Source organism: Sphingopyxis sp. JAI128 (genome assembly GCF_014207235.1).
GTDB lineage: Bacteria > Pseudomonadota > Alphaproteobacteria > Sphingomonadales > Sphingomonadaceae > Sphingopyxis.
Window position 1 is genome coordinate 110,493 of record NZ_JACHDA010000007.1, and the last position, 55,343, is coordinate 165,835.

Sequence of the window (55,343 nt, forward strand, 5' to 3'; positions counted from 1 at the left end):
ACCCGGCGATGGCGAAGGCGGCGGTCGCGGCCCTGACGCCAGCTTTCGGCAAAGGACTGGTCTTCGCGCCTGAAAGCGCGACGCCGATGTCTGGCAGCGAAGATTATTCCGAATTCGTCGATGCGGGGGTGCCGTCGCTCTTCTTTGGCATCGGCGGTTACGATCCCGCTGTGCTCGCCGACCTCAAGGCGAAGGGCGAACCTGCGCCGACCAATCATTCGCCTTTCTTCGCGCCCAAAGCCGAGCCCGCGATCCGCAGCGCGGTGACCGCGATCGTCCTGTCGATCGTCGGCGGCGTACGCCCGGCCGCGAAATAGCCGCCAAATGTTCGAGATCGACAATGCGCTGATCGTCCGCCTGCTCGACCTGATCGGCATCGGCGTCTTCGCACTGTCGGGTGCGCTGATGGCGGTGCGGCTGCGCCAGACTCTGGTGACCGCCGCTTTCTTCGCGCTAGTCACCGGCGTGGGCGGCGGCAGCGTGCGCGACCTGCTGATCGGCGCCCCGGTCTTCTGGGTGCAAGACGGCGCGATTGCGGCGGTGTGCATCGCGATCGCGCTGATCGTCTGGCTGACGCCGGAACGCTGGTGGGCGGGGCAGTTGCTCGAATGGGCCGATGCGGTGGGGCTCGCCGCCTATGCCGTGTTCGGGACGGCGAAGGCGCTGGCCTGGGGTGTGCCGCCCCTTCCGGCGCTGATGATGGGGGTGATCACCGGCTGCGTCGGCGGCACGATCCGCGACATCCTGGCCGGGGTTCCGTCGATCATCATGCGGCCAGAAGTCTATGTCACCGCAGCGGCGCTTGCGTCGGGGCTGTTCCTGCTCTTGCAATGGCTGGGGACGGGTACGCCGGTCGCGGCGGTTGCGGGCGCGGTTGCGGGTTTCGTCCTGCGCGGCGCGGCAATCCACTGGTCGCTCGCACTGCCCACCTATCGCGGGCAATAGGCTTGCCAAATCGCGAAACTGTGGCAGTTTCGCCTTATGAACAGCGATGTCAGCACCATTGCCCGCCGGGTGCGGGGGCAGGCGGAGGCCTTGCCCGAGCTGTTCGGCCGCTTCGATTTCGACAAGGCGCCCGAACGCTGGGCGCCCGAGGCTGATGCCGTGAGCGAACTCAGCCGCGTGCGCAGCATCGACCGCGCCGACTATCTGGACGACCCGGACCTGCTCGGCCGTATCCGCGAATATACGATGCTCGGCGACCGCACGGGCGACGCTTATGCCGCGCTGATGCCGCGCTACGGTTTCCAGCGGACGGTCGCGATGCTCGTCGATGCGTGCGACAAGGGGATCGAGGCGGTCGCGGATGCACCGCCGGAGCTGATCGCGCTGATCCGCGATATGGAACAGAAGCCCGACTGGCTCGATATGAGGCTGGTCGAGGAAGGCGCCGCCTATGAACGCAATGCGACCGCCAACCTGTCGCCCTTCCTGATCCGCGGCGCCTTCATCGCCACCTTCCTCAACAAATATTCGGCGCTGCCGATGGCGCTTACCGGCACGCTCGGCCATGCGACTGCGGCGCGGCGGGTCAAGGAAACCGCGACCTTCTTTGCCACCACCGCGTTGCCGGGCGCGCTCGACCGTTATGGGCCGGGGTTCAAGGCGGCGGCGATGGTGCGGTTGATGCATTCGATGGTGCGCATCAATGTGCTCTCGCGCCCCGGCATGTGGGACGCCGAAACCTATGGGATGCCGATCCCGCAGCTTGACCAGATGCCCGCAGGGCTGATCCCGGTCTATTTCCTGTCGCAGGAGGTGCTTGCGAAGGGCCGGACCCGGTTCACGCGGCTCGAACGTGGCCGCGTCGAGCTGGCGCGCTATCGCTGCTACCTGCTCGGGCTTCCCGAAGATCTGCTCGCCGACACGCCGCAGGAGATCGTCCGCATCTGGCGCACGCGCAGCGCGACGCTTCGTTACGAATATGACGACCAGGTTTGCGGCGGATTGCTGCGGGCGACGATGGACGCCGAACTGTCGAAGGACCGTTCGCCGAGGGGGCAGGTCAAGCGCCGCCTTGAATATTCGGTGAGCCGTGTCTTTTTCGTGAAGGCGTTTCTCGCCGGCGACGAGGAGCGGGCCGCCAATGTCGGCGTGCATGTGCGCCGCCGCGACCACCTCATCTATGGCGCAACGATGCTCGGCATCGCGGGGCGCATGGCGGCCTACCGCATTGCATCGCGCTTGCCGCTGATCCGCCACCTCGCCGACCGGCGCCTCGTCCACCGGATCGAGCGTCAGCTGACCGAATATGGCCGCGCCGAATTTACCTCCGACGCCGCGCACTATAAGCCCGCAACTGCGAGCTAGACTTTTCGTACTGAAGGATTTTCATGCAGACCGAGCAGGCGACCGTTAACGGCATCAGCATCACATACGAAGACAAGGGGCCGCGCGATGCCCCCGTCATCCTGTTGGTCATGGGGCTCGGCGGCCAATTGACGCTCTGGCCCGACGAGTTCGTCGATGCACTCAACGACCGCGGATTCCGTACGATCCGCTACGATAATCGCGACGTCGGTCTGTCGACGCGGTTCGAGGCGGCGGGCATTCCGAATGTGAAGTGGATGATCGTCAAATCGATGATCGGTCTGCCGGTGCGGCCCGCTTACACCCTTGCCGATATGGCCGCCGACGGCATCGGCCTGCTCGACCATCTCGGCATCGCGCGCGCGCATATCGTCGGCGTGTCGATGGGCGGAATGATTTCGCAGCATATCGCCGCGCGCTATCCCGGACGCGTGCTGTCGCTGACTTCGGTGATGTCGACGACCGGCAACCGCCGCCTCCCGCGCGCGCAGAAGGAAGCGATGCGCGTGCTCGCCAACCGCCCGATGAGCGGCGACAAGGAAGCGCTGATCGCCTATTCGGTCAATGCCGCGCGCGTGATTGGCAGCCCCGGCTATCCGTCGGCCGAAGATCGGCTGCAGCGCCGTGTGCGCGCCGACTTCGAACGCGGCTGGTATCCGCAGGGCGTCGCACGGCAAATGGCGGCGATTGTTGCCGACGGCGACCGGCGTCCGATGCTGAAGGACATCAAGGCGCCCACGCTGGTCATCCACGGCGAGGACGATCCGCTCGTGCCGCTCCCCGGCGGTCGCGACACGGCGGACAATATTGCGCGCGCGCGGCTGAAGACGATCCCCGGCATGGGCCATGACCTGCCGCTCGCGCTCGTCGATACGCTGGCCGATGCGATTGCCGGGCACGCGCACGCGGCCGCCGTAGCCACCTGATCGCTCCCCTTCCGCAAACGGGAGGGGAATTATTTCAGCAGCAGCGCCAGCGCTGCGAATAAGCCCTTTGCCTCGGCCTTGCCCGGTCGCGGGACGGCGGGGAGGTAGGCGCGGCAGTCGAGGCATGACGCCTGTACCGACCCCGCCTGCGTCAGCATCGTCAGATCCTGCACAAGGCGCCGTTCGGCGAGTTGTCGGTTCATCGCCGCGATGCCGAACCAGCCGCGCGGAAGCGCCGCCGTTTCTTCCTCGGCACCCGACCAGCTTGCGAGCATCTTCGAAAATTCGCTTGGCTCGTCCTCGAAATATTTGGCGTGAAAATCGCCGTCGATCTTGGCAAGCTTCGCCGCGGCCTTCAGCGCATCGGGCAGGCCGCCGAACTCGTCGATGAGGCCGATCTGGCGCGCAGTGCCGCCTGCCCAGACGCGGCCTTCGGCAATCGTACGGACCTTTTCGATCGGCTGCTTCCGGCTCTTTGCGACGAGACCGGTGAAGCGCGCATAGATGTCCTCTACGCTCGCCTGCGCCAGCGCGTTGAACTCGTCGTTCACCCCGCCGAACACATCTGGCTGACCCGACAGCGGCGTCGTCGCGATGCCGTCGGCGGTCACCCCGACCTTGGCGAGCGTCTGGTCGAAGCTCGGCAAGATGCCGAACACGCCGATCGACCCGGTGATCGTCTCTGGCTCGGCAAAAATGCGGTCGGCGGGGGTCGATACCCAATAGCCGCCCGATGCCGCGACATTCGCCATCGACACGACGATCGGCAGCTTCTTCGCCTTGGCGGCAAGCAAAGCCTGCCGGATTTCTTCGGACGCGAGCACCGATCCGCCCGGCGAGTCGACGCGCAGGACGATTGCCTTGATGCTGCTGTCCGCGGCAGCGTCGAGGATATGTTCTGCGACGGTCTCGCCGCCCGCGACGCCCGTCGGCGCCTCGCCGTCGACGATCTCGCCTACGACGGGAACGACGGCGATCGCACTGCCCCTTTCCTCCGGTGGATTGGCCGCGACCCAGTTTTCGAGCGGGATCGCCTTATATTCCCATGGCTTGCTGTCATCGACGGCCCCGCTGATTTCGGCGACGCGGGTGTTGAACGCCATGCGGCTGCCGAGCTTGTCGACCAGCCCGGCATCGAGCGAGGCCTTCGACAGGTCGTTCCCCGCAGCCTGCACCGCACCCGCCGTATTGGCGATGAAGGCGTCGAGCTTGGCGGTAGGGCGCGCCTTTTTGACATCGGTCAGCCAGTTGTCCCACAACACGCTGGCGTAGGCGAGGTTGGCTTCCTTTGCTTCGGGCGACTGGTCGCTGCGCAGGAAGGGTTCGACCGCGCTCTTGAACGTACCGACGCGGTAGATGTGCGCGGTGACGCCGAGCCGGTCCATCAGCCCCTTGTAATAGAGGCGCGACCCGCCGGGGCCGGCGATGGCAACGCCGCCGATGCCGTCGGCCCAGATTTCGCTGGCATGCGATGCGATCTGATAGCTGTCGGTGGTGTAGGCGGTGGCAAAGGCCAGAACCGGCTTTTTCTTCGCGCGCACCTTCTCGATCGCCCCGCCGATTTCGGCGAGCGAGACCTGCCCGCCGCCAAGGAAGCGGTCGAGATCGAGCACGACCGAGGTCACGCGCTTGTCGTCGGCAGCGACCTCCAGCGCGTGCACGACGTCGCGGACGCGGACTTCCTTGAGCTGCGCGCCGCCCGACAGCGCCGCGAGCGTATCGACTTCGGCGGGCTGTTCGCTGACGATGCCGTCGAGTTCGATCAGCAGCGCGCCTTCGCTGACCGGCAGCCCGGCATTGGGGCGGCCGGAAAGCAGGCCGAAGAGCAGGACGAAGAAGAGCAGCAGGAAAATGAGCGCGAGCCCGTCCTTGATCGCGACGAGCAGGTTCCAGACCTTGCGCGGAAAGCTGGTGGTCGGTCGGGGCCGGTCGTCGCCGGGCAGCGGGCGGCGGACGGGGATGGCCCAGGGGCCGGCGGGGTCGTTGGGCGTGTTCGCGGTGTTGTCGGTCATGCGCGCAAACCTAGGGATGCGCCTCGCCCTTGGCAATGCACGCTTCGACGGGCGAACAGCGACACCGTACCGGCGACGTCAAAGCCATCCCTCGCGGCGGTACCAGCGCACCGTTTCGGCGAGCGCATCGTCGGTGTCCATTTCGGGGCGCCACAGTTCGGCGGGCGGGCATTTCCCCTCGGTCGCGACCCAGTCGGGATGCGCGATATAGCGTGCGCGGTCGGGGGTCAGCTTGGCGCGGCCGCGGCGCACCAGCCTGTCGATACGGCCACCCGCCTTGAGCAGAAGGGCAGGGGTTGCGAGCGTCGACAGACGTTGCCGTCCGACGGCGCGCGCGACCGCGCGGGCAAAGCCGCGATGCGACCAGCCGGTGGGCTTGCCGTCGTCGGGTTCGTAGATCTGACTTATGCTGATACTGTCGTCGTCGGCCAGCGCGACGAGCAATCGCGCGAGTTCGTCGACGTAAATCGCCGACATACGGCCATGGGGGATCAGTGCGATGCCGCGCCGCGCCATGCGGAACAGGTCGAGCATCTCGGTATCGCCGGGGCCGAAGACGGCAGGCGGACGCACGATCGTCCAGTCGAGCCCGCTGTCTTTGACGACGGCCTCGGCGCGTTCCTTCGACCAGCCATAGTTGGAAATTGCGGGCTCGCGCGCGGCGAGCGAAGAGACGTGGACGAAGCGCCTCACGCCGGCTTGGCGCGCCGCATCGCCGACATGCGCGGTGGCGGTGGCATTGCCGGCCTCGAAGGCGGCGCGGGTGGGCACGTTGACGACGCCTGCGATGTGCATGACGACATCGGCGCCCGCGGCCATCTGGGCAAGGCTGTCGGTCCGGTCGAGCGCCCCCGCGATCCACGTCACGCCATCGCGCTCGGGTTGCGGACGGCGGGTGAGGGCGCGGACGTGCCAGCCTGCGGCAACCGCCTGTCGCATAGTAGCGCCGCCGACGAAGCCGGTTGCGCCGGTCATCGCGAGGATCGGCGCGGTCAGAGGAGCACCATATGGTCGCGGTGGACCATCGCGCTGCGGGGGGCATAGCCGAGCGCAGCTTCCTGTGCGTCGCGGCCGAGGCCGACGATGTTCGCGGCATCGGCGTCGGGATATTCGGAAAGGCCGCGCGCGATGACGCGCCCGTCGGGTCCGGCGATGTCGAGGATGTCGCCGCGCGCGAAGCTGCCGCTGACCGCGGTCACGCCGGCGGCGAGCAGGCTCGCTCCGCCTTGCAGCGCTTTGGCGGCCCCAGCGTCGATCTCAACCCGTCCTTGGGCGGTGAGCCCGCCCGCGAGCCAGGCCTTGCGCGCGCTCGCGCCCTTGTCGGCGACGAACAGGCTGTGCCGCGCGTCGGTCGAGAGCGGCCGGTCGATCCGTCCCGATGCGATCGCGAGATGCGCCCCCGCGGCGTTGGCGATGCGCGCTGCCGCGATCTTCGACACCATGCCGCCCGACCCCATGCCCGACGCCGATCCCGTATCGGCCATTGCTTCGATTGCCGCGTCGATGCGTTCGATGCGCGCAATATGGACGGCGCCGTCCTGCGCCGGGTTGCGATCGTACAGGCCGTCGATGTCGGAGAGCAGGATGACGCCGCCCGCCGCAGCGGCCTGCGCGACGCGCGCGGCGAGGCGGTCGTTGTCGCCAAAGCGGATTTCTTCGGTCGCGACGCTGTCATTCTCGTTGATGATCGGCACGACGCCGAGGCTGAGTAGCCGGTCGAGCGTCGCGGCGGCGTTGAGATAGCGGCGGCGATGTTCGAGGTCGCCCAGCGTCACGAGCATTTGCGCGGCGGTCACCCCCTCGGCGCCGAGCACCTCGGCCCACACCTGGCTCAGCGCGATCTGCCCCGTCGCGGCGGCGGCTTGCGCATCTTCGAGCGTGCCGCGTCCGCCCTTGGTCAAACCGAGCCGCCGCGCGCCGAGCGCGATCGCCCCCGACGACACGACCGCCACCTGCTGCCCCGCCCGCGCGCGTTCGGCGATGTCGGCGGCGATGCCGGTGAGCCAGTCGCGCCGTACCGCGCCCGACGGATCGACGAGCAAGGCCGATCCGATCTTGACGATCAGCCGGGGGCAGGAGGCAGGCGGAAACAGGCTCATGGTGCCGCCGATAGCGCGATGCGAGCGCCCCGCCAATGCGAATGTCCGAAGCAGGCTCCATCACGAAATTCTATTCGGAAGGTCCAAAGGTCACGCAACGTCCCCCTCGTTTCGATATCCGTCGCGGGCGGCGATGTCAGACGTGAGGGTTGAAGGGAAACGGCAAAAGGCTGACATGACCGGCGAACGCCATGCGCGCCGGATAATGTAGGACAGGATTTTTTGGGGGCTGGGTTCGATGTCGGCTTTGGGGTGGGGAGCGGACGGTAAAATCCTCCCCGTCGCGAAGCGATGGGGAGGGGGACCGCCGCCGCAGGCGGTGGTGGAGGGGCGGCGACCTCGCGCCATTTGCCCCTCCGTCAGCGCTTCGCGCTGCCACCTCCCCATGGCTTCGCCACAGGGAGGATTAAGGACCGCAACCGGTCGAATGCGGACGGCGCGGGGCGTTAGCGGTCTCCGCCGAACGTATAGCTGAGCGCAACGCCGCCCGATGGTTGGCTGCGCGACCCCAATTGGCGCGCCACGGGCGAATCCGCCGCGTCGCCGACGAGCCGGTCGTAGCGGCCATAAACGGCGACGCCCCAATTCTTTCCGATCATGCGGTGGTAACCCGCCGTGACGCCGACCGACTGGACCCCGCCGCCCGGATCATAGGCGGGAAGGCCGGAGGCAAGCGCGGCGGCGGGCGCGACACCGAAATAGGCGCGGGTGTATTTTGCGTCGCCCAGCGTGACGCGCGGGCCGATCGAAAGGAGCCAGTCGTCGCCCTCGCGCGCGATATAGTCGGCGCTGACTTCGCCGACCCAACCCTTGTGGCCGCTGAGGCCCTTGCGCCCTTCAACGCGGACGCGGAGCGACGGCATCAGATAGGCTTGCGCGAAACCGCCCGCTTCGATCGAAAAGCCGACCTTGGGCAAGTCGGCGCCGATGTCGGACGCGGTGCGCTTGCCGATAAAGCCCAAGGCGGGCCCGAAGGCGAAATCGCCCGAATGGACGAGCGGCGAGCCAAAGCTTTCGTCGGGCGCCTCGAACTCGAACGCGCTCGCGCGGGTGCGCGAGACGTCGATATAGGGGCCCACGCTGTATTTGTCGGCGCCCGGCCAGGAGGGAGCCAGTTGCGGGCCGAGGATGACGCGCGTGCGCTTTTCTCCCCCCGCATCCTCCTCCTGTGCGTGCGCCGGACCGGATACCAGCGCGCATGCAAGGACGAACAGGGCGGGGAATTTGCTATAGTCGATCATGCGGAAATCCTTGTTGTTCCGCATGAAATTCCCCGCGGCAGGGGTTCGTTCCTAAACGGGCGACCAGCCGGCGGCTTCGTCGCTTTCGTCCTCGCCGGGTTCGGGGTGGCCGATCGCCTCGAGCAGCTTGTCGAGCACTGCGGGCACGCCCGCGCCGCTCGCGCCCGACAGCGCCATCACCGGATGCCCGCTCTCTTCCGCGAGCTCCGACGACAGGGCGGCGATCAGCTCGTCGTCGAGCGTGTCGGTCTTGTTGAGCGCGACGATCACTGGCTTGTCGATCAGGTCGGCTCCATAGGCCTCGAGCTCGTCGCGGACGATGCGGTAGCTGGTCGCGACATCTTCGTCGTTCGCATCGACAAGGTGGAGCAGCACGCGGCAGCGCTCGATATGGCCGAGGAAGCGGTCGCCGACCCCGGCGCCTTCGGCAGCGCCCTCGATCAGCCCCGGGATGTCGGCGATGACGAATTCATGCCCCTTGTGGCTGACGACGCCGAGCTGCGGGCGCAGCGTGGTGAAGGCGTAGGCGCCGACCTTGGCCTGCGCGTTGGTCACCGCGTTGATGAAGGTCGACTTGCCCGCGTTGGGCAGGCCGACGAGGCCCGCGTCGGCGAGCAGCTTGAGGCGCAGCCACACCCACATTTCCTCGCCCGGCCAGCCCGGCCCGTGCTGGCGCGGCGCGCGATTGGTCGAGGTCTTGTAGCTCGCATTGCCGCGCCCGCCGTCGCCGCCGCGCAGAAAGACGATGCGTTCGCCCTCTTTGGTCAGGTCGGCGAGCAGGCTGCGTTCTTCGTCGTCGTCGAGGATCTGGGTGCCGATCGGCACCTGGATGACAAGGTCGGGGCCGCCCGCGCCGGTGCGGTCGCGCCCGGCGCCGGGGGTGCCGCGCTTCGCCTTGAAATGCTGCGTGTAGCGAAAATCGATCAGCGTGTTGAGACCGGCGACGGCTTCGAACACGATATCGCCGCCCTTGCCGCCGTTGCCGCCGTCGGGGCCGCCATATTCGATATATTTCTCGCGCCGGAACGATACGGCGCCGGGGCCGCCGTCGCCGGACTTGATGAAGATCTTGGCTTGGTCGAGGAAATGCATGGCGGGGCCTTTAGGACGTAAACTTGATTACACACCAAGCTCCGTCTGTGTCGAGCGAAGTCGAGACACCCATCGCGATGGCACAAGGCCGATGGGCATCTCGACTGCACTCGATGCGAACGGAATGAGGGGATTTGCGTGGCCCCCTAGCGTGGGAGACGCAAAATTACCAGCCCCTACCCCTGGAGCTTGCCGCCATGTTCGGCCCAGAATTTCGCGATGCGGCCGGTGATCAGCTCGGTCGCGAGGACGCGCGACGTGTCGCGCGGCAGGCCCAGCGCTTCCGCCATGGGGCCCCCGAGCTGCGCGTCGCCCAATGCCATCAGCACCAGCGCGAGCGTATCTTCGTGCATCAGCCGCTTTTCGTGCGCGTCGGGCGCCATGCCGTCGATCAGGCGGTGGATCGCGTCGACGATCGGGTCGAGCGCGTCGTCGTTGCCCGTCGCCGCCATCCACGTCGCGAGCGCGCCCGCGCCGCCGCTGTTGAACGCGTCGAAGGCGAGGTCGACGATTTCGCGGACATTACGCTCGCCCGGCGGCGATTCGGCCATTTTCCTGCCGATCGTCGCGCAGACGGTTTCGGCCTGATAGGCGGCGAGCGCCTTTTGCAGTCCGGCGGCGCTGCCGAAATGATGCAGCAGGTTCGCATGCGTGCGGTCGATCCGCGCCGCGACAGCTTTCAGCGTCACCGCGGCCGGCCCCATTTCGATCAGGATCTGGCGCGCGGCTTCGAGTGCGGCCGACCGGCTTTCCTCCGGGCTCAGACGCTTCTTTGCTATTGACACCACTGTAAGTAACCTCTAACTTTTGCCCCACAGGCGTCCCCTCGCCCGGTTTCCCTTTCCGACGGTGAGCAGCATATGTCCAGCCCTTCCCAGTCGCCGACGCCCGCCGATCTGTCGATCACCCCGCGCGACATGCGCTTCGGCCGCGACGAGAGGCAGGGCCGCTGGTGGTTGAACGGCGATCCGATCGCCTCGGCTTTCCACACCGCCTTGTCGGTGACCTTTCCGCGCGGCGAGGCGATGTTCATCGAAGCGGTGAAGGCGCACCGCGACGGCGTGCCCGACAAATTGGCGCGCGAAATCCGTGCCTTCACGCAGCAGGAAGTGATCCACAGCCGCGAGCATGTCGTGTTTAACAAGAAAGCGGCGGAAGCGGGTTACGACCTTTCGGAGCTTGAAGACGATGTCAACCAGGTGCTCGACCTGATCAAGACGCGGCCGCAGATCGTCAACCTGATGGCGACGATCGCGCTCGAACATTATACCGCCATGATGGCAGCGGTGATGCTGAAAGACCCCAAGATGTACGACGGCGCCGAGCCCGGATGGGCGGCCTTGTGGAAATGGCACGCGATCGAGGAGATCGAGCATAAGGGCGTCGCTTACGACACTTGGCTGCACGCGACGAAGGACTGGAGCCGCTTCAAACGCTGGCGCGCCAAATCGCTGATGATGATCCTCGTCACCACACGCTTCTGGCCGAAACGGGTGAAGGGCATGAAGGCGCTGCTCAAACAGGACGGGCTAACCGGTTGGCGCGTCACGGCGCGCATCTGGTGGTATCTGCTCGGCACGCCGGGCGTGCTGCGCAAGAGCTTCCTGCCCTGGCTCAGATATTTCATGCCCGGTTTTCACCCCTGGAACCACGACGACCGTGCGCTCATCAGGAAATATGAAAGCGACTATGCCGACGCGATCATGCCGGCGCATTCGTCGGAACCCGAACTGGTCGCGGCGACTGCCTGACCTTTCGTCTCCGCGGTTGCGGAGATTTTTGCGGGGGATGGCCGGTAACGACCGATTGCGGTCGCTGGAGTTGTGAACCCCGGCGAAAGCCGGAACCCGGAATTCGGGTACCAATCTTGTGTATTTCTGTACCAGGCCGTGACCGGAGTCATGTGCCTCCGGACATCTTTCGTCGGGATGCACGAGATGGCCGCTCACTACGCCGAAGCAGCCCGAAGTCCGGCCCGACGCCACCGGGGAGGGGCGTGGGCCGGACCCGCGCGGCCGCGCTGCCTCAGTCGCCGGCATCGTCCCATTGGAACACCGTTTCGAGCGGCTTGCCGAAGACGCGGGCGATGCGGAACGCGACTTCCAGCGAAGGTGAATATTTGCCTTGTTCGATCGCGGCGATCGTCTGGCGCGTGACCCCGACGCGGTCGCCGAGGTCGCCCTGCGTCATCTCGCCCGCCAGGAAGCGCAGCGTCCGGATGTCGTTGGAGAAGGGAGGCTTAGCCATGCCAGCCCCGCCGATAGCTCATCAGCACGACGACGCTGTTCACCAGTTCGGCGGCGACGATCGCGAACAGCCCCATATTCGCCAGCGGCACCCCGCTCTCGACGAAGGGCAGATAGACGCCGACGACCATCATCCCCACCAAGAGGACATAATAGGCCATTGTCGCGCCGCGCCGGCGGATCGCGCGGTCGCGCTCGTCGGCGCGTGCGCGCTCGGACTTCGGCGCCCGCGCCGACAGGATGACGGTACCGACGATGACGGTGACTGCATGCGCCACTGCGATCGAGCCGAACAGCCACAGCATCGGAAACACTTCGCGCCCGGCGGGATGTCCGGAGAGGAGAAGCCCGAAATAGACGCTGTAGGCGACGACCATGGCGACGACGTTCAGCCAGGCGGTCTTTTCACGGAAATTCATTTGATGGTCTCCGGCATATGTGATGAGAAGGGCCATGGCTCAATAGCCTCGGCGATAGAGATAGAGCTGGGTGCCGATCCGCACGATTTCGGCGACAACCAGCGTCGCGATCATCAGATTGAGCTGCTCGGCCTGCCCGATGCCCCAGAAAATCAGGAAAATATTGATCCAGATGCCGACGACGAGCGGATAATAGCCGAAATGCGTGCCACGCATATGAATGCCGCGGTCGCGCTCATCCTCGCGCGCATGGACCTCGCGCGGGCTGCGGATCGCGAGGAACGCCGTCGCGACGGTCATCGCCACGATGATCGCGATGGTCACCGGCACCAGCATCCCGGCGGTCGCCATGACCCCCGCCGGACTTGCAACGATCCGCCACGGGTAAACGAGGAAATACCAGCCGAACGCCAGAATCATCGTCACCAGCGTGACCCAGTGAATCTTTTCCCGAAAGGACATCGTGGAGCTCCATGTCATGTGATTCGAACTCTATGTCGATTATTTTTAACATTGAGTCAATCAAAGATAACATGAAGGGGCTTTGCCGCTTTCGCGCCGGGTCGTTAAGCGCTAAGCCCCCGCGCCATGTCCACGCTCCCCAAAACGCTCACCCTCGACACGTCGACCAGCCGCGCGAATCCGACGCCGCAGCCGATGAAACGCCTAACCGTTCCGCGGATTCGCCAGCGCAAAGGCGGAGAGCCGCTCGTGATGCTGACCGCCTATACGGTTCGTATGGCGCAGCTGCTCGACCCGCATTGCGACATGCTGCTGGTTGGCGATTCGCTTGCGCAGGTGATTTACGGGCTGCCGCATACCGTCGGGGTGACGATGGACATGATGGCGCTGCATGGCGCCGCCGTGGTGCGCGGCAGCTATCATGCGGCCGTGATCGTCGACATGCCGTTCGGCAGCTATGAAGGCAGCCCGCAGCAGGCGTTCGACAATGCCGCGCGGCTGCTCAAGGAAACCGGCGCCGCGGCGGTCAAGGTCGAGGGTGGCAAAGTGCTGGCGCCGACGATCGAATTCCTGACCCAGCGCGGCATCCCGGTGATGGGCCACGTCGGGCTGACGCCGCAGGCGGTCAACATCCTCGGCGGCTATGGCGTGCGCGGCAAGAGCGAGGAAGAAGCCCGCTCGATCGTCGAGGATGCGGTCGCGGTGGCGCAGGCGGGCGCTTTTTCGATCGTCATCGAAGGCGTGCTCGAATCGATCGCGATCGAGATCACGAACAAGGTCGATTGCCCAACGATCGGCATTGGCGCTTCGGCAGAGTGCGACGGCCAGGTTCTGGTTACCGACGACATGCTCGGCATGTTCGAGCGCGTCCCCAAATTCGTCAAAAAATATGAGGATATGGCGGGTGTCGTGAACGGCGCGGTGAAGAACTATGCCGACGAAGTCAGGTCCCGTTCATTCCCGACCGACGATCAGACCTACGCAGGTTGACGGTCGGCGCGCTCGCGCCCCAGTGAAACGCTTGGCCTTTTTCGGCGTCGTCGCTAAGGAAGCGACCGGCCCAGCGCCGCACTGAGTTTATGGAGGTTTGATTGGCCCTGAGCCCGACGAATGATGCCGCGCTGTTGCAGGAAGTCGACGAAGCCGTTCGCAAGGACCGGCTCGACACGATCATGCAGCGCTATGGCCGCTGGATTATCGGCGCGGTCATCGCCGGCCTGCTTGCGTTCGGCGGCTATCTTTATTGGGGGCATCGCCAGGAGCAGGCGCGCGGCGAGCAGGCCGAAGAGCTGGTCGCGGCGTTCGACAAGCTCGGCGCCAACCAGCCCCGCGCCGCCGATGCCGAGCTTCAGAAACTCGTTGATGCCGGCGACCCCGCCTATCGCGCCGCTGCCCAGATGCAGCAGGCGAACATCAAGGCGCAGACCGGCGACCTGAAGGCCGCCGCGGCCTTGATGGCGAAAGTCGCCGCCGACACCAAGCTCGACCCTTCGCTGCGCGACCTCGCGCTGATCCGCCAGACCGCGTTCGAATATGACACGCTGAAACCCGAAGCGGTGATCGCGCGCCTGAAGCCGATGGTCGATGCGAGAGATCCGGCGTCGAGCTGGTTCGCGAGCGCGGCCGAATTGTCGGCGAGCGCGCATTACCAGCTCGGGCAGTTCGACCAGGCCGGTGCGCTGTACGCGCGCATCGCGAAATTGCCGAACGTCGCGAAGTCGCTCCAGTCGCGTTCGGTGCAGATGGCGGGTATGCTGGGCGTCGACGCGGTTTCCGACCGCGCGACGGACAGCGCCAGCGCCGAAAAGACCGCGGCGACCGCCGCCGCGGGGGACCAGAAAGGCAATGCCGCGCCCAAGGCAGCGGCAGCCGAAAAAGTTGAGGACACGAAATAATATGCGGAAAGCGCGTTACGGAATTTATGCGGCATTGCTGGCGCTGCCGCTTGCGGGCTGCGGCGTGTTCAAGGGCGATGGTGGACCCAAGACGCCGACCATCGGCGATCGCGTGTCGATCCTGTCCAATGACAACAGCATCAAGGTCGATGCGGCGACCGCCGGCATCGCGGTCGTCCTGCCCGAACCGGAGGTCAATGCCGCCTGGTCACAATCGGGCGGCAACGCATCGAAATCGATGGGCCATCCGGCGCTGGGCGCGACGCGCAGCCAGCTGTGGCAAGCGAGCATCGCGGGCAGCACCAATAAGCAACGGCTCGCGGCTTCGCCTGTCGTTGCCGACAATCGCCTGTTCGCGGTGGACACCGATGCGGTCGTGTCGGCCTTTTCCGCCGACACCGGGGCGCAGCTGTGGCGGACGCCGATCGGCAGCACCGGGAAGGATTACAAGGATTCGCTGTTCGGCGGCGGCGCCGGGGTCGACGGATCGGTCGTCTATGCAACGAGCGGCGCGGGCGATGTCGCGGCGCTGAACGTCGCCGACGGGTCGGTGATCTGGAAGGTCAAGCCGGCAGGCCCGCTCCGCGGCGCGCCGACGATTGCCTTTGGCGGCGTCTATGTGATCAGCCAGGACAACCAGATTTTTGCGCTCAACGCCACCAATGGCGCGGTGCTGTGGCAGGCGACGGCGTCGCTGGAACCCGGCAGCGTGTTCGGCGCCGCGTCCCCCGCCGCGGGCCAGGGAACGATCGTCGCCGGTTTCTCGTCGGGCGAGGTTCAGGCCTATCGTTACGAAAACGGCCGCGACCTCTGGGAAGATGCGCTGGCGCGGACTTCGATGGCGCTATCGGTTTCGACGCTCACCGACGTTGATGCCGATCCGGTCGTTGATCGCGGCCGGGTCTTTGCGCTTGGTCAGGGCGGGCGCATGGCGAGCTATGAACTGCTCACCGGTCAGCGCAGCTGGGAAATCTCGATCGCGGGCATTTCGACTCCCTATGTCGTCGGCGAGTGGGTTTATGCTATGACCGACGATGGCAAGTTGCTGTGCGTTGCGCGGGGGTCCGGCAAGGTTCGTTGGATCCAGCAGCTCGCGCGTTTCCGGGTCGAAACCGAAAAGAAGAAGAAGGATCCGATCCGCTGGACAGGGCCGATCCTCGCGGGCGGCCGCCTGATCGCAGTGAACAGCGAAGGATTTTTGCAGGAATTTTCGCCGACTGACGGTTCGCTGCTGGGATCGACCGATTTCAAGACGCCGCTGTCGCAGCCGCCGATCGTAGCGAACAATATTTTATACGTCCTCGCGGACGACGGGAAGATCACGGCCTGGCGCTGATATGGCGTCCGGGCCGGGGCGGCCCGGTGTAGGAATAGGGACATGTCGCGATTCGCGACGATTGCCATTGTGGGCCGGCCCAATGTGGGCAAATCGACGCTGTTCAACCGGCTGGTCGGCAAGCGCCTGGCGCTGGTCGACGACCAGCCCGGGGTGACCCGCGACCGGCGCGAGGGCGACGGCGAACTGCTCGGCCTGAAATTCACGATCGTCGATACCGCGGGTTTCGAGGATTATGACGCGGCGACCTTGCCCGGCCGGATGCGCGTGCAGACCGAAAAGGCGGTTCGCGAAGCCGACGCCGCGCTGTTCATGATCGACGGCCGCGCCGGGGTTACGCCGCTCGACGAGGAAATCGCGCGCTGGCTGCGCAGCGAGGACACGCCGATCATCCTCCTCGTCAACAAGGCCGAGGGGAAGCAGGGCGAAAATGGCCTGATGGAAAGCTATTCGCTCGGCTTCGACAATCCGATCGCGCTCAGCGCCGAGCATGGAGAAGGCGTCGTCGACCTGTTCGATGCGCTGCGGCCGATCATCGAGGGCTTCGACGCCGCCGAGGCTGAGGCATTGCCGCCGCCGGTCGAAGGCGAAGAGGATGAGGAAGCGCCGCTCGGCCCGATGAAGCTGGCGATCGTCGGCCGGCCCAATGCGGGCAAATCGACGCTGATCAACCGCATGATCGGCGAAGACCGGCTGATCACCGGGCCCGAGGCGGGGATCACACGCGATTCGATCCGCGTCGACTGGCAATGGGAAAAGGATGGCGAGGTCCACGAGATCCAGTTGTTCGATACAGCGGGCATGCGCAAGCGCGCAAAGGTGGTCGACAAGCTGGAGAAATTGTCGGTCGCCGACGCGCTCCACGCGGTCGATTTCGCCGAGGTTGTCGTGCTGCTGCTCGATGCGACCAAGGGGCTTGAGGCGCAGGACCTGCGTATCGCCGACAAAGTGCTGCAGGAAGGACGCGCGCTGATCGTCGCGCTCAACAAGTGGGATGTTGCCGAAGATCCCTCGTCGCTGTTCAACGGCGTGCGCACCGCGCTCGATGACGGGCTGAGCCAGGTCAAGGGGGTGCCCGTGCTCAGCATTTCGGGCGCGACGGGCAAGGGCATCGACACGCTGGTCCGCGTCGCGTTCGAGCAGCGCGAAATCTGGACCAACCGGGTGTCGACCGCGCGGCTCAACCGCTGGTTCGAAGGTGCCGTCACGGCGAATCCGCCCCCGGCACCCGGCGGCAAGCGGATCAAGCTGCGCTATATCACGCAGGCGCGTACGCGCCCGCCGACCTTCGTCGTTTTCGGATCGCGGACAGATGCGCTGCCCGGAAGCTACGAACGCTATCTGGTCAACGGGATGCGCAAGGAACTGGGGTTCCAGGGGGTGCCGGTGCGGCTCAATTTCCGCAATTCGCGCAATCCCTATGACGAGTGAACGGGCGGCGCTGGTCGTCGATGCGCGCGGGATGCGTTGCCCCTGGCCCGCGCTGCGGCTGGCGCGGGCGATGCGCGACGCGACCGAGGTCGTGCTGATCGCCGACGATCCGCAGGCGGGACGCGAAGTCGCGGCGCTCGCCGCCGAACATGGTTGGCGCGTCGATGGCGACACGGCGGCCGACGGCGAGGGGCGCTGGCGCGTTAGCCGCTGACCCAAAATGGATCGCTTTCTTTGCCTGGTCGTCCTCACCGTAACGTCTTTTTTACCTGATTTGGGGCATGGACTGCTTGGGACCACGGCCGAATTTGAATACCAAGGGATAAAGCATTGGACGAGATCCTGGTCGATTGGGATGAATTTCGCGCGACGCGGACCCAGTTGGGTGCCGCGTTCGTACGGATTCTCGGCTATTTTCGCGAAGACGGCACCAAGTCGGTGGCGGCGATCGAGGATGCGATGCGCGCCCGCGATGCCCGCGGGCTCGTGATGCCCGCGCATACGCTGAAAAGCGAAGCGCGGCAGTTCGGCGGCGAAAAGCTCGGCGCGCTCGCCGAGGATATCGAGATGTTCGCCCGGCACTGTGTCGAAAGCCAGATCAGCCCGGAGGAATATCTGCCGCGCGTGGTCGCGCTGCGCCCGCTGTTCGAGGAAACGCTCGGCGCGCTCGAGCGCGAGGCCAATCCGCTCGTCCAGCGCCGCCCCGCCGGTTTCGACCGCGCCGTCGGCTTCTAGATGCGCGCCGCCTTGCGCATCGGCTGAAGCTGCCAGCGCGACAGGCTGCGCCAGATCCATTCGAGCGGGCCATAATCGAACCGGTCGAGCCAGGGCTTTGACCACAGCAGCATCGCCGCCCACATCGCAAAGCAGAAAAGATACAGCGCGGCGCGTCCGACGCTGCCGTAAAGCCCGAGCCCATAGCCATAAAAGATCGTCGTCATCACGATCGACGTCGCAAGGTAATTGGTAAAGGCCATGCGGCCCGTCGCGGCGAGCCGCGCGCGGACGCGAGCGCTCGCGCTAGTCTGAATCAGCCTCATGACAAGCGCCGCCCAACCGACCGTCGCGGCGATGTCGAACGGCGCCGACAGCGACAGCGAAGCGCCGAAGGTCGATATCGCGCTGAACCCGCTCGCATATTGATACCACGCCAGGCCGACGAGCGGCGGGAGCCCGATCAGGAAGCCGGCCAGTGCCCATTTGCGGTAGCGCGCGGCGTCCCATTCGCCGGTCAGCATCCGCGATTTGAACAGGGCCATGCCGATCAGCATCAGGCCCATCGTTTCCCACAGGAACATCAGCGCCTCGACAAAGGGGTCGGTTGCCCCCGGACCCAGCTTTTCGGCGACGATGCTGCCATAGCTGCCGAGGTGATTGGCGATGTCCTTCGCATAACTTGCGGCGTTCGGTCCCATGTCGGCGTTCAGCCGCGCGAGATCGCGCTGCATCTGCACGGTCGCCTCGGGCGGCAGCTTCCCGGCTTCGCCCAGCGCGAACATCAACCAGCCCAGGACGAGGAAGCCGATCCCGATGACGAAAAAGATGATCGCCCAGACGACCAGTGCCTTCACCGGCAGGTTGCGGAACGCAAAGAGCAGCACCCCGCAAACCGCGTAGAGGAAGAGAATATCGCCGAACCAGATGAAATAATAATGGACGAGGCCGAAGACGCCGAGCCAGAGCATGCGCGAATAATGCGCACCCGCGGCGCTGCGCCCGCTCGCGGTGGCGCTTTCGATCACGAGCAGGGTGCTGGCGCCGAACAGGATCGAAAACAGGCCGCGCATCTTGGAATCGACGAAAACGAAATTGAAGAACCAGGTTTCGAGATCGAGGTTACCGACGGGCCCGCCCGCCAGCGGGTTGGTATAGGCTGAAAAGGGCAGGGCGAAAGCGACGATGTTCATCGCCAATATGCCCATCACCGCCACGCCGCGGATCGCATCGAGGCTTTCGTATCGCGTCGATACCCTGTCCATGTCCGCTCCCATCCGATTGACCGCGAGGGCCTATCCTGCGCGCCAAAAGGCGTCGAGCGGTTTCGACGATGAGCGGTTATTGACATCTATGTCAGTAATGCTATCTGCATAGCGTCACATGATTCGGACGAGACCAGCCATGACCCCGACCCTCTTCTCCCACCCCGACCGCCAGATGCCGAAGTTCCGCCCGTTCAAGGCGTTCCAGCACTTCCGCAAGCTGATCGCGGACAAGGAAGACACCGAACAGGTCTTCCACATCTTCGAAAATCTGCCGCGCAAGGGGTTCATGGACGATGCGCGCGCCTTTGTGACAAGCGATTTCGGCAAAAAGCTGATGGAACGCGAACCCTATCTGCCCGATCTGCTCGACGATCACAGCTGGATCGACGAACTGCCCGAAGGCAGCGTCGGCCACGCCTATGTCACCTTCATGCGCCGCGAAGGGCTGTCGGCCGCGGGCCTCGTTGCCGAAAGCGAGAAGATGGGGCGCCCGCAATATGACGATCAGGTGCAATGGTATTCGAACCGGCTGCGCGACACGCACGACCTGTTCCATATCCTGACCGGCTATGGCCGCGACGCGCTCGGCGAACAATGCGTGCTCGGCTTCACCTATGGCCAGACCGGCAATTACGGCAATTTTTTCATCGCCTATGCTGGCGGTTACGAGGTGAAACGCAGCATCAAGAGCGACGCGCCGGTCTTCGGCGCGATCCGTCAGGGCCAGCGCCACGGCAAGGCCGCAAAGGCGATCATCGAACAGGACATCCGCGCGCTGCTCGCCGAACCGCTCGAAGCCGCGCGCGCGCGGCTGGGGATCGGCAAGCCGACGCTCTATGAAGAAGCGCATCGCGCGTATCGAAGCCGCGGCATCGACCCGTACAACTTCCTGGCGTCGCAGCAGGCGATGGCGGCCTGAATTAAATCTTCCCTGTGGCGAAGCCATGGGGAGGGGGACCGCTCATCGCAGATGAGTGGTGGAGGGGCCGCGACGGTAGCGCCAAAGCCCCTCCGTCAGCGCTTCGCGCTGCCACCTCCCCATCGCTACGCGACAGGGAGGATCTATTTTAGCTTGGCGATCAGCGCCCGCGCCGCGGCCGGATTGCGGACCTTCGCGCCTGAAATGAAGAAGAGATAGACGTCGCGGTCGCCCTTGGCCCAGTCCTTGGCCTGCTTGGCCCATTGGTCGAGGGCCTTGGCGTCATAGCCGGTCTCGACATTCTCTTGGCTGCGCTGGAGCCGCGCATAGGTGAAATCGGCGGTCTGTTCGTCGATGCACGGGAATTCGTCGCTGTCGGCATAGACGACCGCCATATTCCGTTCGCGCAGCATGTCGATGAAGGCGGGGTCGCGAAAGCTTTCGTTGCGCACCTCGATCGCGTGGCGCAGCGGGACGCCATCCTGCGTCTCGGGGAGCAGGTCGAGGAAACCCGCGAAATCGTCGCGGTCAAATTTCTTCGTCGCCATGAACTGCCAGTGGATCGGGCCGAGCCGGTCGCCGAGCCGCGTAATGCCCTGCGTCAGGAATTTCTCGATCGATGCGGCGCCTTCGGCCAATATTTTGCGGTTGGTCGTGAAGCGCGACGCCTTGACGCTGAACTTGAAGCCGTCGGGAACCGACGCGGCCCAATTGGCGAAAGTTTCGGGCTTTTGGCTGCCATAATAGGTGCCATTGATCTCGATCCCGGTCAGATGCTGGCCGGCATATTCGAGCTCGCGCTTTTGCGCGAGGCCCGCGGGATAGAAGGGACCGCGCCAGGGTTCGAAGGTCCAGCCGCCAATGCCGATATGGATGGTCATGCGATCCTCACCTCCCGGACAATGACGGCTATGCCAGAGCTGCGTCGGCGCCCATCAGATTGGGGAAGAAACCTTCATGCGCGTCGCGCAGTTCCGCCAGCGTCACCTGATGATCGCTACCCGGCAGTTCGAAGACGATGCGGTCCTTGATCGTCCGGCCGACGGGGTCGACCGGCACGTCGGCGCGGCCGGCGGCGTCGAGGAAGTCGGCGAGGCAGGTGTCGCAGACGGTGACGAGGTAGAGGCCCTGATCTTCCCCGAAAAAGCTTTCGGCGATGCCGAACGGCTGTTCCTCGCTGACCAGTACGCCGATGTTCGATTTCAGCGCCATTTCGGCGAGCGTCACCGCGATACCGCCGTCGGACACGTCGTGGCAGGCGGTGATCCAGCCGGCGTTGATGCTCTTGCGGATGAAGTCGCCGGTGCGCTTTTCGGCGCGGAGGTCGACGGGCGGCGGCGGGCCTTCTTCGCGGCCATGGATTTCGCGCAGCCAGATCGATTGCCCCAGGTGGCCGGCGCGTTCGCCGACCGCGAGGACGATGTCGCCGGTGCGTTTGAAGCCGATGCCGACCGCCTTGGTCAGGTCCTCGATCACCCCGACGCCGCCGATCGCGGGGGTCGGCAGGATCGCGCTGCCGCCGCCGGTTGCCTTGCTCTCGTTATAGAGACTGACGTTACCCGACACGATCGGATAATCGAGCGCGCGGCACGCCTGCGCCATGCCGTCGAGGCAGCCCACGATCTGCCCCATGATTTCGGGACGCTGCGGGTTCGCGAAGTTGAGGCAATTGGTGATCGCGAGCGGGGTCGCGCCGACCGCGCTGATGTTGCGCCAGGTTTCGGCGACCGCTTGCTTGCCGCCCTCGACGGGGTCGGCGTAGCAATAGCGCGGGGTGCAGTCGGTCGACATGGCGAGCGCGCGGTTCGTGCCGTGGATGCGGACGAGCGCGGCGTCGCCACCGATCTGCACCGTGTCGCCGCCAACCTGGCTGTCATATTGTTCCCAGATCCAGCGGCGGCTGGCGATGTCGGGGGTGGCCATCAGCGTCTTGAGGTCCGCCGCGACGTCCTTGGTCTCGGGAACGCCGGTCAGGTCGGCCTGCTTCGGCGTCGGGACATGCGGGCGGTCGTAGAGCGGCGCATCGTCGGCGAGCGGCGCGAGCGGAATGTCGCAGACGATCTCGCCATGATGTTCCAGCACCATGCGCCCCGTGTCGGTAACGGTGCCGATGACCGCGAAGTCGAGCTCCCATTTGTGGAAGATTGCCTTCGCAAATTCTTCCTTGCCGGGCTTCAGGACCATCAGCATGCGTTCCTGCGATTCGGACAGCATCATTTCGTACGCCGTCATGCCGGTTTCACGCTGCGGCACATCGTCCATCTTGAGGTGCAGGCCGACGCCGCCCTTCGACGCCATTTCGACCGACGAGCTGGTCAGGCCCGCGGCGCCCATGTCCTGAATCGCGACGATCGCGTCCGACGCCATGAGTTCGAGGCACGCCTCGATCAGCAATTTTTCGGTAAAGGGGTCGCCGACCTGCACCGTCGGGCGCTTTTCCTCGGCATCCTCGCCGAAGTCGGCCGACGCCATGGTGGCGCCGTGGATGCCGTCGCGGCCGGTCTTCGATCCAACATAGACGATCGGATTGCCGACGCCCGAGGCAGCCGAATAGAAGATCTTGTCCTGCTCGGCGACGCCGACCGTCATCGCGTTGACGAGGATATTGCCGTCATAGGCCTTGTGGAAATTGACCTCACCGCCGACCGTCGGCACGCCGACGCAATTGCCGTAACCGCCGATGCCGTGGACGACGCCCGAGATGAGGTGCTTCATCTTCGGATGGTCGGGGCGGCCGAAACGCAGCGCGTTGAGGTTCGCGACGGGGCGCGCGCCCATCGTGAACACATCGCGCAAAATGCCGCCGACCCCGGTTGCCGCGCCCTGATAGGGTTCGATGTACGACGGGTGGTTGTGGCTCTCCATCTTGAAGATCGCGGCGAGCTTCTTGCCGTCGGGCCCTTCGCCAATGTCGATGACCCCAGCATTCTCGCCGGGGCCGCAGATCACCCACGGGGCCTCGGTCGGCAGCTTCTTCAAATGGATACGCGAGCTTTTATAGCTGCAATGCTCGGACCACATGACCGAAAAGATGCCGAGTTCGACAAGGTTCGGCTCGCGTCCGAGCGCCGCGAGAACGCGATCATATTCTTCGGGCGAAAGCCCATGCTCGGCGACGATTTCGGGGGTGATGGCGGGCGCTGGCTGAGTCATGGCGCGCCTTTAGCGACACCAGCGTAAAACGAACAGACCCCATGATGCGAAAACATCATGGGGTCTGCGGTCGGAGCTTGTTTTAGCGCGAAGCGAGCGTGGTCGTCTCGGTCTCGAGCGGTTCGACATCGCGAAGCGCGAAGCTCACCTGCTGCGAACCGACAGTGCCACGTACGCGGCGATCGCCGACGCGGAGCGTGAACGGCTTGCCGGTGCGTTCCTCGATGCCGCTGATCACGCGGGTGTCGCCCACCTTGGTGACGGTGTAGCTGTAGGTGGAGCCTTCATGCTCGAAACGCTTGACCGCTTCGTCCTTGGCGAGCGCGGCGGTCGGCGCCAGCGCGAGCAAACCAAGGGCGGGGAGAATATAGTTTTTCATGGTGCAAGTCCTTGTCGATTGAACAAAACTTGCCTTTGAGCCCCTCTCTTCTTGTGCAGTGCAACATGGCGGGCGATGCGCGCGTCAGCAATTGCAAAAAACAGAAATGTGATTGCGTTTAACGAAGGTGGTCGGCCGCCGCGCGGCACCCAGGCAAGCGCGACCCGCGCCGCCGCGCCAACAGCGAAACCCGTCGCGAGCGTACCCCGGGCGATGTCGAGCAATGTGACCGTGGTCGACCGGCTCTTCATCGTCGCACGATTGGTGAGATCAACTAGGCCATGTCGCAGTAAAAGCCGAACAGGCGCTCCAAGCGCCGCGACATGCCACTTGCCTGCGGCGATACGAATCGCCTCGATCCCGGGGACGAGTAGCGCGGCGGAGCTAATATCGACGAGTGGGGCGGCGACGAACAGCGTCCCGAGCCCCGCCCCCTGGGACGGGCCGCGACGCCCAGCGCGGGGGCGAAATGGCCGATGAACTTGGTGCGACGCTATCGGGCAAAATCGCCACGTCGAGCTTGACCGCAAGGGGGCGAAGGGGCCAAAGCAGGGCCCATGACGGATACCCCCGACCCCGCTGCCGTTCCCGACATCGTCTCGCTGTCGTTCGAAGCCGCGATGGGCGAGCTGGAAACGATCGTGCGGCGGCTCGAAAGCGGCGACGTCAGCCTTGAAGAGTCGGTAACGCTTTACGAGCGCGGTCATGCGCTGCGCGGCCATTGCGAAGCGCGGCTGGCAGCGGCGCAGGCGCGGATCGAACAGGTCAGCCTGGGCGCCGACGGCCGTCCTGCGGGAACCACCTCCTTCGGCGAAAGCTGATCGGTCATGGCGCGCGCCGACGACCAGCTTTCGCGGGGAACCCAGTTGCTGCTTTCGACCCAGGCCGAGGTGGTGGCGGGGATCGACCGATTGTTCGACCAGTTGCTGCCCGTGCCCGCCGACCCGCGCGGGCCGCTCTATGAAGCGATGCGCCACGCCGCGATCGCTGGCGGGAAACGGCTGCGTCCGATGCTCGTCCGCGCGGCGGGCGACCTGTTCCACGTCGACCGCGCGCTGAGCCTGCGGGTGGGTGCGGCGGTCGAGGCGATGCATGTCTATTCGCTGATCCACGACGACCTGCCGTGCATGGACGACGACGATATGCGCCGGGGCAAGCCGACGGTGCACAAGGCGTTCGACGAGGCGACCGCGGTCCTTGCGGGCGATTCGCTCCACGCGCTTGCCTTCGAATGGCTGTGCGATCCGGCGACGAGCGCCGATCCCTTCGTACGCGGCGAGCTGTGCTGCGAACTTGCGCGCGCCGCGGGACCTGCTGGCATGGCGGGCGGGCAGATGATGGACCTCGCCGCCGAAACATCCGATTTCGACCTGCCGACGGTCACGCGGCTCCAGCAATTGAAGACCGGCGCGCTGATCGCTTTTTCGGTCGAGGCGGGGGCGATCCTTGCGCGCATCCCCCCCGACGGACGCCGCCCGTTGCGCGGCTATGCGCGGGACATCGGGCTGGCCTTCCAGATCGCCGACGACATCATGGACGTCGAGGGCGACGAGGTACTGGCGGGCAAGGCGCTGCACAAGGACGAGGCCGCGGGCAAAGCGACCTTCGTGACGCTGATGGGGCTGGAGCGCGCGCGCGAACAGGCGACGTTGCTCGTCGATCAGGCGATCCAGCACCTCGCCGGATTCGGCGAAGAGGCGGCGCTGCTCCGCGCGATCGCGCGTTATGTCGTGGAAAGGGACCGTTGATGCGGGTGGGGGTTTATCCGGGCACGTTCGATCCGATCACACTCGGCCATATGGACATCATCCGCCGCGGCGCGAAGCTCGTCGACCGGCTTGTCATCGGGGTGACGACGAATATCACCAAATCGCCGATGTTCGACGACGACGAACGCATCGCGATGGTGAAGGCCGAGGTCGCCTCCATCGAAGGCGACATTCGCGTCGTGGGCTTCAACTCGCTGCTGATGGATTTTGCCGAGCGCGAGGGGGCGAGCGTCATCGTTCGCGGGCTGCGCGCGGTCGCCGACTTCGAATATGAATATCAGATGGCGGGGATGAACCAGCAGCTCAACGACCGGATCGAAACGATATTCCTGATGGCCGACGTCGGCTTGCAGCCGATCGCTTCGCGGCTGGTCAAGGAAATCGCGATCTTCGGCGGCGACATCCATAAATTCGTGACGCCCGCCGTGCGTGATGCGGTCACCGCGCGTATCGCCGAACGCGGCCTTCGTCAGGGCGACGGGTGATACCATCCATTGAGCGTTCAGCTTTTTCCAGCTAGGGCGCGCCGGACGGGGCGCAATTCCGGAATGTTACACAAAGGCCGATCCAGCATGAAATCTTCCTTCCGCCCCCTGATTTTGATGGCGATGGCGCTCGGTCTCGCGACGGCTGCCGTCGCGCAGGAGGTCCCGCCCGCACCATCGCCAAACCCGGAGACGAGCCAGCCCGCGCCGCCGGTGGAGACGCCCGCTCCCGCTCCGGTCGAAACCCCCGCGCCCGCTGCGCAGGCGACCGACGCGGCGCCCGCGGCAGAGGTGCCCGCAGTGCCGGCGATGACCCCCGACCAATATATCGGCAACCCCGAATATATGCTCAACCTCGACCTTTCGACGGGTGGGCGCGTGGTAATCCAGCTTTATCCCAACGTCGCGCCGAACCATGTCGATCGGATCAAGCAGCTCGCCCGCGCGGGCTTCTACGACGGGATCAAGTTTCACCGCGTGATCGACGGCTTCATGGCGCAGACGGGCGATCCGACGGCGACCGGGCAGGGCGGATCGCAGCTTCCCGACCTGAAGGCCGAATTCAACGCGACGCCGCACCTGCGCGGCACGCTGTCGATGGCGCGCGCCGAGAATGAGGACAGCGCGAACAGCCAGTTCTTCATCATGCTCCAGCCGCGTTTCGCGCTCGACCGGCGCTACACGGCGTTCGGCCGCGTCGTTTCGGGCATGCAATATATCGACGCGATCCATAAGGGCGAGCCGCCCGAAGTGATGTCGCGCATGGTCCAGGTGTCGGTCGCCGCCGACAACAAGCCGATGCCGCCCGCGTCGATGCTGGTCGAAGCGCAACCCGCGCCGCAGCCCGCCGCCGACGTGAGCGTCGACGAACTCAACGCACCCGTCGCGCAGTAATCGCGGGAAGGCGCGCGAACCTTTATGCGCGTCGACGCCTTCGATTTTGACTTGCCGAACGAGCGTATTGCGCTGCGTCCTGCGCGCCCGCGCGACGCCGCGCGCATGCTCGTCGTCGATGGCGAAGACTTCGCGGATGCCGGAGTGCGCGACCTGCCGACGTGGCTACGCTCGGGGGACTGCCTCGTCTTCAACGACACGCGCGTCATCCCGGCCCAACTCGAGGGCCGTAGAGACGTTCGAGATGATGGCGCGCAGAGCGCGCCGGGGGCAAAAATCGGCGCCACGCTGCACAAGCGCGTCGACCTGCGCCGATGGCAGGCGTTCATCCGGAACGCCAAGCGGCTGCGTGTCGGTGAAACGGTCGATTTTGGCGAGGGCGTAACTGCGCTTGCCGAGGAGCGACTAGCCGACGGCAGCTTCATTCTCGCCTTTGCCGGCGACGAGCCGGTAGAAGTCCTGCTCGAACGCGCGGGGACGATGCCGCTGCCGCCCTATATCGCGGGCAAGCGTCCGACCGACGCCGACGATCGCCGCGACTATCAGACTATGTTCGCGCGCGAGGACGGCGCGGTTGCCGCCCCGACCGCGGCGCTGCATTTCACGCCGGGCTTGCTTGAGGCGCTCGCGGCGGCGGGGGTGAAGACGGAGACGCTGACGCTCCACGTCGGCGCGGGCACGTTCCTGCCGGTAAAGGCCGACGATACCGAAGATCATGTCATGCATGCCGAATGGGGCCGGATCGACGCCGAAACCGCGGCGCGGCTCAACGCCGTCCGGGCAGCGGGCGGGCGCATCATCGCGGTCGGCACCACCAGCCTGCGCCTGCTCGAAAGCGCCGCGCGGGACGATGGTCGGATCGGGCCGTTCGCGGGCGACACCGCGATCTTCATTACCCCCGGCTATCGTTTCAACGCGATTGACGGGTTGATGACCAATTTCCACCTTCCGCGTTCGACCTTGTTCATGCTGGTCAGTGCGCTGATGGGATTGGACACGATGCAGGCCGCCTATGCCCATGCCATCGGAAACGACTATCGTTTCTACAGCTACGGCGATGCCAGCCTGCTGCTTCCGCGTCAGAGCGATCGGTCGGCGTAAACCGCCATCGCCGCTGCGATGAACTCGGGGCATCCCGGTAGTTCGTCGTCGTTATAGGTGCCGCGGAATTCGGGGTTTTCGACATAATAGCGGCCAAGGCCCCTGAACGCCGCGGCATCGGGTGTCCAGCTGTGCGACACCCAGCGATAATGGCGGCCGGTCACGGCCTGCACCGCGTCGGACGCGGGATCGGCGCCCTCACGGAACAGGCGCTGGAAGTCGGCGCGGATCGCCTCCATTTCCGCCTGGATCGCGGCGACCTGTTCCTTGTTGAACGTACGTGCCTTTGCCTGCGCGGCCGCGACGGCATCCTTGCCCCAGAATTCCTCGGCCTCGCGCTGCCAGCGGTCGCGCGTTTCGGGAGCGACGCCGGTGTAATAGTCGTTGTCGTTCATGTCCTCGTCCTTTTCCAATGATGCGATCGTGCGATCGATGGTGCGGATGAGAGTCCGGTAGTGGCCGATCCGGCTTTCGAGCACTGCCCTATGCTCGCGCAGTGCGGCAAGCGGATCGAAGGCAGGGTCGTCGAGCACGGCGGCGATTCCGGCCAACGGCACGCCAAGCTCGCGATAGAAGAGGATCTGTTGCAGCCGCAGCAGTTCCTCCCTGCCGTAATAGCGATAGCCGTTGATGCCGATATGGCCCGGCTTCAGCAGCCCGATCGCATCATAATGATGCAGCGTTCTGACGCTGATACCCGCCGCCCTCGCGACCTGCCGAACCGTCCGCATTCACCGTCTCCTCATCACGGGGACGGGCTATCGGGGATCACGCAGCGTCAGGGTCAAGGGCTTTTTTTGCCCCCGTTCACGCCGGGTCTCAGATTTCGATGACGATCCTGATCTTGTCGAGGCTGATCTCGGCTGCCTTGGCGATGTCGTTCTTCGCGCGTGCGACGACGTCGCCCAGGCTTTCGGCTTCCTCGATTCCGAGCAATTCGGAAAGCTCTACGCCCAGCAAGACCGCCAGCTTTTCCATCCGGCCTGCCTTGGGTCGTGCCTTGTCCTGTTCCCACGCCGAAATCGAGGGCTCGCTGACGCCGAGCTGTTTTGCGATTTGCGATTGGGTCAAACCCCTCGTCGTCCGCAACCGTTGCAGCCGGGCGCCCAGGCTTTCGGCCTGCGGGGGTTGTGAAACGGGCAAGGTGCCGCCTTGCGGTCCGACGACGCTGCGCAGCTGGGCGGCGCTGAGCGTCGCCGACGAGATGGGCGCATCGAACTGACAGCCATAAATGTGCGCGCTGGCCCAGATCACCTTTGCGCAGGTCGCCCCGGCGTGCGGCAGGCCGATTTCGATCCGGTCCCCGACGTCCAGCGTCCCCTCGCTTTCGATCAGCAGGCCGGTCGATGAAATATTGTGAAGCAACACCGAAACACCGCTGCCGCTCGACTTCGCGCCCTGCAATTGCAGCCGGAGCGTGTGGCGTGCGCTGCGCGGCTTGCCGCGCGAGGCTTCACTGTTTTCGATATATGCTGGAATCGCCATAGCCTGCCTGATCGGACCGCTCGCGTTAAGGGCGGGTTACCGCCCACGCAAATGCTGTGCGGCCATATGTGCGATCGCGGCGACCGCCCTCGGCTCGCGCCGGGGAAAATATTCCCGGAATCGAAAACGACTCGCCTTGCCGGCTGGAGTACCCGGATCGTCGATATGGTCCCGGCCGACGTTCGATCATGCCTGTGATGGCAGGAACTTAGCTATCGGTTAATCTACCTCAAGTCGCGCCATCGCATGCCGGTTTCAGGGAGTGATCAAGCGATTTTGGCACTCATAATGCCATAAGGTGTTAGGATTGCGAAGTTTATCAACGTTCCAGCTACCTTAATGTTTGGCCGCCCACTGTCTCAAACTCGAACAGGCTTCTCAAGCCACCGCTGAGCGGGGCGAATCCTAAGCGCCCGGGATTGCTTATGTAAATAATTTGTTTATTTTCCTGAAGGGATTTGAACGATTCTTAAGTCCATCGCGGTGGACGTCAGGATTGGGCCTGGGGCGTGCTTTGGACCAAAAAGGCATGTTCGCAGGATTGGGGGGTTTTTTGGCATATTTCGATCGTCAGGTCGTGGCGCGATTCCGCGCGGCTGCAGCTTTTATGCTGTTGTCGGCGGTGGCGACCACCGCGAATGCCAAGGACAGCGCCGTTGCGTTCGATGGCGTTTCGCTCAATGTCGTCCTTTCGGGCCATATCACGGCGAAATGTTCGGTCGGCGGCGGCGGCACGATCAACCTTGGGCGCCTCGTCGCCAACAAGCAGGCGAGCGCGCGGTTCGACGTCGGGTGTAACGTTCCCTTTGAGTTGGTTTTCCGGTCGACTTCGGGCGGGATTGCGCATGTGACGAAGCCGGAGGGCGAAGGCCCCTACGCCGGCATCGTCCCCTATCGGTTGGGCGTGACGGTTCCCGCGCTTTCGCCGCAGCCGCTGCAACTCCACGCTGACTTTACAAGCAATCAGATGATCGCGGGCGCAACGCTCGACAGCGGCGACGCGATCGCGGCGGGGGGCGGCGAAATCCGCCTCCAGACAGAAATGACGCAGGGCAGCGATCTGCTGGCCGGGGAATATGGAGATTCGATCATGATCGTGATCAATCCGCGCGTCTGAGGAATGCTGGCACAAGAGGCCAGTAGGGTCGTCTACCAAGTAAGTGCATGTAAGTAAACGTGAAAGGGAGTAATATAATGAAGTTTTCTCATCTGATTATCGCCACTTCGGTTGCCGCTCTCGGCAGCACCGCCGCTTCGGCGCAGACCACCCCGGCGAACGCGACCTATGTCAATGGCGCCAACAGCGCGAACACGGGTACGGCGTCGAGCAGCGCTTCGGCGACCTTCTCGGTCCGCGGTCGCGTTGACGAGGCCTGCATCCTCGGCGCCGGCGGCGATCTCGACAACATCAACTTCGGCCGCTTCGGCATCTATGCCGACGCGTCGAGCACCGTCGAAAACGCATTCACCTCGGTTGGTCCGCGCAACGCGCACACCCGCACCAACCTTGCCGGCTGCAACACCGCCAGCAGCATCACGATCACCAAGAATGGTGGCGCGAACGGCATGGCGAATGACGACGCCGTGACCGGCGGTTACGACAGCGGCCAGTTCCAGGCGAACCTGCCTTACACCGTTCTCGCTCGCTATGCCGCGGTCGATCAGGGTGTCGTCGGCATTCCGTCGGTGACCAACCAGCTGACCCTGGGTACCGCCGACACGACCGCTACGAAGAACCATGGTGCATGGAAGGCCGCTCCGGCGTTCCGCATCGACGTTCCGGTTCCGGCCAAGGCGCTGGTCGCCGGCACCTATCGCGACACGGTTCGCGTCGAGCTGGCGGCTCTTTAATCCGCTGGATTGAAATATGTCGTGGGGGGCAGCGATGCCCTCCACGATATTAATATGGGGACAGGGAGCCGGCGCAGAATTCGCGCCCCGGAAAGCTCCCGACGAGGGGCACATGGCAAAGTTCCAACTGAACGGGCTATTTTCGCGGCTGCGCGTGGGCGTCATTGCCCTCTTTCTGGGAATCATGGCTTCGACTGCGGCCTTGGCCATGCGCGTTTCGCCGATGGTGTCCGAACTGACGACGTCGGGATCCGGCGCGGTGGCCCGGGTCGAGGTCGGTAATATCGGCGCGAGTGCGCTGCCGTTCGAAACGAAAATCACCCGGATCGATTTCGACGAAGCCGGCAATCTTGTCGAGACACCGGCGGACGAGGATTTCATCGTTTTTCCGCCGCAGGGCCTGGTTCCGGTCTCAGGCCGACAGGTCGTCCGCGTTCAGTGGATCGGCCGTCCCGACATTCCAACATCGCAGGCCTATTATCTCTGGGTCCGCCAGCTTCCCGTCGAGACCGACCCAAAGAAGATCGAGGGCAGCGATGCCGCCGTTTCGATCGACATTCTTTATACCATGAAATCGCTGATCGTCGTGGCGCCTCCAGGAGCGAAACCCGACGTGCAAGTGGTCTCGCTCGAACCGATGATGGTCGCTCCGCAGGCGCCGAGCGTCGACCCGTCGATCAAGACCGAGACGCCCGCTGGCGAAAAGCCGCCCGAGGCGCAGCCCGGTCTGAAGGTCGTCGTGACCAACAAGGGCGACCGTTATGCATTGATGAGCGGCGCCAAATGGGTGCTGACCGCGACCGACACCGGCGGAAACCCGTTCGAGCGCACCTATAGCGGCGAGGAAATCTCGCAGACGGTCGGCGTCGGCTATCTGCCGCCGGCCGGCGGAAAGCGAACCTTTCAGCTCCCGACGGGCGTTGCCCTCGATCCCGCCAAGCCGATCGAGTTGAGATTCACCCGGTGAGGATTTTTCTCAAGGCGGCGGGCAGCGTCATCGCGATGGCCGCGCTGATGGCGCATCATGCCGATGCCTCGGAAATCGCGATCGCCAGCGAAGATGCGATGCAATCCGACGTTACGCCGGTTGCGCCGCCAACGGAACCCACGAAACGCGCCGATATCAATCCTTACGACCGCGATATCGAAATCACCGCACCGCTGCAATTCAATCAACGCATATTGGGTGACCTGCCCGTCCTTTTGACGCGCGACGACCGGTTCGAAGTCAGCACGACCGATTTTCGAGCGCTCATCGATCCGCTGCTGACACCCGAAGCCCAAGCGGAGCTGGCGACCATATTGGGCGCAAAGCCGCGTTTCCAGACGGAGGATGTCGCGGCGAGCGGGATCAGGCTGGAATATGATCCCGAACAGCTGGCGGTCCTGGTCCTGCGGATCGCGCCCGAGAAGCGAGCGATCGAGGCGCTGTATCAAAGAGGCGAGCCCGAGGCGCCCGGCGATGCCCCCGAACCGTTCAGCGCCTTTCTCAATGTCAATGTGGCGGCGTCCCGTTATTCGGGTGAACGCGGTTTCGAAAAGCCGGAAGTGTTTCTGAACGGCGCCATCCGCTACCAAGGCGTCGTTTTCGAAGCCGACGTGCAGGGACGCCGCGACTTTCTGGACGGCGATTACGGGTTCGAGCGGCGTTACGCCAGGCTGATCTATGACGAGCCCGAAAAGGCGCGGCGCTGGTTTTTGGGCGACCTCGACCCCGAAACGCGAGGACGCCAGGGTTTCGTCAATCTGGGCGGCGCGGGCGTCGTTCGGCAAAGGCAGAAATTCAACGCGTTCCGCAGCAATGTGCTCGCCGGCGGGCGCCAGTTGGTGCTTCAGGAACAGGCGACGGTGCGGGTGATGCGCAATGGCATCTTCCAGCGCGAATTCACGCTCGATCCGGGGCAATATGATGTTTCGAACCTGCCGCTCGACGCCGGTAGCAACGACATTCAGCTCGAAATCGAAGGTATATCGGGCCTCCGCCAGACCGTTCAGTACGAAGCCTATCTCGACACGATCGATCTGGAGCCGGGCGATTATGAATTTGGCGCCTACGTGGGGATCCTCGACGACGGAGGGTTCGGCGAGCCCGACTATTCGCGGGGCAAGCCTGTTTTCACCGGCTTCTGGCGTAAGGCCTTCCTCAACGCGCCGGCGATCGGTTTTGGGGCCCAGCTGTCCGAGGACGTGCAGAATATCACCGGCCAGACCCAATTCATCTTGCCCAACAGCGGGCGTTTACGGCTCGACGCGGGCTTGAGCCGCGCGAAGCAGGGCAATGGTTTCGCAGCGACCGTTGGCTATGACCAGATTATCGGCGGTGCCGACGGTTATGACAGCTTCACCGTCGTCGCCGATTACACCTCGCGGCGTTATACGAACATCGGGGGTCTCACCGGGGTGATACCGATTTCCTGGAATCTGGCGGCGACCTATACGAAACGGTTCACGAACGACCTGTTCGCGACGGCAAACGCCTCCTACCGCATCAGCCGGAGCGCGTTGATCGACGACAGCTACAATCTGTCGGCAACGGCCAATTATCGGTACAACAAGCAGCTGACATTCCAGGTGGGCGTCGAATATTCGCAAAATGGCCTGTCGTCTTCGGGCATCGGCCGCGACGGTTTCGGGGTCACTTTCGGTATCGTCTGGCAGCCGCGTTACAATCGCCGCGCCGAGGCCCGTTACAATTCAGCGAAGCGCAGCGGCAGCGCGCGCTTCCAGCAGTCGGTCGACAATCGCGTCGGATCGTTCGGCTATTCGCTGGCGACCAATTATGACGACGGACCGGTCAGCGCATCGGGACAGGTCGATTATGTCGGCAACCGCTTCGACGTCAGCCTGTCGCACACGGCTTTCGGGCAGCGCTTCAACAGCTTCGGCGATGAACAGATCACGACGCTGCGGGTCGGCAGCTCGATCGCCTACGCCGGCGGCCATGTGGCGGTCGGCCGGACGATCAACGACAGTTTTGCCGTCGTCTATCCGCACAAGACGCTCGACGGGCGCCCGGTCATCGTGGGCGAAGGGCTAGAAGGCGGAGGCTATGTCAGCAAGAGCGGTGCGGTGGGAGCGGCGCTTCAGAATACACTGACATCCTATCTGAACCAGTCGGTGAGTTATGATGTTGCCGACCCGCCGCGCGGCTATGACATTGGCGATGGCATCAAACGCGTCACGCCGGCCTATAAGAGTGGTTATGCGATCGAAGTGGGAAGCGCGGCATTCGTCAGCGCCATCGGAACACTGCACGGAACGGACGGGCAGCCCCTCAAGCTCGTCAGCGGCGTTCTGCGCCGCACCGACGCCGCGGACGCCAGGGAAGAGCCGTTCTTTACCAACACGGCTGGCCGGTTTGCGATCGCCAAGCTAGAACCGGGTGCCGAATATAGCGTGGAATTCTATTCGGGAGATCGCCGGGGATTTACGTTCAAGGTACCGGAGGACAACAAGGGACTGCTCGACCTTGGTATTGTCGGGATCGGGCGCAGGGAAGGTCAGTGACATGACGGTATCGCACAAGACGACAGCACGCCGGACGTATCTTTGCGCCGCTGCAATCGGCGCCGCCCTGTTCGCGCCTGCCGCGGCCCAGGCGGCGTGCATGCTCTCGATCGAACCCGCGCAGGGCGAACTTGTTATCCGCCACAATCCGCTGGAATCGGACGGCGCGCGCGGACAGGTCGAAATCAACGTCGTCAACCGTGGCGACAGCCTGTGCGTCGGCAAATTCAGTGCGTCGCTGCGCGGCGAACAATTCGGTTTCCGGTCCGAACAGGGGTTGCAATCCATCCCCTATCAACTGATCGACGAAAAGGGCGGGGTCGACATAACGCCCCGCGCGGGACGAAGCCTGCAACGGCAGGGCGGACGCGTCATCCGCCTGATGCCAGGCGAGCGGAGCCTCGAGCTCGTCACGATAGCGGCCCTGCCCGATACCAGCCTGTCGCAGGGGCGCTACGCCCAGACGCTCGACCTGAATGTCGTTTCTGACGACGATATGCTGCTTGGCAGCAGGCAGCTTACGCTCGGAATCGACATCGTCGCGGCGGCGCTAATCGGCCTGAAGGGACAGGTCGGACGCGCGCGGGGCGCCGCGTCGGTCGACCTCGGCGAACTGGAAAAGGGATCGAAAGACCTGCCGATCACGCTTTATGTGATCTCGACGGGCGGGTATCGGGTTTCGGTGTCCTCGGAAAACCGAGGGCGCCTGAAACATCAAAATGCGACGTGGTATGTCGATTACCGGCTCCGGCTCGGCCGCTACGATCTTGATCTCGCCTCGCCCGATGGTTTCGAAATCGTGTCGAACCGGGCCCGGTTCGACAATTATCCGGTCCGGATCGATATCGGCGAAACGGCTGGCAAGCGGGCCGGCAAATATATGGACACGGTGACGTTTACGGTCGCCGCGCTTTAGTCCGGTCAGATCGGCTGGATCGTCAGCGAAAGCGTGAGCGGGGCTTCGAGCGAAACCTGGTCGAAACGATAGGTGATCTGCTGGATGCGCGGGCCATATTCGCGGTGCACTTCCTGCATGCCGAGCGCGGATAGCTCGACGGTGCTGTCGCCATAGAGAAGGCGAGCACGCTCGGTCTGTGCCAGCGGGCGATATTGCGCCGAGACGAGATAACCCGAGGCGCTGTTGCACCCCTCGGTCACCAGGCCCGGCGAATTGCCGAGCGCGTCGGCATGAACGCTGTGATTGACCCAGCACGCCATCGGAACGGTCGCAGTGACCTGGAAGGATCCCGAGGCCTGCGGGCGCGCCAAAGCCGGCGTCGACGCGAGCAGGGCCGCGGCGCAGCCCAGCTTCATCACATTCTGTATCGCAGTCGCCATTTCACGAAAGCCCCTACAAGTTCGAGGGTCCTCATAGGGGGAAGTAGTTAATGCCCCGTTCTGCCATTCTGGTTAACAATTCCTGCGCAAACCCTGAATTCCGAGGTGCCGGCTCAATGGGCGGCGCCTGCCTGATTCTCCCGGTCCGTGATTTGCGATGACGGCTGTCCCGTTCCGGGACCGCTTATTTACACTATCGCAAGGCATTGGGGGCATAGCGGCCGAATTGTGGGGATCAGCAAGAGTTTGACTGATGGATGTTCCATCGCAGATGGATTTCGGCGACCGGGGGGATGGCAGTGCCGAAGAGGGCCAGCGCGGCTTCTTCGGCATAATCGGCTCACGTATCGGCAAACAGCGCGGCGATGCAGCGCCCAATCTGCACACGCGCGAAGCGCTGCTCCTGCTCCAGAATTATGAAGAAAGTGGCCAGGGATGGTTCTGGTCCACCGATGCCAAGGGGCGGCTGACCTATATCACCGATTCGGTCGCGCGGCTGATGGGGCGGACGCGCGCCACGTTGCTCGGCACAATGTTCACCGACCTGTTCCTGCCTGCCGACAGCCATGGCGAACGCCAGCGCACCTTGCCCTTCCTGCTCACCCGGCAATCGAAGTTCGAGGAATTGCCGCTGCGCAGCGCGTTCGAGGGGGACGACCGCTGGTGGGCGATATCGGGGCGGCCCCAGTTCGACGGCGACCGATTTACCGGCTATCGCGGCAGCGGCACCGACATCACGGCGCAGCGCCGATCGGCCGAGGATGCGTCCCGGCTGGCGCTTTACGATTCGCTGACCGGGCTTGCCAATCGCTTCAACATTTCGAAAAAGCTCGACACCACGCTCGCCGCCTTTTCGCAGCAGCAGCGCGCGTGCGCGATCATGCTGCTCGACCTCGACCGTTTCAAACAGGTCAACGATACGCTCGGCCATCCGGCGGGCGATGCGCTGCTGAAACAGGTCGCCGAACGCCTGCTCAAGATTGTGGGCGACAAGGAAATGGTCAGCCGGCTTGGCGGCGACGAATTCCAGATCATCCTTCCCGATGTCGAGGATCGCGGAAAGCTCGGCGACATGGCCGCCGATATCATCGCCAGCCTGTCGCAACCCTATTCGGTCGAGGGAAGCCGCTGCATCATCGGCGCGTCGGTGGGCGTGGCGATCGCGCCGTTCGACGGCGTTAGCAGCGACGATCTCGTCCGCAATGCCGATCTCGCGCTTTATGCGGCGAAGGGCAACGGGCGCGGCCGTTTCGCTTTCTATTCCAGCGATCTTCACCAAGCGGCCGAACAGCGCCGCGCACTGGAGGATGATTTGCGCGACGCGCTGGCCCGCGGCGAGATGGCGCTGTGTTATCAGCCGGTCGTCCACGCCAAGTCGAACGTCGTGACGGGCGTCGAGGCGCTGGTTCGCTGGACGCATCCCGAACGGGGCCTGATCTCGCCTGCGGTATTCATCCCGATCGCCGAGGAAGCGAATCTGATCTGGCAGCTTGGCGAATGGGTGCTGCGCAAGGCGTGCGAGGATGCGTCGCGCTGGCCGGGCGACATGCGCGTGGCCGTCAATGTGTCGCCGATCCAGTTCGCCAACGCCGACCTGCCGAAAGTCGTCGCTAACGCGCTCGCCTCGACGGGCCTTGCGCCCGACCGACTGGAACTGGAAATTACCGAAAGCGTGTTTCTCGGAGATTCCGCCGAAACCGGCCGCATGTTCAAGGCGCTGAAAGCGCTGGGCGTCCGTCTCGCCCTCGACGATTTCGGCACCGGCTATTCGTCCCTCGGCTATTTGCAGACGGCGCCGTTCGACAAGATCAAGATAGACCAGAGCTTCGTACGCGGCGCCACCGAGCCCGAATCGCGCAACAGCGCCATCATCGCCGCGATCGTTGCGCTCGCCGAAGCGCTCGAGATGGAAACGACCGCCGAGGGGATCGAATCGCTCGACCAACTCGAACTCATCCGCAAGCTCAACGTCAGCCATGTGCAGGGCTATGTTTACAGCAAACCCGTGCCGGACGCGGAATTGCGGGAACATGCCGAGGCCGGGTCGTGGACGATCAAGCCCGCAGGCCCCGCGCGCCAGCGCAACGATCGCTTTTCGCTGTTCCGCAAAGTCGGGGCGATCCACGATAACCATCGCTATAATGTCGTGATCCGCAACCTGTCGGCGACGGGGGCCTTTATCGAAGGCATATTGGATGTACCCGTGGGCACGCGCTTCGTCATCGATTTCGGGGAGGGGCAACTCGTGACCGCGACCGTCCGCCGGTCGGTAAAGCACCAGCAAGGTGTCGAATTCGAACAGACGATGGTCAGCGACGGCAATGGCGGCCTGTGCACGCGGCATCGCGTTTCGCCCTATTTGATCGCGGCGGCGGCCCAGCAGACGGACAGCGCGCTCGCGCTGCCGTCCTTTACGACCACCAGCGACTGGAAAGCGGCCTGACGCCGGAACCCGGCGGGCGCTGGCCCGTTTTGTCTCCAACCATCACCGAACGGAGACCAACATGAGCCAGACCAGAATCTTTGCGCGGCTAAAGGCCGATCATGATCGGCACCGCGAACTGCTCGACCGTATCGACGCGACGCATGGCGACAGCGACGAGCGTCGCGCTCTGTTCGAGACTTTTCGCGTCGAGGTGACCGCGCACGCGGCGTCTGAGGAAATGTCGCTCTATGCGACGATGCTCGCGAACCCGGATCTGCGCGACGAGGCGCAGCACAGCGTCGCGGAGCATAAGGAAATCGAGGATTATCTGACCGAACTATACGAAATGGATTTCGCCTCGACCGGCTGGCTGACGCGCTTTCGCACGATGAAGGAACGCTATCTCCACCATATCGACGAGGAGGAGGAAGAGATGTTCCCCGAGGCCGAAAAGGGCCTGTCGGAGGCGAAGAAGCGCGAACTCGTCAAGATTTTCGAAAAGGAGAAGCCGAAGGAAAAGGCCAAGGCGGCGGACGAGGAACCATCGAGCGAACACGCAAAGGCCTGAGTTCCCGGCCTCGACTTTCGGTGCGCGTCCCGCCATAGGCGCGCGCCATGACCGACAGATTCACCTTTTCGATCGCCGCAACCGACGGGGCCGCACGGACGGGCAATATCCGGATGCGGCGCGGCGATATTCGCACGCCGGCGTTCATGCCCGTCGGCACCGCGGCGACGGTGAAGGCGATGCGTCCTTCCGAGGTGCGCGCCACGGGCGCCGACATCATCCTCGGCAACACCTATCATCTCATGCTCCGCCCGACCGCGGAGCGCATGGCCCGGCTTGGCGGGCTGCACGATTTCATGGGCTGGGACCGGCCGATCCTGACCGACAGCGGCGGCTATCAGGTGATGAGCTTGTCGGCGCTTACCAAGCAGAGCGAAGAAGGCGTCGCATTCAAGAGCCACCTCGACGGCTCGCGGCACATGCTGACGCCCGAACGCTCGATGGAAATCCAGCGGCTGCTCGGCAGCGATATCGTGATGGCGTTCGACGAATGCCCGCCGAACGGCGTCGATGCGAAGCGCGCCGAGGCGAGCATGGAGCGCTCGATGCGCTGGGCCGCGCGCAGCCGCGCCGGGTTCGATGCCGGCGAGGAGCATGCGGCGCGGTCGGCGCTGTTCGGTATCCAGCAGGGGTCGCTCGACGAGACATTGCGCGCGCGTTCGGCGTCGGCGCTGACCGACATCGGTTTCGATGGCTATGCGATCGGCGGGCTAGCCGTGGGCGAGGGGCAGGAAGCGATGTTCGGGGTCCTCGATTATGCGCCGGGCCAGCTTCCCGCCGACAGGCCGCGTTACCTGATGGGGGTCGGCAAGCCCGACGATCTGGTCGGCGCCGTCGCGCGCGGGGTCGATATGTTCGATTGCGTGTTGCCGACGCGGTCGGGGCGCAACGGCCAAGCCTTTACCTGGGACGGGCCGATCAACATCCGAAACGCGAAATTCGCCGAAGATCGCGAACCGCTGGACCCGTCGTGCGGCTGCCCGGTGTGCGCCACCTGGTCGCGCGCCTATCTTCATCATCTCGTCCGCTCGAACGAAATGCTGGGCGCGATGCTGATGACGCAGCACAACCTGCATTTCTATCAGGATTTGATGCAGCGCATGCGTGACGCGATCGCCGCAGGGACCTTCGCATCGTTCCAGGGCGATTTCGACGCGCGCTACCGGCGCTGATTCAATCGAGCTTGCTCAGCAGGTCCAACAAAGATTGGGGAATTGTCTCGTCGACGGTCGATTCATAGGCGCGACGCAAGGCGCCGTTGACATCCTGCCCCTTGGCGAATGGCTTCTTATCCACGGTCTTTCCCGAATTTTCACCGCGCGGCGAACCGGTTTTCGACGACATTATAGGGGCATCCGCTGGGACATGGGGCCTTTTGCTAACCGCGCATGAACCAAAGCGCAATGGCGCGTTTGGTTCTTTCCCATGAAACCAATTTGCGGCTAAATCGTTCCCAAGGGTCGAAATATATCGGAATGATGGGAAGGGAGCAAAAAATCTGTCCCTTTCCCGGACGCTCCACCACTGATTTCGTCACAATTCAGGAGGTAAAATATGTCATTGGGTCAGTCGGTTGCGCCGCATCTTCCCTATCTGCGGCGCTATGGCCGGTCCATTTCCGGGAGCCAGAAGAATGGCGACGCGCTGGTCGCCCGCCTGCTCGAAACGCTTGTCGTCAATCCCGGCGCGGTCGATACGGCCGGCGATCTGCGCATCCAGCTTTACCGGATGGTGCACGACAATTTCGGGCTGATGGCCGAACAGACGGCCGGCGGCGAGGAAATCGCGCACAGCGACATCGCCATTGCCGACGCGCGGCTTCGCCGCATTCCGTCGCTGGCGCGGCAGGCGTTGCTGCTCACCGCGGTCGAAGGTTTCAGTTTCGAGGATACGGGGCGGATCATCGGGCGCGATGCCGAAGCGGTGCGCGCCCTGATCGATGAAGCGACCGACGAGATCGACCGCCAGACGCGCGCGCGCATCCTGATCATCGAGGACGAGCCGATCATCGCGATGGATATCGAAATGATCGTCCGCGACCTCGGCCACGACGTGGTCGCCGTCGCGACGACGCATCGCGAGGCGGTCGACGAAGCGCAGAAGCACCAGCCGGGCCTTGTGCTCGCCGACATCCAGCTTGCCGACAACAGCTCGGGGATCGAGGCGGTGCAGGAAATCCTTACCGATCTCAAGGTGCCGGTCATCTTCATCACCGCCTTTCCCGAACGGCTGCTCACCGGCGACCGGCCCGAGCCGGCCTTCCTGCTCACCAAGCCGTACCAGCCCGCGACGCTCCGCGCGGCTATCTCGCAGGTGCTGTTCTTCGACGAATCGACGATCCCGGCCTGAATATCGGGCGAGGGGTTGATACCGCAGGGGTGGCGGGCGATAGCAGCGGTCGATGACCGCACCAGACGCTTTCGCGCGCCAGTCCGCGCTTGACCGGCTTACCGCCCATGCGCCTTTCCTCGCGCGGCTCGCCGAACTCAACCCCGACGATGTGACGCGTTTTCTTGCGGACGGAACCGACGCGGCACTGGCCGACGTCGCACCGCCGCCCGTCGACGACGATATCATGCGGTCGCTCCGCCTTTGGCGCGGCCGGATGGCACTGCTGCTCGCGCTCGGCGACCTGTCGGGCGAACATGATGTCCGGGCGACGACGCGGCTGCTCTCGGATTTTGCCGATCGGGCGTGCGACGCCGCGCTCGCCGCCGCCTTCGCCGAGCGTGTGCCTGGCGAAGAACCGCGCGGCCTGTCGGTGATCGCGCTGGGCAAGCTCGGCAGCCACGAACTCAATTATTCGTCCGACATCGACCCGATCCTGATCTTCGACCCCGACACGCTTCCACGCCGTTCGCGCGACGATCCAGGCGAGGCTGCGGTGCGGATCGCGCGGCGGATGACCGAGATTTTATCGGCGCGCACCGGCGACGGGCATGTGCTGCGCGTCGACTTGCGCCTGCGCCCGCATCCCGAGGTGACGCCGATAGTGCTGCCCGAAAGCGCGGCGATATCCTATTATGAGTCCGAGGCTTTGGCGTGGGAACAGGCCGCCTTCATTCGCAGCCGCGCCTCGGCGGGCGATCGCGCGCTCGGCGAAAATTTCCTCGCGGCCATCCAGCCCTTCATCTGGCGCCGCAGCCTCGATTTCCGGCAACTCAAGGAAATCGGCGCGATGAGCGACCGGATCCGCGATCATTTCGCGCAGGGGCAGGCGTTCGGGCCGGGGTTCGACCTCAAACGCGGGCGCGGCGGCATCCGCGAGATCGAGTTTTTCGCGCAGGTCCACCAGCTCATCTACGGCGGGCGCGATCCGTCGCTGCGCGTTCCCGCGACGGTCGACGCGCTCGCGGCGTTGGCTGCGGTCGGGCGGATCGAGCCCGATGCCGCGGCGCGGCTTTCGGGCCATTATGCGACGCTCCGGCGGATCGAGCACCGGCTCCAGATGATCGAGGATCAGCAGACGCATTGCCTGCCCACCCAGGAAGCGGCGCTCGATTGCGTCGCGCGGCTCGACGGCGAAACCGACGGTGCGGCGCTGCTCGCGATGCTCGAACCCGTCGCCGCCGAGGTCGGCGCCTGTTACGACCGGCTCGTCGCCGAGCGCGCGGTGACGACCGGCCTTCCGCGCGACGATGACGGCCTTGCGGCGCAACTGGTGACGGCGGGCTTCGACCCGCCCGACGCCGCGCTGCGCACCATCGCCGAATGGCGCGGCGGCAAGCTGCGCGCGCTGCGCAGTCCGGCGGCGCTCGACGCGCTCGAAACCGTGCTTCCCGAACTGGTGAGGGCGCTCGGCGCTGCGCCCGATCCGCAAGCGACGCTGAGGCGCTTCGACAAGCTGGTCGCGGGCCTGCCGAGCGCGGTGGGTTTCTTCCACCTGCTTGCCGCGCAGCCCGAGCTGGCGAAGATCGCGACGCGCACCCTCTCGCTCGCGCCGACGCTCGCCGATGCGCTCGGCGCGCGCGTCGAACTGATCGAAGGCTTGATCGACAAGCGCGCGTTCGAAGCGCCTGCGGCGAAGGCGGACCTGCTCGGCGAATGGGCCGCTGGCCTCGCGGGTCTCGACTATGAGCGCCTGCTCGACCGCGTGCGAGACCGCGTCGGCGAACGGCGTTTCGCTTATGGCGTGCAACTGATCGCCGGGGCGACCGATCCGCTGACGATCGCGTGCGGCTATTCCGAACTCGCCGAGGCGGCGTTGCAATTGCTGGCCGACGCGACGGTCGCCGAATTTGTCGAGGCGCATGGACGGATCGCGGACAGCGAGTTGGTGGTGCTCGCGCTGGGGCGGCTCGGGGGGCGGGCGCTGACGCATGCGTCGGACCTCGACCTCATCTATCTGTTCACTGGCGACCATCTCGCCGAATCCGACGGGCCGCGGCCGCTCGGCGCGACGACCTATTACAACCGGCTCGCGCAGCGTGTGACCGCGGCGATGTCGGTGCCGACCGCGGCGGGCAAACTCTACGATGTCGACACGCGCCTCAGGCCCCAAGGCGCGCAGGGGCCGCTGGTGGTCACGCTCGACAGCTTCGAACGCTACCAGCGTGAAGAGGCATGGACGTGGGAGCATATGGCGTTGCTCCGCGCGCGGCCGGTCTATGGCTCCGATGCCACGAAGGCGGCGGTGCAGACGGTCATCGGCGACCTGCTCGCCATCCCACGCGATGCGGAGAAGATTGCCACCGACGCCGCCGGAATGCGCGACAAGATCGCCAAGCACAAGCCGGCGAAGGGCGCGCTCGATATCAAGGGCGGACCGGGCGGGCTCGTCGATCTGGAATTCGCGATGCAGGTGACGCAGCTTGTGAGCGGCCGGTGCCACGATCCGAATATTGCGGCGGCGCTGGCGTGCCTCAAGGCCGCCGGGCTGGCGCCCGCCGCTGTGTGCGACGCGCACGGCCTGCTCGCACGGATGCTCGTCATGTTGCGCCTCACCGCGCCCGAGGGCGAGCCGCCGACGGCGGCGGCACGGCAGTTGGTGGCCAGCCAGTGCGGCGAGCCCGGCTGGCCGCAGCTGCTTGCCGCGCACGATGCAGCGCGGCAGGAGATCGCAAATTGGTGGGCCTCGATTCGCCCCGGACAGCAGGAGATAAAGCCGTGACCCTCGCCATCGGAGACGCCATTCCCCCGGTCCAGTTGCTCGACGCCGACGGCGCGGCGATCGACCTTGCCGCGATGAAGGGCGCGCCGCTCATCGTCTATTTCTATCCCAAGGCCGATACGCCGGGCTGCACGACCGAGGCGCAGGATTTTACCCGCCTCGCCCCCGAATTCGCGCATCTGGAGGCGCAGGTGCTGGCGGTGTCGCGCGACGCGCCGGCAAAGCTCTGCAAGTTCCGCGACAAATATGGGCTCACCGTCCGCCTCGCGTCGGACGAGGATGGCGCGGTGTGCGAGGCGTTCGGGACGTGGGTCGAAAAACAGAATTACGGCCGCACCTATATGGGCATCGAACGGTCTACTTTCCTCTTCGGCCGCGACGGCAAGCTGGCCAAGGAATGGCGCAAGGTGCGCGTGAAGGGTCACGCCGACGCCGTGCTGGAGGTCGCAAAGGCGCTTTGATGCAATCGCTTGGCGAAGCCGCGCGCGCTGTCCTGCTGACGCCGGACCCCCACGACAAGCGCCGCGCGGCGCGCCTTCTCGCGCGGGCGTGGCGTCGTGGGGAGATCGACCATCGCTGCGATGTGCCGATGCCCCACCAGCCCGCTTGGCCCGCCCGGCCCGAACTGCTCGCGCCCGGCCAGATGCCGCGCCGCCGCAAGGGTGGCTCGGACCGCGGCCGCATCGCCATGCTGCACGCGCTCGCGCATATCGAGTTCGTCGCGATCGACCTCGCGGTCGATCTGGTCGGCCGGTTCGGCGGCGAATTTCCGCGCGGCTTCGTCGACGACTGGATCGGCGTCGCGGCCGATGAGGCAATGCATTTCGCGCTGCTCGACCGGCGGCTGCGCCAGCTCGGCAGCTTCTATGGCGATCTGCCCGCGCATGCGGGATTATGGGAGGCGGCGCAGCTCACCGCCGACGACGCGCTCGCGCGCCTCGCCATCGTACCGATGGTGCTCGAAGCGCGAGGTCTCGACGTCACGCCGGCGACGGTCGAGCGCTTCCGGGGTGCCGGCGACGAGACGTCTGCGAAGGTTTTATCGCGCATTTACAAGGATGAAATCCGTCATGTGAGCGCGGGCACAGTCTGGTTCCGGCAAAAGTGCGACGAAAGGGGATTCCACGTCGTCGAGACGTGGCAGGCGCTCGTAAAATCGCGATTTCGCGGCAGTTTGAAGCCGCCGTTCAACGACTCAGCGCGTGAGCGTGCCGGTTTAACGCAAGAATTCTACGCTGTTATTGCTTCGTAAGGATTGGAACAGCACACAGGCTTCCGCGGGGGATGAGCAATCATCCAAACCAAGAAACACCGGCGCCAAGGCCCGTTTATGGACTTTGGCGACATGGCAAACGCGGGGTCGTCGTTTTGATCAACACTCTTCTGGCGCAGAAGTTGCACCAAGTCGCAATCCTTTGCGTAGCAGCAAGTTTCGGATTGGCCGCCCCGGCCGTCCACGCTGTCGAAACCAGCGCCGATACCGGCATCACCGTTCCCGACGAGCCCGATGACGACAGCTTCACCGCGGGTGTTCCGTCGGTCGGCGAAGACAGCGAAGCGCGCGCGATCTTCCAGGCCTGGAAGCGTCTCGACACCGGCCTGACGGCGTCGATCGGCGTTTCGGTTCCCTCGCGTCGCCCGATCGAGCAAATGTCGCTCTCATCCTCCTATGGCATGCGGGTCCACCCCGTCACTGGCAAAGTTGCACGCCACAACGGCATCGATATTCCGGCGCCGCACGGCACGCCGATCTACGCAACCGCCGACGGTATCGTGGGCCGCGCCCAGCGCCTCGGCGGCTATGGCAATTATGTCGAAGTCGAACATGGCAACGCGATCCAGACGCGCTACGGCCATATGTCGTCCTATATCGTGCGCCCCGGGCAGCAGGTGAAGAAGGGCGACATCCTCGGCTATGTCGGTTCCACAGGCCGTTCGACCGGCAACCATCTCCATTATGAAGTCCGCATCGAAGGTGCGCCGGTCAATCCGATGCCTTTCGTTCGCTCGGACCAGATGGCGATCGCCGCGATCTCCGGCAAGAATGTCGCGATGGGCGGTCCCGAATAGGAATTAACCAGGCTTTTCCTGGGTCGGAGAGGAGGGCGCTCCACGGCTGATGCCGGGGCGCCCTTTTCTTTTGCAACCGACACCCTATCTTGACGCCATGGCCACGCAGCTTTCCGATATCGCCCTGTCGCCCGCCGCCGCGGCGCGCGTCCGCTGGATCGCCGACCGCAAGGGCGAGGCGGATGCAGCGTTGCGCTTGGCCGTCGATGGCGGCGGCTGTTCGGGCTTCACCTATCGCTTTGGCCTGGCCGACAGCATCGACCCCGACGACATCGTCACCGAAACCGACGGGGTCAAGCTGGTCGTCGATTCGGTCAGCATCGACTTGGTGCGGGGTTGCATCGTCGATTTCGTCGATTCGCTGGGCGGCTCGTCCTTCAAGGTCGAAAATCCCAACGCCGCCTCGGGCTGCGGTTGCGGGTCCAGCTTCTCGATCTGACGCCTTTCCCCGTCGCTTGCTTGCTGGCATAGCTGCGGCCATGAAAATCGCGACCTTCAATATCAACGGGATCAAGGCCCGCCTGCCGCGCCTTGTCGAATGGCTCGAAGAAACGCAGCCCGATATCGCCTGCCTTCAGGAACTGAAATCGAGCGACGAGACGATGCCGACCAAGGAGATCGAGGCGGCGGGTTATGGCTTCCTCTATCACGGGCAAAAGGGCTTCAACGGCGTCGCAATCCTCGCCAAGGGCACGCAGCCGGTCGAAACGCAGCGCGGTCTGGCGGGCGAGGTTGACGATGAGCAATCACGCTATCTGGAGGCCGATGTTCATGGCCTGCGCGTCGCGTCGATCTATCTCCCCAACGGCAACCCGCAGCCGGGGCCGAAATTCGACTACAAGCTGCGCTGGATGGCGCGGCTGCGCGAACGTGCGAAATTCCTTCTCGCTTCCGAAATCCCGACCATTCTGACCGGCGATTACAACGTCATCCCGCACGACGACGATGTCTGGGACCCGCGCGCGATGTCGACCGACGCGCTGATGCAGCCCGATTCGCGCGATGCCTGGTTCCGGCTGCTCGGCGACGGCTGGACCGACGCGATCCGCAGCCGGCATCCGGCGGGCGGGGTGTGGACCTTCTGGGACTATCAGGCGGGCGGGTGGCAGCGCGATCATGGCTTTCGCATCGACCATCTTCTCTTGAGCCCGGCGCTCGCCGACCGGCTGGTCGATGCGGGCGTCGACAAGGACCATCGCGGCCGCGAAAAGGCGAGCGACCACGCGCCGACATGGGCGGTGCTGGCGTAAATTTCCTTCGCTGACGTGGAAGGCGACACTGCCGAAGCGACCGTCACGCGTCGGGATACAGCGTCGTCATCACCCGCGTGGGATCAAGCGCATAATGGTGCGCGACCGCCGCCGCGATCACGCTCTCCAGGCTGCGCGTCGGCTTGAGATCGCGGCCCTCGTATCGCGCCGCAGCGCCAAGCCCCGGCCAGTCCGCCGACACTTTGCCGCCTTCGGCCAGCCCGCCGCCGAGCAGCATCGCGGTCGATGCGGTGCCATGGTCGGTGCCGCCGGTACCGTTGACCTCGACCGTGCGGCCGAATTCGGTTGCGACGATCACCAGCGTGTCGCCCCACACGGGACCGAGCCCCGTCTGCAACGCGCCGATCAGTTGGTCGAGCCCGCGCAGTTGCGCGGCGAGACGTCCGCGCTGGCCGCTGTGCGTGTCCCAGCCGCCGGTTTCGACCATCATCACGCGCGCGCCGTCGGCCGGCATCATCAGCGATGCGGCGAGCTTGCCGAGGTCGGCCCCGTTGCGGCCGTTGTTGCCGCTGATGTCGCTCGCCAACTCCTGCGTCCTGACCGCGCTGTCCCAAAGCGGGTGGAGCAGCGGGTCGTTCGCATACATGGCGGTCAGCCGCGCGATCAGGTCGGCGTCGGCCTGCGGCAGGCGGCTCGGCGCATAGGTGCCGACCTGCACCGACCCGCGCAGCGCCAGCGGCACGGCGGGTGCGATGGCGATCGCATCGCGTTCGGCAGCGGGGAGCAGGGTCAGCAGCCGTCCGACCCAGCCGTCGTCGCGGCCATAGGGCCGCGCCCCGCCGCCCTCGAGCATATTCTGTCCGTCGAAATGCGACCGGTCGCGATAGCCCGTCGCGACGGCATGCGCGAAATGCGCCTGTTTGCCGGTGTAAAGGCTCGCCGTCTGCGCGAGCGACGGGTGCAAGGTGAACATGGCGTCGAGCTTCGCGCCGCCCGCGCTTTCGTCGGCCAGCGCGCGGCGCGCGGCGGCAAAGGCCGGATCGCCTGTCGGCGCGACGGTGGCCAGCCCGTCGGCGGCGCCGCGCTGGATGACGAAGACGAGACGTTTCGGCGTGCCCGCCGCGGCATAGGCAAAGCGGGGCAGCGCGCCCGCGGCGGCGACGGTGATGCCCGACAGGATGATGGAACGGCGCGAGAGGATCATTGTCTATCTCCGCAAAAAGGCCGGGCTGGCGAACAGCATCGCGATTCCCTGTCCGGGGCTGTCGGCGCGCGATATCGCCTGTGCCGTTTCGGGGGTGAGCGCGTCGGCGAGGACGAGCGGGGCCAGTGCGCGCGCATCGGCGCGGTCGCCGATCCGCGCCGCGATGCGGCTGGCGAGTTCGACGCGCTGCATCAGCGCCGCCGATCCGGCCCAGGTCGCCACCATGTCGTCATATCCTTTGGGCGATCCGGGGCGCCACACCGGCTGGCCGAGCTGGACAAACATCGCGGCGATATTCTGGCGCTCGCCGAGTCCCGGCGTTTTCAGGGCGCGCAGCATCGACACCGTCCAGTCCCATGGCGATTTGAACATCGCGGGTTCGGCCGCCCAGGGCTCGGGCGAGGCGATGAGCGTGCGATAGAGCGAGGGCAGGTCGCCGCCGGTGCGGTCGAAATCCTGTGCCAGCCGGTCGACGAGCGGGGCGGGCGGTTCGTCGCCGGTGAAGTGGCGCGCGAGCTTGGTCGCGACATGGCGCGCGGTCGCGGGATGGGCGGCGAGGTCGCGCAGTACCGCCTCGGCCTGTTTCGCCCCGGTCTGGCCGTAACTCTTGCCCAGGATCGTCTGCGCTCCCGGCTGGTGGAGCCGGTCGACGAAGACGGTCTCGCCCGGCCGTGCGTCGGCGGGCATCAGCCGCTGTCCCGCCCCGCGCCCGAGTCCGGCGACGGTCAGCCCCGTCAGCGCCTTGGCGAAATTCGTGATATCGGCCTGCGTATAGCCGGCACGCACGCCGAGCGTATGCAGCTCCATGATTTCGCGCGCCAGATTTTCGTTGAGCCCCGGCGCCCGCCGCTTGCCGCGGTTTCGCACACGCGTCGCAAAGACGCTGTCGGGACCGAAGCTTTGCGCCTGGTCGAGAAACAGCAGCATCGCGGGATGGTGGACCGCAGCGACCAGCAGGTCGGAAAATTTGCCCATGATATGCGGGCGGATTGCTTCATTCTCGTAATTGCCGGCGAAGCCCACGACCGTCTGCTTGTCGGCCGAGATCGCGAAATGATTGGCCCAGAAATGAACGAGGCGCTCGGCGAAGGGCGTCGGCGTCGCGACCGCGGCGGCAAGGCGCGCGCTTGCGGCCTCGCCATAATGGCGGCGGAACCCCGCGCGCGACATGCGCCGCATCGCCTCGGCCTCACCGTCGTCGCCGCCTATTTGCGCATTCTTCGCCTCGCGGCGCATCGCCTGCCGCTCGTCGCGATATTCGGCATAGGCGGTGGCGATCGCCTCGCGCCCCGCCAGCCCCGCGATGGCAGCGGGCGCGGGGTCATAGTCGTCGATCTGGCGGATCAGCCAGTCTTTCGGGTCGTCCGCCGCCGGATCGTCGAAACGGCGGCCGAGCCCGAAGCGGTTGGCGGCAAGATACTGGACTGCCATGACAAACCTTTCCGTGCCCCCAAACGCACGATGACGGCCATTTGTCGCAAAGCTGTCCCAGCGATCAGAGCGATTTGTCGTAAATCTGGTACACCCGATTGACCTTCGCCTCGATCGCCTCGGCGACGGCATTCATCCCCTGATTGTCGTCGAGCACCCAGCCGATGTCGCCTTGTTTGGCGTCATAGTCGCGCACCGCGTCGCGGCGGATGAACTCGATCATCATGAACGCCAGCATGCTGGCCATGCGGCTGTTCTGCAGCTTTTTTGCGACGCCCATCAACGGAACGCGCAGGATGCGGCTCTTGGGTTTGCGCAGCCACCACAGCAATCGCGCCCAGTTGAAGGGCAGGAGCGAGCCGTCCATGTCGATCAACAGCTGGTTGATGTTCGGCAGCACGATCATGAACGCGACCGGTTCGCCATCGACCTCGGCGACACGGATCAGATCCTCGAACACGATGTCCTTCAGCTTCTTGCCGACATAGGCGATTTCGCTGTCGGTCAGCGGTACGAAGCCCCAATTGTCCGACCAGGCGTCGTTGAGCAGCCCCATGATCAACTTTGCTTCGGCGTCGAAGCGGCGCTTGTCGACCTTGCGGATGCGAATCCGCGCATTCTTCTCGCCCGCCGCGACGATGCGGTTGACCAGCGGCGGAAAGCCGTCGGCGATGGCGACCGAATAGTTCATAAGCTGCTTGGCGGGGGCGTAGCCCGCGCCTTCGATCCAGCCGCGATAGAGCGGACTGTTATGGCCGAGCATGATCGTCGGCGGCGTATCGAACCCCTCGATCAAGAGGCCGGGCTCGTCCCAGATCGAAATCGACAACGGCCCCAGCGCGCGCGTCATGCCCTGCGTCCGCAACCAGTCTTCGGCGGCGACGAGCAGCGCCTGCGCGCTCGCTTCGTCCTCGGCGTCGAGCAGCCCCCAGTTGCCGGTGCCCGGCCCCATGCCCTGTTCGGCCGGCTGCGCGAGCGCGAGTTCGTCGATATGCGCCGAGATACGCCCGATCGTCCGGCCATCGCGGCGCGCGAGGAAATATTGCGCCTTGCCATGCTCGAACCACGGATTCTTGCCGGGGGTGAGCAGGCCGTACACTTCGCCCTTCAGCGGCGGGACCCACGCCGGATCGCCGCGATTGAGCCGATAGGCGAGTTCGACAAATTCGCGCAGATCGGCCTTGTCCTTGACCGGGACGATCGTGATCGGGCCTTCGTTATGCGCGCTCATACTGGTTTCCTGAAATGCCAACCCTACATGGATGGCGACGCATTAGGGCATAGATTGGGCGCTGACGACCCGCATTCGGCCATTTTGCTGCCACGAAACTATGGTTCTGGACTCGCTATGACGACGATCAATCCCCCCGCCGATCGGGTCGCGACGCCCTTCGCGCCGTCGGCCCCAAAGGCGCCCAAGTCCGCTATCGCGGACGATATGGCAATGATCCGCGCGGCGTCGGAGCTGACGCGCGATCTCGTGCAGCCAAGCGCACGCCTCTATTGGACCGACATGCTGGCGTCGGCCTTCATCGGCTATGCCGGCATCGCGGCGGCGATTTTTGCGCCGTCGACGCTGTGGATGCTCGTCGCCGCGGCGATTTCGGTCGCTGCGCTCTACCGCGCGGGCAGCTTCATCCACGAACTCACGCATATTCGCAAGAATGCGCTGCCGGGCTTTCGCCTCGGCTGGAACATCCTCGTCGGCGTGCCGATGCTGATCCCCTCTTTCATGTATGAAGGGATTCACAGCCTGCACCACAACCGCACCAAATATGGCACGGTCGACGATCCCGAATATCTGCCGCTCGCGCTGATGAAGCCGTGGACGGTGCCGCTGTTCGTCGTCGCCGCGGCGTTCGCGCCGCTCGCGCTCGTCTTCCGTTATGCGGTGCTGACCCCGCTGTCGTTCCTGATCCCGCCGCTCCGCCGGATCGTCGTCGAACGCTATTCGGGGATGATCATCAACCCGCTGTTCCGCCGCAAGCCGCCGGAGGGCGAGTTCCGCCGCCAGTGGGCTTGGCAGGAAGGCGGCGCCTGGGCGTGGTCGAGCCTGCTGATCGCCGCGGGCGTATTCGGCTGGGTGCCCCTGCGCGCGCTGGTCATCTTCGGCGCGATTGCCTCGGCGACGCTGGTGCTCAACCAGATCCGCACGCTCGTCGCGCACCTCTGGGAAAATGACGGCGACGTGCTGACCGTGACCGGTCAGTTCCTCGACAGCGTCAATGTGCCGCCGCCGGGCCTCCTGCCCGAATTGTGGGCGCCCGTGGGCCTGCGCTATCATGCGCTGCACCATCTGTTGCCCGGCGTGCCCTATCACGCGCTGCCCGAGGCGCACCGCCGCCTCAAGGACGCGCTGCCTGCCGATTCGCAATATCATGGCGCGAATTACGATAGCCTGCCCAAGCTGGTGATGAATTTGGTGGCGGGCTCGGCAAAGGGAGCCGCGGCCTGAATGTCGGGCACATGATGTCGGCGCAGGTGGGGGGACATATCCAATACTCGTCACTGCCGCGAAAGCGGGAACCCAGTGTGGGGTCCGCCGACGCACGCTCTGGGTCCCCGTTTTTGCGGGATGACGAAGTGTGGGAACGGCCGCTTCAGGCCAGCGGCTGATGCCGGCTCTATTCCTCGGTGCGGATCAAGATCATCTCGCCGATCAGCGCGAACAGGATGAACGGTCCCCACGCCGCGAGAAAGGGCGAGTAGGCGCCGAGGTCGCCCATCGCGAGCGCGAAATTGTCGGCGACGAAATAGGCGAAGCCCAGGGCCATACCGATGATCGCGCGAACGAACAGCTTGCCCGATCGCGCGAGCCCGAACGCCGCGACCGCGCCCAATAGCGGCATCAAAATCGCCGACAGCGGCCCCGAAATCTTGTGCCACAACACGCCCTTCAGCGCGTCGACCGGCCGGCCCGCCGCCTCGAGATCGTCAATCGCGGCCTTGAGCTTCAGGAAGGGTAGCTCGTCACCGTCAACCTGTGCCAGCGTGAACTGGTCGGGCCGCACATTTTTCATCGCACCGATATTGCCGAGCGGTTCGAGCGTGCCCGAACGGCGCATGAAGCGCCGCGCATTGGTCAGTTCCCAGCCGCCCCCCGCGACCGCGCGCGCGCTGTCGGCCGACAGCATCGACGACAATACGCCCTGTGTGCGTTCATAGATGGTCAGATAACCAAGGGTGATCGTCGGGCCGCTGGTATCGACCGTCGTCGCGTTGATCAGATCGTCACCGTCGCGCACCCAGATGTTCGTGCGTATGCCGCTGTCCTTCGGCACCTTTTTATATTCGACCTTTTGCCATGCGCTCAGCGCCGCGGTCGATCGCGTGACGATGCGCTCGTTGAACGCAAAGCTGATCGCCGCGACGAGCAGCGCGGCGAGGAACAGCGGCGCGAGCACCTGATGCGCCGACATGCCCGACGCCTTCATCGCGATGACTTCGCTGTTCTGGTTCAGCGTCACCATCGTCAATATCGTGCCGAGCAGCACGGAAAAGGGCAGGAAGGTCTCGACGATTTGCGGCAATCGCATGCCGACATAACGCCAGACGTCAGCGTCGCTGTTGCCGGCAACGCCCAGGATTTTTCCGCTTTCACCAAGCAGATCGAGCGTCTGGAGGATCAGCACCAGCGCGAAGAGGATCGAGAAGGAGCGGACGAGGAAGAGGCGCCCGACATAGAGCGCCATCGTACGCGACGGGAAAAAGTGAAGCTGGTGCATTTAGGTCACGCGCTCCGCCGCGGGATTTTTGCGCTGAAACATCGTGAGCATTCCGCGGATCTTTTGCGCCGCCTTGGCCGCGACACGTTCGAGCGCGCCGATCGGCTGGCCGCCGGGGACATGTGCAACGGTATAATACATCCAGATCGCCAGCGCCGCGAAAAGGAGGAGGGGAACCCAGAGCGCGATCAGCGGGTCGATGGTGCCGCGTGCGCCAAGATCCTCGGCATATTGGTTGATCTTGTGCTGCGTCACCAGCAGCACGATCGACAGGAAGACGCCCAGCGACGAGGTCGATCTTTTTGGCGGGATAGCGAGCGCGATCGCCATCAGCGGGATCAGGAACATCGACATCACTTCGACGATGCGGAAATGGAAATTGGCGCGCGATTCGAGCCGCGTCTGTTCTGGCTGGCTCTGGTCTTTACCGGCGACGAACAGCTCGGGAATCGTCATTTCGCGATCGGCGCCGCCGCGGGTGCGGAACGCCTCGATCTTGGGCAGCGGGATCGGCAGATCGTGATTGTCGAAGGTCAGGACGCGGGGCACCGCAAATTTGGGCGATTCATGGATCAGGACTCCCTGCGAGAGGCGCAGGATGATCGTGTTCGGGTCGTCGGTCGCAAGGAACTGTCCGCGCGCCGCCGTCGCCGACACGCGCTGCCCATCCTTCTGCTCGCCGCGCACGAAAATGCCGCGCAGGCTGCGCCCGTCGTCGTAGCTTTCTTCGATCCTGAGCGTCATGCGGTCACCCAATTTGGTGAATTCGCCGACCTTGATCGAAGCGCCAAGCGCACCCGAACGCAGCTCGAACTGCAAGCCTTCATAAGCGTAGCGCGCCACCGGCTGGATGAAGCCGACGATCGCCAGATTGAGCGCGGCGAGCGCGATGGCATAGGCGTAGGGCACGCGCATCAACCGCCCGAAACTCATCCCCACACCCTTGAGCACGTCGAGTTCGCTCGATGTCGCAAGCCGCCGGAACGCAAGGAGAATTCCGAGCATCAGGCCGATAGGGATACCCAGCGAGAGATATTCGGGGATGAGGTTGGCGAGCATGCGCCAGACGACGCTGACCGGGCCGCCTTCGGTGGCGACGAAGTCGAACAGACGGAGCATCTTTTCCAGCACCAGCAGCATCGCCGACAGGACCAGCGTACCAAGCATGGGGAAAAAAATGAGCCGCGCGATATAGCGGTCGATGGCAGGCAGCTTATTCAATCTTTCGTCGCCCCATCACCATGTTTTGGCCGCAGTTGTTTCCGAT

General features: G+C 64.8%; 55 protein-coding genes (1 of these 55 only partly in view). 33 read left to right on the forward strand and 22 right to left on the reverse strand.

Annotated features, from left to right (window positions below; translation table 11 throughout):
• The 4 genes in view from HDC35_RS16525 to HDC35_RS16540 are tightly spaced (at most 36 nt apart) and all read left to right on the forward strand, a layout consistent with a single transcriptional unit that may run on beyond the window.
• A protein-coding gene (locus HDC35_RS16525; RefSeq protein WP_260397798.1) for an amidohydrolase crosses the window boundary here: on the forward strand, positions 1-317 show its 3' end. Its footprint begins 1,024 nt before the window's first position; the window shows 317 of its 1,341 coding nt (coding positions 1,025-1,341); its start codon lies off the left edge, out of view; its stop codon occupies positions 315-317.
• Positions 318-324: 7 nt separating this feature from the next.
• A complete protein-coding gene (locus tag HDC35_RS16530) occupies positions 325-945 on the forward strand; it encodes a trimeric intracellular cation channel family protein (RefSeq protein WP_184648493.1) in 621 nt (206 codons plus the stop codon).
• Between the two features lie 36 nt (positions 946-981).
• Positions 982-2,310 (forward strand): oxygenase MpaB family protein, encoded by a 1,329-nt coding sequence (locus tag HDC35_RS16535; RefSeq protein WP_184648494.1) that lies wholly within the window; start codon positions 982-984, stop codon positions 2,308-2,310.
• A 23-nt stretch (positions 2,311-2,333) separates the two neighbouring features.
• Positions 2,334-3,236: an alpha/beta fold hydrolase gene (locus tag HDC35_RS16540; protein WP_184648495.1), complete on the forward strand. Its 903-nt coding sequence runs from the start codon at positions 2,334-2,336 to the stop codon at positions 3,234-3,236.
• 29 nt (positions 3,237-3,265) lie between these two features.
• Here the strand turns inward: HDC35_RS16540 and sppA are convergent, their stop codons facing one another.
• The 6 genes from sppA to HDC35_RS16570 all read right to left on the reverse strand — a co-directional run bounded on the left by sppA (position 3,266) and on the right by HDC35_RS16570 (position 10,465).
• Entirely contained in the window at positions 3,266-5,248 is a 1,983-nt protein-coding gene (gene sppA / locus HDC35_RS16545) for a signal peptide peptidase SppA (protein WP_184648496.1), read from the reverse strand.
• Positions 5,249-5,326: 78 nt separating this feature from the next.
• On the reverse strand, positions 5,327-6,223 hold the full coding sequence (locus tag HDC35_RS16550; protein ID WP_184648497.1) for an NAD(P)-dependent oxidoreductase: 897 nt from the start codon (positions 6,221-6,223) through the stop codon (positions 5,327-5,329).
• Positions 6,224-6,240: 17 nt separating this feature from the next.
• Positions 6,241-7,347, reverse strand: a complete 1,107-nt coding sequence (gene proB, locus HDC35_RS16555; RefSeq protein ID WP_184648498.1) for a glutamate 5-kinase — start codon at positions 7,345-7,347, stop codon at positions 6,241-6,243.
• A 446-nt stretch (positions 7,348-7,793) separates the two neighbouring features.
• Positions 7,794-8,588: a MipA/OmpV family protein gene (locus HDC35_RS16560; RefSeq protein WP_184648499.1), complete on the reverse strand. Its 795-nt coding sequence runs from the start codon at positions 8,586-8,588 to the stop codon at positions 7,794-7,796.
• Between the two features lie 51 nt (positions 8,589-8,639).
• Complete coding sequence (gene obgE / locus HDC35_RS16565; RefSeq protein ID WP_184648500.1) at positions 8,640-9,680, reverse strand: GTPase ObgE; 1,041 nt, start codon at positions 9,678-9,680, stop codon at positions 8,640-8,642.
• A gap of 176 nt (positions 9,681-9,856) precedes the next feature.
• Positions 9,857-10,465 (reverse strand): TetR family transcriptional regulator, encoded by a 609-nt coding sequence (locus HDC35_RS16570; protein WP_184648575.1) that lies wholly within the window; start codon positions 10,463-10,465, stop codon positions 9,857-9,859.
• Between the two features lie 75 nt (positions 10,466-10,540).
• On the opposite strand from HDC35_RS16570, the gene HDC35_RS16575 reads away from it, so the two are divergent.
• A complete protein-coding gene (locus HDC35_RS16575) occupies positions 10,541-11,431 on the forward strand; it encodes a metal-dependent hydrolase (RefSeq protein ID WP_184648501.1) in 891 nt (296 codons plus the stop codon).
• A 274-nt stretch (positions 11,432-11,705) separates the two neighbouring features.
• Here HDC35_RS16575 and HDC35_RS16580 read toward each other — a convergent pair whose 3' ends face one another.
• From HDC35_RS16580 to HDC35_RS16590, 3 genes are read right to left on the reverse strand one after another with little or no spacing between them, the layout of a single operon-like run.
• Entirely contained in the window at positions 11,706-11,927 is a 222-nt protein-coding gene (locus HDC35_RS16580; RefSeq protein ID WP_184648502.1) for a helix-turn-helix transcriptional regulator, read from the reverse strand.
• Positions 11,920-12,345: a hypothetical protein gene (locus HDC35_RS16585; protein ID WP_184648503.1), complete on the reverse strand. Its 426-nt coding sequence runs from the start codon at positions 12,343-12,345 to the stop codon at positions 11,920-11,922. Before HDC35_RS16585 ends, HDC35_RS16580 begins: the two co-directional genes overlap by 8 nt.
• A gap of 39 nt (positions 12,346-12,384) precedes the next feature.
• Positions 12,385-12,807 carry a hypothetical protein gene (locus tag HDC35_RS16590; RefSeq protein WP_184648504.1) on the reverse strand — a complete coding sequence of 141 codons (423 nt, stop codon included), beginning with the start codon at positions 12,805-12,807 and terminating at the stop codon, positions 12,385-12,387.
• Positions 12,808-12,933: 126 nt separating this feature from the next.
• On the opposite strand from HDC35_RS16590, the gene panB reads away from it, so the two are divergent.
• From panB to HDC35_RS16620, 6 genes are all read left to right on the forward strand, one after another.
• Positions 12,934-13,797, forward strand: a complete 864-nt coding sequence (panB, locus tag HDC35_RS16595; protein ID WP_184648505.1) for a 3-methyl-2-oxobutanoate hydroxymethyltransferase — start codon at positions 12,934-12,936, stop codon at positions 13,795-13,797.
• 101 nt (positions 13,798-13,898) lie between these two features.
• Positions 13,899-14,702, forward strand: coding sequence for a tetratricopeptide repeat protein (locus tag HDC35_RS16600; RefSeq protein WP_184648506.1), 804 nt, complete (start codon positions 13,899-13,901; stop codon positions 14,700-14,702).
• 1 nt (position 14,703) lies between these two features.
• The gene (locus HDC35_RS16605) at positions 14,704-16,038 is read left to right on the forward strand and encodes a PQQ-binding-like beta-propeller repeat protein (protein WP_184648507.1); all 1,335 of its coding nucleotides are present in this window, start codon (positions 14,704-14,706) and stop codon (positions 16,036-16,038) included.
• Between the two features lie 42 nt (positions 16,039-16,080).
• Positions 16,081-17,469, forward strand: coding sequence for a ribosome biogenesis GTPase Der (der, locus tag HDC35_RS16610; protein WP_184648508.1), 1,389 nt, complete (start codon positions 16,081-16,083; stop codon positions 17,467-17,469).
• A complete protein-coding gene (locus HDC35_RS16615; protein ID WP_184648509.1) occupies positions 17,459-17,683 on the forward strand; it encodes a sulfurtransferase TusA family protein in 225 nt (74 codons plus the stop codon). The genes der and HDC35_RS16615 overlap by 11 nt, the downstream gene beginning before the upstream one ends.
• Before the next feature lie 116 nt (positions 17,684-17,799).
• On the forward strand, positions 17,800-18,204 hold the full coding sequence (locus HDC35_RS16620; protein ID WP_184648510.1) for an Hpt domain-containing protein: 405 nt from the start codon (positions 17,800-17,802) through the stop codon (positions 18,202-18,204).
• On the opposite strand, the gene HDC35_RS16625 is transcribed toward HDC35_RS16620, so the two are convergent.
• The gene (locus tag HDC35_RS16625) at positions 18,201-19,448 is read right to left on the reverse strand and encodes a DUF418 domain-containing protein (protein WP_184648511.1); all 1,248 of its coding nucleotides are present in this window, start codon (positions 19,446-19,448) and stop codon (positions 18,201-18,203) included. The genes HDC35_RS16620 and HDC35_RS16625 overlap by 4 nt on opposite strands.
• 139 nt (positions 19,449-19,587) lie before the next feature.
• Here HDC35_RS16625 and HDC35_RS16630 point away from each other — a divergent pair, with 139 nt between their 5' ends.
• Positions 19,588-20,370 carry a Coq4 family protein gene (locus HDC35_RS16630; protein WP_260397799.1) on the forward strand — a complete coding sequence of 261 codons (783 nt, stop codon included), beginning with the start codon at positions 19,588-19,590 and terminating at the stop codon, positions 20,368-20,370.
• A 143-nt stretch (positions 20,371-20,513) separates the two neighbouring features.
• On the opposite strand, the gene HDC35_RS16635 is transcribed toward HDC35_RS16630, so the two are convergent.
• From HDC35_RS16635 to HDC35_RS16645, 3 genes are all read right to left on the reverse strand, one after another.
• Positions 20,514-21,251 carry a DUF72 domain-containing protein gene (locus HDC35_RS16635; protein WP_184648512.1) on the reverse strand — a complete coding sequence of 246 codons (738 nt, stop codon included), beginning with the start codon at positions 21,249-21,251 and terminating at the stop codon, positions 20,514-20,516.
• Between the two features lie 28 nt (positions 21,252-21,279).
• Positions 21,280-23,523, reverse strand: coding sequence for a phosphoribosylformylglycinamidine synthase subunit PurL (gene purL / locus HDC35_RS16640; RefSeq protein ID WP_184648513.1), 2,244 nt, complete (start codon positions 23,521-23,523; stop codon positions 21,280-21,282).
• Positions 23,524-23,605: 82 nt separating this feature from the next.
• The gene (locus tag HDC35_RS16645; RefSeq protein ID WP_184648514.1) at positions 23,606-23,902 is read right to left on the reverse strand and encodes a hypothetical protein; all 297 of its coding nucleotides are present in this window, start codon (positions 23,900-23,902) and stop codon (positions 23,606-23,608) included.
• 557 nt (positions 23,903-24,459) lie between these two features.
• Between HDC35_RS16645 and HDC35_RS16650 the strand changes: the two genes are divergently transcribed.
• From HDC35_RS16650 to queA, 5 genes are all read left to right on the forward strand, one after another.
• Positions 24,460-24,723, forward strand: coding sequence for an exodeoxyribonuclease VII small subunit (locus tag HDC35_RS16650; RefSeq protein WP_184648515.1), 264 nt, complete (start codon positions 24,460-24,462; stop codon positions 24,721-24,723).
• A 6-nt stretch (positions 24,724-24,729) separates the two neighbouring features.
• Positions 24,730-25,650, forward strand: a complete 921-nt coding sequence (locus HDC35_RS16655; protein WP_184648516.1) for a polyprenyl synthetase family protein — start codon at positions 24,730-24,732, stop codon at positions 25,648-25,650.
• Positions 25,650-26,156 (forward strand): pantetheine-phosphate adenylyltransferase, encoded by a 507-nt coding sequence (gene coaD, locus HDC35_RS16660; RefSeq protein ID WP_184648517.1) that lies wholly within the window; start codon positions 25,650-25,652, stop codon positions 26,154-26,156. The genes HDC35_RS16655 and coaD overlap by 1 nt, the downstream gene beginning before the upstream one ends.
• 87 nt (positions 26,157-26,243) lie before the next feature.
• Complete coding sequence (locus HDC35_RS16665; RefSeq protein WP_260397800.1) at positions 26,244-27,050, forward strand: peptidylprolyl isomerase; 807 nt, start codon at positions 26,244-26,246, stop codon at positions 27,048-27,050.
• A 24-nt stretch (positions 27,051-27,074) separates the two neighbouring features.
• A complete protein-coding gene (gene queA, locus HDC35_RS16670; protein WP_184648518.1) occupies positions 27,075-28,151 on the forward strand; it encodes a tRNA preQ1(34) S-adenosylmethionine ribosyltransferase-isomerase QueA in 1,077 nt (358 codons plus the stop codon).
• On the opposite strand, the gene HDC35_RS16675 is transcribed toward queA, so the two are convergent.
• Complete coding sequence (locus HDC35_RS16675; protein ID WP_184648519.1) at positions 28,130-28,882, reverse strand: MerR family transcriptional regulator; 753 nt, start codon at positions 28,880-28,882, stop codon at positions 28,130-28,132. The two genes, queA and HDC35_RS16675, sit on opposite strands and share 22 nt — an antisense overlap.
• An 88-nt stretch (positions 28,883-28,970) precedes the next feature.
• Positions 28,971-29,636, reverse strand: a complete 666-nt coding sequence (locus HDC35_RS16680) for a helix-turn-helix domain-containing protein (RefSeq protein ID WP_184648520.1) — start codon at positions 29,634-29,636, stop codon at positions 28,971-28,973.
• Positions 29,637-30,243: 607 nt separating this feature from the next.
• On the opposite strand from HDC35_RS16680, the gene HDC35_RS16685 reads away from it, so the two are divergent.
• From HDC35_RS16685 to HDC35_RS16705, 5 genes are all read left to right on the forward strand, one after another.
• A complete protein-coding gene (locus HDC35_RS16685; RefSeq protein WP_184648521.1) occupies positions 30,244-30,753 on the forward strand; it encodes a hypothetical protein in 510 nt (169 codons plus the stop codon).
• A 77-nt stretch (positions 30,754-30,830) separates the two neighbouring features.
• The gene (locus tag HDC35_RS16690; RefSeq protein ID WP_184648522.1) at positions 30,831-31,487 is read left to right on the forward strand and encodes a hypothetical protein; all 657 of its coding nucleotides are present in this window, start codon (positions 30,831-30,833) and stop codon (positions 31,485-31,487) included.
• A 112-nt stretch (positions 31,488-31,599) separates the two neighbouring features.
• Positions 31,600-32,454, forward strand: a complete 855-nt coding sequence (locus HDC35_RS16695) for a molecular chaperone (protein WP_184648523.1) — start codon at positions 31,600-31,602, stop codon at positions 32,452-32,454.
• Positions 32,451-34,994 (forward strand): hypothetical protein, encoded by a 2,544-nt coding sequence (locus HDC35_RS16700; protein WP_184648524.1) that lies wholly within the window; start codon positions 32,451-32,453, stop codon positions 34,992-34,994. The genes HDC35_RS16695 and HDC35_RS16700 overlap by 4 nt, the downstream gene beginning before the upstream one ends.
• Before the next feature lies 1 nt (position 34,995).
• A complete protein-coding gene (locus tag HDC35_RS16705) occupies positions 34,996-35,910 on the forward strand; it encodes a hypothetical protein (RefSeq protein WP_184648525.1) in 915 nt (304 codons plus the stop codon).
• A 5-nt stretch (positions 35,911-35,915) separates the two neighbouring features.
• Here HDC35_RS16705 and HDC35_RS16710 read toward each other — a convergent pair whose 3' ends face one another.
• On the reverse strand, positions 35,916-36,332 hold the full coding sequence (locus tag HDC35_RS16710) for a hypothetical protein (RefSeq protein WP_184648526.1): 417 nt from the start codon (positions 36,330-36,332) through the stop codon (positions 35,916-35,918).
• Positions 36,333-36,585: 253 nt separating this feature from the next.
• Here HDC35_RS16710 and HDC35_RS16715 point away from each other — a divergent pair, with 253 nt between their 5' ends.
• From HDC35_RS16715 to tgt, 3 genes are all read left to right on the forward strand, one after another.
• Positions 36,586-38,775 carry an EAL domain-containing protein gene (locus tag HDC35_RS16715; protein WP_184648527.1) on the forward strand — a complete coding sequence of 730 codons (2,190 nt, stop codon included), beginning with the start codon at positions 36,586-36,588 and terminating at the stop codon, positions 38,773-38,775.
• A 61-nt stretch (positions 38,776-38,836) separates the two neighbouring features.
• A complete protein-coding gene (locus HDC35_RS16720) occupies positions 38,837-39,325 on the forward strand; it encodes a hemerythrin domain-containing protein (protein ID WP_184648528.1) in 489 nt (162 codons plus the stop codon).
• A 47-nt stretch (positions 39,326-39,372) separates the two neighbouring features.
• The gene (gene tgt, locus HDC35_RS16725) at positions 39,373-40,497 is read left to right on the forward strand and encodes a tRNA guanosine(34) transglycosylase Tgt (protein ID WP_184648529.1); all 1,125 of its coding nucleotides are present in this window, start codon (positions 39,373-39,375) and stop codon (positions 40,495-40,497) included.
• 1 nt (position 40,498) lies between these two features.
• Here the strand turns inward: tgt and HDC35_RS16730 are convergent, their stop codons facing one another.
• The gene (locus tag HDC35_RS16730; protein ID WP_184648530.1) at positions 40,499-40,669 is read right to left on the reverse strand and encodes a NepR family anti-sigma factor; all 171 of its coding nucleotides are present in this window, start codon (positions 40,667-40,669) and stop codon (positions 40,499-40,501) included.
• Positions 40,670-40,879: 210 nt separating this feature from the next.
• Here HDC35_RS16730 and HDC35_RS16735 point away from each other — a divergent pair, with 210 nt between their 5' ends.
• From HDC35_RS16735 to xth, 7 genes are all read left to right on the forward strand, one after another.
• Positions 40,880-41,674, forward strand: coding sequence for a response regulator (locus HDC35_RS16735; protein ID WP_184648531.1), 795 nt, complete (start codon positions 40,880-40,882; stop codon positions 41,672-41,674).
• Positions 41,675-41,726: 52 nt separating this feature from the next.
• Positions 41,727-44,435 (forward strand): bifunctional [glutamine synthetase] adenylyltransferase/[glutamine synthetase]-adenylyl-L-tyrosine phosphorylase, encoded by a 2,709-nt coding sequence (locus HDC35_RS16740; RefSeq protein WP_184648532.1) that lies wholly within the window; start codon positions 41,727-41,729, stop codon positions 44,433-44,435.
• Positions 44,432-44,896, forward strand: a complete 465-nt coding sequence (locus HDC35_RS16745) for a peroxiredoxin (RefSeq protein WP_184648533.1) — start codon at positions 44,432-44,434, stop codon at positions 44,894-44,896. Before HDC35_RS16740 ends, HDC35_RS16745 begins: the two co-directional genes overlap by 4 nt.
• The gene (locus tag HDC35_RS16750) at positions 44,896-45,687 is read left to right on the forward strand and encodes a ferritin-like domain-containing protein (RefSeq protein ID WP_184648534.1); all 792 of its coding nucleotides are present in this window, start codon (positions 44,896-44,898) and stop codon (positions 45,685-45,687) included. Before HDC35_RS16745 ends, HDC35_RS16750 begins: the two co-directional genes overlap by 1 nt.
• A gap of 185 nt (positions 45,688-45,872) precedes the next feature.
• The gene (locus HDC35_RS16755) at positions 45,873-46,505 is read left to right on the forward strand and encodes a M23 family metallopeptidase (RefSeq protein WP_260397801.1); all 633 of its coding nucleotides are present in this window, start codon (positions 45,873-45,875) and stop codon (positions 46,503-46,505) included.
• A gap of 97 nt (positions 46,506-46,602) precedes the next feature.
• Entirely contained in the window at positions 46,603-46,944 is a 342-nt protein-coding gene (gene erpA / locus HDC35_RS16760) for an iron-sulfur cluster insertion protein ErpA (protein WP_184648536.1), read from the forward strand.
• A 40-nt stretch (positions 46,945-46,984) separates the two neighbouring features.
• A complete protein-coding gene (gene xth / locus HDC35_RS16765; protein ID WP_184648537.1) occupies positions 46,985-47,755 on the forward strand; it encodes an exodeoxyribonuclease III in 771 nt (256 codons plus the stop codon).
• A gap of 43 nt (positions 47,756-47,798) precedes the next feature.
• Here the strand turns inward: xth and HDC35_RS16770 are convergent, their stop codons facing one another.
• The 3 genes from HDC35_RS16770 to HDC35_RS16780 form a co-directional block, all read right to left on the reverse strand.
• The gene (locus HDC35_RS16770) at positions 47,799-48,920 is read right to left on the reverse strand and encodes a DUF1501 domain-containing protein (RefSeq protein ID WP_184648538.1); all 1,122 of its coding nucleotides are present in this window, start codon (positions 48,918-48,920) and stop codon (positions 47,799-47,801) included.
• 3 nt (positions 48,921-48,923) lie between these two features.
• Complete coding sequence (locus HDC35_RS16775; protein ID WP_184648539.1) at positions 48,924-50,351, reverse strand: DUF1800 family protein; 1,428 nt, start codon at positions 50,349-50,351, stop codon at positions 48,924-48,926.
• Between the two features lie 64 nt (positions 50,352-50,415).
• A complete protein-coding gene (locus tag HDC35_RS16780; RefSeq protein ID WP_184648540.1) occupies positions 50,416-51,582 on the reverse strand; it encodes an N-acetyltransferase in 1,167 nt (388 codons plus the stop codon).
• A 117-nt stretch (positions 51,583-51,699) separates the two neighbouring features.
• Here HDC35_RS16780 and HDC35_RS16785 point away from each other — a divergent pair, with 117 nt between their 5' ends.
• The gene (locus HDC35_RS16785; RefSeq protein WP_184648541.1) at positions 51,700-52,806 is read left to right on the forward strand and encodes a fatty acid desaturase; all 1,107 of its coding nucleotides are present in this window, start codon (positions 51,700-51,702) and stop codon (positions 52,804-52,806) included.
• Between the two features lie 169 nt (positions 52,807-52,975).
• Here HDC35_RS16785 and lptG read toward each other — a convergent pair whose 3' ends face one another.
• Positions 52,976-54,076 (reverse strand): LPS export ABC transporter permease LptG, encoded by a 1,101-nt coding sequence (lptG, locus tag HDC35_RS16790; RefSeq protein ID WP_184648542.1) that lies wholly within the window; start codon positions 54,074-54,076, stop codon positions 52,976-52,978.
• Positions 54,077-55,243 (reverse strand): LPS export ABC transporter permease LptF, encoded by a 1,167-nt coding sequence (gene lptF, locus HDC35_RS16795; RefSeq protein WP_409437960.1) that lies wholly within the window; start codon positions 55,241-55,243, stop codon positions 54,077-54,079. It lies immediately after the preceding gene.
• Positions 55,244-55,343 lie beyond the last annotated feature (100 nt).

What these genes read in the sequence shown, in the direction of transcription:
- HDC35_RS16530 (WP_184648493.1), top strand. Translation starts at nt 325, where the DNA reads ATGTTCGAGATCGACAATGCGCTGATCGTCCGCCTGCTCGACCTGATC.
- HDC35_RS16535 (WP_184648494.1), top strand. Translation starts at nt 982, where the DNA reads ATGAACAGCGATGTCAGCACCATTGCCCGCCGGGTGCGGGGGCAGGCG.
- HDC35_RS16540 (WP_184648495.1), top strand. Translation starts at nt 2,334, where the DNA reads ATGCAGACCGAGCAGGCGACCGTTAACGGCATCAGCATCACATACGAA.
- sppA (WP_184648496.1), bottom strand. Translation starts at nt 5,248, where the DNA reads ATGACCGACAACACCGCGAACACGCCCAACGACCCCGCCGGCCCCTGG.
- HDC35_RS16550 (WP_184648497.1), bottom strand. Translation starts at nt 6,223, where the DNA reads ATGACCGGCGCAACCGGCTTCGTCGGCGGCGCTACTATGCGACAGGCG.
- proB (WP_184648498.1), bottom strand. Translation starts at nt 7,347, where the DNA reads ATGAGCCTGTTTCCGCCTGCCTCCTGCCCCCGGCTGATCGTCAAGATC.
- HDC35_RS16560 (WP_184648499.1), bottom strand. Translation starts at nt 8,588, where the DNA reads ATGATCGACTATAGCAAATTCCCCGCCCTGTTCGTCCTTGCATGCGCG.
- obgE (WP_184648500.1), bottom strand. Translation starts at nt 9,680, where the DNA reads ATGCATTTCCTCGACCAAGCCAAGATCTTCATCAAGTCCGGCGACGGC.
- HDC35_RS16575 (WP_184648501.1), top strand. Translation starts at nt 10,541, where the DNA reads ATGTCCAGCCCTTCCCAGTCGCCGACGCCCGCCGATCTGTCGATCACC.
- HDC35_RS16580 (WP_184648502.1), bottom strand. Translation starts at nt 11,927, where the DNA reads ATGGCTAAGCCTCCCTTCTCCAACGACATCCGGACGCTGCGCTTCCTG.
- HDC35_RS16585 (WP_184648503.1), bottom strand. Translation starts at nt 12,345, where the DNA reads ATGAATTTCCGTGAAAAGACCGCCTGGCTGAACGTCGTCGCCATGGTC.
- HDC35_RS16590 (WP_184648504.1), bottom strand. Translation starts at nt 12,807, where the DNA reads ATGTCCTTTCGGGAAAAGATTCACTGGGTCACGCTGGTGACGATGATT.
- panB (WP_184648505.1), top strand. Translation starts at nt 12,934, where the DNA reads ATGTCCACGCTCCCCAAAACGCTCACCCTCGACACGTCGACCAGCCGC.
- HDC35_RS16605 (WP_184648507.1), top strand. Translation starts at nt 14,704, where the DNA reads ATGCGGAAAGCGCGTTACGGAATTTATGCGGCATTGCTGGCGCTGCCG.
- der (WP_184648508.1), top strand. Translation starts at nt 16,081, where the DNA reads ATGTCGCGATTCGCGACGATTGCCATTGTGGGCCGGCCCAATGTGGGC.
- HDC35_RS16615 (WP_184648509.1), top strand. Translation starts at nt 17,459, where the DNA reads ATGACGAGTGAACGGGCGGCGCTGGTCGTCGATGCGCGCGGGATGCGT.
- HDC35_RS16625 (WP_184648511.1), bottom strand. Translation starts at nt 19,448, where the DNA reads ATGGACAGGGTATCGACGCGATACGAAAGCCTCGATGCGATCCGCGGC.
- HDC35_RS16630 (WP_260397799.1), top strand. Translation starts at nt 19,588, where the DNA reads ATGACCCCGACCCTCTTCTCCCACCCCGACCGCCAGATGCCGAAGTTC.
- HDC35_RS16635 (WP_184648512.1), bottom strand. Translation starts at nt 21,251, where the DNA reads ATGACCATCCATATCGGCATTGGCGGCTGGACCTTCGAACCCTGGCGC.
- purL (WP_184648513.1), bottom strand. Translation starts at nt 23,523, where the DNA reads ATGACTCAGCCAGCGCCCGCCATCACCCCCGAAATCGTCGCCGAGCAT.
- HDC35_RS16645 (WP_184648514.1), bottom strand. Translation starts at nt 23,902, where the DNA reads ATGAAAAACTATATTCTCCCCGCCCTTGGTTTGCTCGCGCTGGCGCCG.
- HDC35_RS16650 (WP_184648515.1), top strand. Translation starts at nt 24,460, where the DNA reads ATGACGGATACCCCCGACCCCGCTGCCGTTCCCGACATCGTCTCGCTG.
- HDC35_RS16655 (WP_184648516.1), top strand. Translation starts at nt 24,730, where the DNA reads ATGGCGCGCGCCGACGACCAGCTTTCGCGGGGAACCCAGTTGCTGCTT.
- coaD (WP_184648517.1), top strand. Translation starts at nt 25,650, where the DNA reads ATGCGGGTGGGGGTTTATCCGGGCACGTTCGATCCGATCACACTCGGC.
- HDC35_RS16665 (WP_260397800.1), top strand. Translation starts at nt 26,244, where the DNA reads ATGAAATCTTCCTTCCGCCCCCTGATTTTGATGGCGATGGCGCTCGGT.
- queA (WP_184648518.1), top strand. Translation starts at nt 27,075, where the DNA reads ATGCGCGTCGACGCCTTCGATTTTGACTTGCCGAACGAGCGTATTGCG.
- HDC35_RS16675 (WP_184648519.1), bottom strand. Translation starts at nt 28,882, where the DNA reads ATGCGGACGGTTCGGCAGGTCGCGAGGGCGGCGGGTATCAGCGTCAGA.
- HDC35_RS16680 (WP_184648520.1), bottom strand. Translation starts at nt 29,636, where the DNA reads ATGGCGATTCCAGCATATATCGAAAACAGTGAAGCCTCGCGCGGCAAG.
- HDC35_RS16685 (WP_184648521.1), top strand. Translation starts at nt 30,244, where the DNA reads ATGCTGTTGTCGGCGGTGGCGACCACCGCGAATGCCAAGGACAGCGCC.
- HDC35_RS16690 (WP_184648522.1), top strand. Translation starts at nt 30,831, where the DNA reads ATGAAGTTTTCTCATCTGATTATCGCCACTTCGGTTGCCGCTCTCGGC.
- HDC35_RS16695 (WP_184648523.1), top strand. Translation starts at nt 31,600, where the DNA reads ATGGCAAAGTTCCAACTGAACGGGCTATTTTCGCGGCTGCGCGTGGGC.
- HDC35_RS16705 (WP_184648525.1), top strand. Translation starts at nt 34,996, where the DNA reads ATGACGGTATCGCACAAGACGACAGCACGCCGGACGTATCTTTGCGCC.
- HDC35_RS16710 (WP_184648526.1), bottom strand. Translation starts at nt 36,332, where the DNA reads ATGGCGACTGCGATACAGAATGTGATGAAGCTGGGCTGCGCCGCGGCC.
- HDC35_RS16715 (WP_184648527.1), top strand. Translation starts at nt 36,586, where the DNA reads ATGGATGTTCCATCGCAGATGGATTTCGGCGACCGGGGGGATGGCAGT.
- HDC35_RS16720 (WP_184648528.1), top strand. Translation starts at nt 38,837, where the DNA reads ATGAGCCAGACCAGAATCTTTGCGCGGCTAAAGGCCGATCATGATCGG.
- tgt (WP_184648529.1), top strand. Translation starts at nt 39,373, where the DNA reads ATGACCGACAGATTCACCTTTTCGATCGCCGCAACCGACGGGGCCGCA.
- HDC35_RS16730 (WP_184648530.1), bottom strand. Translation starts at nt 40,669, where the DNA reads ATGTCGTCGAAAACCGGTTCGCCGCGCGGTGAAAATTCGGGAAAGACC.
- HDC35_RS16735 (WP_184648531.1), top strand. Translation starts at nt 40,880, where the DNA reads ATGTCATTGGGTCAGTCGGTTGCGCCGCATCTTCCCTATCTGCGGCGC.
- HDC35_RS16740 (WP_184648532.1), top strand. Translation starts at nt 41,727, where the DNA reads ATGACCGCACCAGACGCTTTCGCGCGCCAGTCCGCGCTTGACCGGCTT.
- HDC35_RS16750 (WP_184648534.1), top strand. Translation starts at nt 44,896, where the DNA reads ATGCAATCGCTTGGCGAAGCCGCGCGCGCTGTCCTGCTGACGCCGGAC.
- erpA (WP_184648536.1), top strand. Translation starts at nt 46,603, where the DNA reads ATGGCCACGCAGCTTTCCGATATCGCCCTGTCGCCCGCCGCCGCGGCG.
- xth (WP_184648537.1), top strand. Translation starts at nt 46,985, where the DNA reads ATGAAAATCGCGACCTTCAATATCAACGGGATCAAGGCCCGCCTGCCG.
- HDC35_RS16770 (WP_184648538.1), bottom strand. Translation starts at nt 48,920, where the DNA reads ATGATCCTCTCGCGCCGTTCCATCATCCTGTCGGGCATCACCGTCGCC.
- HDC35_RS16775 (WP_184648539.1), bottom strand. Translation starts at nt 50,351, where the DNA reads ATGGCAGTCCAGTATCTTGCCGCCAACCGCTTCGGGCTCGGCCGCCGT.
- HDC35_RS16780 (WP_184648540.1), bottom strand. Translation starts at nt 51,582, where the DNA reads ATGAGCGCGCATAACGAAGGCCCGATCACGATCGTCCCGGTCAAGGAC.
- HDC35_RS16785 (WP_184648541.1), top strand. Translation starts at nt 51,700, where the DNA reads ATGACGACGATCAATCCCCCCGCCGATCGGGTCGCGACGCCCTTCGCG.
- lptG (WP_184648542.1), bottom strand. Translation starts at nt 54,076, where the DNA reads ATGCACCAGCTTCACTTTTTCCCGTCGCGTACGATGGCGCTCTATGTC.
- lptF (WP_409437960.1), bottom strand. Translation starts at nt 55,243, where the DNA reads ATGCTTGGTACGCTGGTCCTGTCGGCGATGCTGCTGGTGCTGGAAAAG.